The 57,671-nt window shown below is 60.3% G+C and carries 51 protein-coding genes (1 of these 51 running past the window's edge); 30 read left to right on the forward strand and 21 right to left on the reverse strand.

Annotated features, from left to right (window positions below; genetic code table 11):
• Positions 1–148: 148 nt before the first annotated feature.
• Together ACM6I0_RS13985 and ACM6I0_RS13990 are read right to left on the reverse strand one after the other, a co-directional pair.
• A complete protein-coding gene (locus ACM6I0_RS13985) occupies positions 149–1,069 on the reverse strand; it encodes a LysR family transcriptional regulator (protein ID WP_285433289.1) in 921 nt (306 codons plus the stop codon).
• A gap of 34 nt (positions 1,070–1,103) precedes the next feature.
• Positions 1,104–2,090, reverse strand: coding sequence for an MBL fold metallo-hydrolase (locus ACM6I0_RS13990; protein WP_414922574.1), 987 nt, complete (start codon positions 2,088–2,090; stop codon positions 1,104–1,106).
• A gap of 207 nt (positions 2,091–2,297) precedes the next feature.
• On the opposite strand from ACM6I0_RS13990, the gene ACM6I0_RS13995 reads away from it, so the two are divergent.
• On the forward strand, positions 2,298–2,735 hold the full coding sequence (locus tag ACM6I0_RS13995; RefSeq protein ID WP_414922575.1) for a helix-turn-helix domain-containing protein: 438 nt from the start codon (positions 2,298–2,300) through the stop codon (positions 2,733–2,735).
• Positions 2,736–2,793: 58 nt separating this feature from the next.
• Here ACM6I0_RS13995 and ACM6I0_RS14000 read toward each other — a convergent pair whose 3' ends face one another.
• The 3 genes from ACM6I0_RS14000 to ACM6I0_RS14010 all read right to left on the reverse strand — a co-directional run bounded on the left by ACM6I0_RS14000 (position 2,794) and on the right by ACM6I0_RS14010 (position 5,744).
• Positions 2,794–4,236: a catalase gene (locus ACM6I0_RS14000; RefSeq protein ID WP_414922576.1), complete on the reverse strand. Its 1,443-nt coding sequence runs from the start codon at positions 4,234–4,236 to the stop codon at positions 2,794–2,796.
• A gap of 75 nt (positions 4,237–4,311) precedes the next feature.
• Entirely contained in the window at positions 4,312–5,136 is an 825-nt protein-coding gene (locus ACM6I0_RS14005) for an alpha/beta fold hydrolase (protein ID WP_285433285.1), read from the reverse strand.
• A 32-nt stretch (positions 5,137–5,168) separates the two neighbouring features.
• Positions 5,169–5,744, reverse strand: coding sequence for a flavodoxin family protein (locus ACM6I0_RS14010; RefSeq protein ID WP_285433284.1), 576 nt, complete (start codon positions 5,742–5,744; stop codon positions 5,169–5,171).
• Positions 5,745–6,141: 397 nt separating this feature from the next.
• On the opposite strand from ACM6I0_RS14010, the gene ACM6I0_RS14015 reads away from it, so the two are divergent.
• On the forward strand, positions 6,142–8,979 hold the full coding sequence (locus ACM6I0_RS14015) for an ATP-binding protein (protein WP_414922577.1): 2,838 nt from the start codon (positions 6,142–6,144) through the stop codon (positions 8,977–8,979).
• Here ACM6I0_RS14015 and ACM6I0_RS14020 read toward each other — a convergent pair.
• A complete protein-coding gene (locus ACM6I0_RS14020; RefSeq protein WP_414922578.1) occupies positions 8,944–10,428 on the reverse strand; it encodes an ATP-binding protein in 1,485 nt (494 codons plus the stop codon). The two genes, ACM6I0_RS14015 and ACM6I0_RS14020, sit on opposite strands and share 36 nt — an antisense overlap.
• Positions 10,429–10,612: 184 nt before the next feature.
• Positions 10,613–11,563: a GlxA family transcriptional regulator gene (locus ACM6I0_RS14025; protein WP_414922579.1), complete on the reverse strand. Its 951-nt coding sequence runs from the start codon at positions 11,561–11,563 to the stop codon at positions 10,613–10,615.
• Positions 11,564–11,895: 332 nt separating this feature from the next.
• On the opposite strand from ACM6I0_RS14025, the gene ACM6I0_RS14030 reads away from it, so the two are divergent.
• On the forward strand, positions 11,896–12,618 hold the full coding sequence (locus ACM6I0_RS14030; RefSeq protein ID WP_414922580.1) for a pirin family protein: 723 nt from the start codon (positions 11,896–11,898) through the stop codon (positions 12,616–12,618).
• Positions 12,619–12,689: 71 nt separating this feature from the next.
• On the opposite strand, the gene ACM6I0_RS14035 is transcribed toward ACM6I0_RS14030, so the two are convergent.
• Positions 12,690–13,565: a LysR family transcriptional regulator gene (locus ACM6I0_RS14035; protein ID WP_414922581.1), complete on the reverse strand. Its 876-nt coding sequence runs from the start codon at positions 13,563–13,565 to the stop codon at positions 12,690–12,692.
• Positions 13,566–13,678: 113 nt separating this feature from the next.
• Between ACM6I0_RS14035 and ACM6I0_RS14040 the strand changes: the two genes are divergently transcribed.
• From ACM6I0_RS14040 to ACM6I0_RS14050, 3 genes are all read left to right on the forward strand, one after another.
• Positions 13,679–14,893, forward strand: a complete 1,215-nt coding sequence (locus ACM6I0_RS14040; protein ID WP_414922582.1) for a YbfB/YjiJ family MFS transporter — start codon at positions 13,679–13,681, stop codon at positions 14,891–14,893.
• Positions 14,894–15,029: 136 nt separating this feature from the next.
• Positions 15,030–16,028, forward strand: a complete 999-nt coding sequence (locus ACM6I0_RS14045; protein WP_208667682.1) for an NAD(P)H-quinone oxidoreductase — start codon at positions 15,030–15,032, stop codon at positions 16,026–16,028.
• Positions 16,029–16,349: 321 nt separating this feature from the next.
• Positions 16,350–17,303, forward strand: a complete 954-nt coding sequence (locus tag ACM6I0_RS14050; RefSeq protein WP_414922583.1) for an alpha/beta hydrolase — start codon at positions 16,350–16,352, stop codon at positions 17,301–17,303.
• Here ACM6I0_RS14050 and ACM6I0_RS14055 read toward each other — a convergent pair.
• Positions 17,275–19,089, reverse strand: a complete 1,815-nt coding sequence (locus ACM6I0_RS14055) for an ABC transporter ATP-binding protein (RefSeq protein WP_285433275.1) — start codon at positions 19,087–19,089, stop codon at positions 17,275–17,277. The genes ACM6I0_RS14050 and ACM6I0_RS14055 overlap by 29 nt on opposite strands.
• Before the next feature lie 172 nt (positions 19,090–19,261).
• A complete protein-coding gene (locus tag ACM6I0_RS14060) occupies positions 19,262–19,621 on the reverse strand; it encodes a DUF6124 family protein (protein WP_285433274.1) in 360 nt (119 codons plus the stop codon).
• A gap of 488 nt (positions 19,622–20,109) precedes the next feature.
• Between ACM6I0_RS14060 and ACM6I0_RS14065 the strand changes: the two genes are divergently transcribed.
• Both ACM6I0_RS14065 and ACM6I0_RS14070 read left to right on the forward strand, forming a co-directional pair.
• Positions 20,110–21,651: a T6SS phospholipase effector Tle1-like catalytic domain-containing protein gene (locus ACM6I0_RS14065; RefSeq protein ID WP_285433273.1), complete on the forward strand. Its 1,542-nt coding sequence runs from the start codon at positions 20,110–20,112 to the stop codon at positions 21,649–21,651.
• On the forward strand, positions 21,651–22,307 hold the full coding sequence (locus tag ACM6I0_RS14070) for a DUF2931 family protein (RefSeq protein WP_285433272.1): 657 nt from the start codon (positions 21,651–21,653) through the stop codon (positions 22,305–22,307). Before ACM6I0_RS14065 ends, ACM6I0_RS14070 begins: the two co-directional genes overlap by 1 nt.
• Positions 22,308–22,415: 108 nt before the next feature.
• Here the strand turns inward: ACM6I0_RS14070 and ACM6I0_RS14075 are convergent, their stop codons facing one another.
• Positions 22,416–23,435 carry an AraC family transcriptional regulator gene (locus tag ACM6I0_RS14075; protein ID WP_414922584.1) on the reverse strand — a complete coding sequence of 340 codons (1,020 nt, stop codon included), beginning with the start codon at positions 23,433–23,435 and terminating at the stop codon, positions 22,416–22,418.
• Positions 23,436–23,601: 166 nt separating this feature from the next.
• Between ACM6I0_RS14075 and ACM6I0_RS14080 the strand changes: the two genes are divergently transcribed.
• The 4 genes from ACM6I0_RS14080 (at position 23,602) to ACM6I0_RS14095 (ending at position 26,152) form a co-directional block, all read left to right on the forward strand.
• Complete coding sequence (locus tag ACM6I0_RS14080; protein ID WP_414922585.1) at positions 23,602–24,453, forward strand: 3-hydroxybutyryl-CoA dehydrogenase; 852 nt, start codon at positions 23,602–23,604, stop codon at positions 24,451–24,453.
• Complete coding sequence (locus ACM6I0_RS14085; RefSeq protein WP_414922586.1) at positions 24,440–25,045, forward strand: TetR/AcrR family transcriptional regulator; 606 nt, start codon at positions 24,440–24,442, stop codon at positions 25,043–25,045. The genes ACM6I0_RS14080 and ACM6I0_RS14085 overlap by 14 nt, the downstream gene beginning before the upstream one ends.
• Before the next feature lie 143 nt (positions 25,046–25,188).
• Positions 25,189–25,602 (forward strand): VOC family protein, encoded by a 414-nt coding sequence (locus tag ACM6I0_RS14090; protein ID WP_285433262.1) that lies wholly within the window; start codon positions 25,189–25,191, stop codon positions 25,600–25,602.
• 121 nt (positions 25,603–25,723) lie between these two features.
• Positions 25,724–26,152: a hypothetical protein gene (locus tag ACM6I0_RS14095; RefSeq protein ID WP_285433261.1), complete on the forward strand. Its 429-nt coding sequence runs from the start codon at positions 25,724–25,726 to the stop codon at positions 26,150–26,152.
• Between the two features lie 9 nt (positions 26,153–26,161).
• Here ACM6I0_RS14095 and ACM6I0_RS14100 read toward each other — a convergent pair whose 3' ends face one another.
• From ACM6I0_RS14100 to ACM6I0_RS14120, 5 genes are all read right to left on the reverse strand, one after another.
• Positions 26,162–27,388, reverse strand: coding sequence for an RtcB family protein (locus ACM6I0_RS14100; protein WP_414922607.1), 1,227 nt, complete (start codon positions 27,386–27,388; stop codon positions 26,162–26,164).
• A gap of 223 nt (positions 27,389–27,611) precedes the next feature.
• Positions 27,612–27,827 (reverse strand): TOBE domain-containing protein, encoded by a 216-nt coding sequence (locus ACM6I0_RS14105; protein WP_027921432.1) that lies wholly within the window; start codon positions 27,825–27,827, stop codon positions 27,612–27,614.
• Positions 27,828–28,004: 177 nt separating this feature from the next.
• A complete protein-coding gene (locus ACM6I0_RS14110; protein ID WP_414922587.1) occupies positions 28,005–29,450 on the reverse strand; it encodes a hypothetical protein in 1,446 nt (481 codons plus the stop codon).
• A gap of 4 nt (positions 29,451–29,454) precedes the next feature.
• A complete protein-coding gene (locus ACM6I0_RS14115) occupies positions 29,455–31,416 on the reverse strand; it encodes a hypothetical protein (protein WP_414922588.1) in 1,962 nt (653 codons plus the stop codon).
• A 97-nt stretch (positions 31,417–31,513) separates the two neighbouring features.
• On the reverse strand, positions 31,514–32,725 hold the full coding sequence (locus tag ACM6I0_RS14120) for a patatin-like phospholipase family protein (protein WP_414922589.1): 1,212 nt from the start codon (positions 32,723–32,725) through the stop codon (positions 31,514–31,516).
• 384 nt (positions 32,726–33,109) lie between these two features.
• On the opposite strand from ACM6I0_RS14120, the gene ACM6I0_RS14125 reads away from it, so the two are divergent.
• The 4 genes from ACM6I0_RS14125 to ACM6I0_RS14140 all read left to right on the forward strand — a co-directional run bounded on the left by ACM6I0_RS14125 (position 33,110) and on the right by ACM6I0_RS14140 (position 36,574).
• Positions 33,110–33,316, forward strand: a complete 207-nt coding sequence (locus tag ACM6I0_RS14125; RefSeq protein ID WP_285433237.1) for a hypothetical protein — start codon at positions 33,110–33,112, stop codon at positions 33,314–33,316.
• A 143-nt stretch (positions 33,317–33,459) separates the two neighbouring features.
• Positions 33,460–34,164 (forward strand): metallophosphoesterase, encoded by a 705-nt coding sequence (locus tag ACM6I0_RS14130; protein ID WP_414922590.1) that lies wholly within the window; start codon positions 33,460–33,462, stop codon positions 34,162–34,164.
• 194 nt (positions 34,165–34,358) lie between these two features.
• Positions 34,359–35,549, forward strand: a complete 1,191-nt coding sequence (locus ACM6I0_RS14135; protein WP_414922591.1) for a serine hydrolase domain-containing protein — start codon at positions 34,359–34,361, stop codon at positions 35,547–35,549.
• A 101-nt stretch (positions 35,550–35,650) separates the two neighbouring features.
• Entirely contained in the window at positions 35,651–36,574 is a 924-nt protein-coding gene (locus ACM6I0_RS14140) for a transporter (RefSeq protein ID WP_414922592.1), read from the forward strand.
• 80 nt (positions 36,575–36,654) lie between these two features.
• Here ACM6I0_RS14140 and ACM6I0_RS14145 read toward each other — a convergent pair whose 3' ends face one another.
• Together ACM6I0_RS14145 and ACM6I0_RS14150 are read right to left on the reverse strand one after the other, a co-directional pair.
• Entirely contained in the window at positions 36,655–37,683 is a 1,029-nt protein-coding gene (locus ACM6I0_RS14145) for an AraC family transcriptional regulator (RefSeq protein ID WP_414922593.1), read from the reverse strand.
• A 68-nt stretch (positions 37,684–37,751) separates the two neighbouring features.
• On the reverse strand, positions 37,752–38,702 hold the full coding sequence (locus ACM6I0_RS14150; RefSeq protein WP_414922608.1) for a LysR family transcriptional regulator: 951 nt from the start codon (positions 38,700–38,702) through the stop codon (positions 37,752–37,754).
• A 395-nt stretch (positions 38,703–39,097) separates the two neighbouring features.
• Here ACM6I0_RS14150 and ACM6I0_RS14155 point away from each other — a divergent pair, with 395 nt between their 5' ends.
• The 12 genes from ACM6I0_RS14155 to ACM6I0_RS14210 all read left to right on the forward strand — a co-directional run bounded on the left by ACM6I0_RS14155 (position 39,098) and on the right by ACM6I0_RS14210 (position 53,603).
• Positions 39,098–39,427 (forward strand): DUF485 domain-containing protein, encoded by a 330-nt coding sequence (locus ACM6I0_RS14155; protein ID WP_259150004.1) that lies wholly within the window; start codon positions 39,098–39,100, stop codon positions 39,425–39,427.
• The gene (locus tag ACM6I0_RS14160; RefSeq protein ID WP_414922594.1) at positions 39,424–41,073 is read left to right on the forward strand and encodes a cation acetate symporter; all 1,650 of its coding nucleotides are present in this window, start codon (positions 39,424–39,426) and stop codon (positions 41,071–41,073) included. Before ACM6I0_RS14155 ends, ACM6I0_RS14160 begins: the two co-directional genes overlap by 4 nt.
• Before the next feature lie 184 nt (positions 41,074–41,257).
• Complete coding sequence (locus tag ACM6I0_RS14165; RefSeq protein WP_414922595.1) at positions 41,258–42,508, forward strand: OprD family porin; 1,251 nt, start codon at positions 41,258–41,260, stop codon at positions 42,506–42,508.
• A gap of 351 nt (positions 42,509–42,859) precedes the next feature.
• Positions 42,860–44,563, forward strand: coding sequence for an AMP-binding protein (locus ACM6I0_RS14170; protein WP_414922596.1), 1,704 nt, complete (start codon positions 42,860–42,862; stop codon positions 44,561–44,563).
• Between the two features lie 102 nt (positions 44,564–44,665).
• Positions 44,666–46,174, forward strand: coding sequence for a CoA-acylating methylmalonate-semialdehyde dehydrogenase (locus tag ACM6I0_RS14175; protein WP_414922597.1), 1,509 nt, complete (start codon positions 44,666–44,668; stop codon positions 46,172–46,174).
• A 110-nt stretch (positions 46,175–46,284) separates the two neighbouring features.
• Positions 46,285–47,175, forward strand: coding sequence for a 3-hydroxyisobutyrate dehydrogenase (gene mmsB / locus ACM6I0_RS14180; RefSeq protein ID WP_285433222.1), 891 nt, complete (start codon positions 46,285–46,287; stop codon positions 47,173–47,175).
• A 2-nt stretch (positions 47,176–47,177) separates the two neighbouring features.
• Entirely contained in the window at positions 47,178–48,266 is a 1,089-nt protein-coding gene (locus ACM6I0_RS14185; protein WP_414922598.1) for an enoyl-CoA hydratase/isomerase family protein, read from the forward strand.
• Positions 48,267–48,283: 17 nt separating this feature from the next.
• Positions 48,284–49,435, forward strand: a complete 1,152-nt coding sequence (locus ACM6I0_RS14190) for an acyl-CoA dehydrogenase family protein (protein WP_414922599.1) — start codon at positions 48,284–48,286, stop codon at positions 49,433–49,435.
• Positions 49,436–49,498: 63 nt separating this feature from the next.
• Positions 49,499–51,127: a methyl-accepting chemotaxis protein gene (locus ACM6I0_RS14195; protein WP_414922600.1), complete on the forward strand. Its 1,629-nt coding sequence runs from the start codon at positions 49,499–49,501 to the stop codon at positions 51,125–51,127.
• A 31-nt stretch (positions 51,128–51,158) separates the two neighbouring features.
• Positions 51,159–51,821: a TetR/AcrR family transcriptional regulator gene (locus ACM6I0_RS14200; protein WP_414922601.1), complete on the forward strand. Its 663-nt coding sequence runs from the start codon at positions 51,159–51,161 to the stop codon at positions 51,819–51,821.
• Positions 51,822–52,031: 210 nt separating this feature from the next.
• Complete coding sequence (locus ACM6I0_RS14205) at positions 52,032–52,316, forward strand: hypothetical protein (RefSeq protein ID WP_285433216.1); 285 nt, start codon at positions 52,032–52,034, stop codon at positions 52,314–52,316.
• Between the two features lie 573 nt (positions 52,317–52,889).
• Positions 52,890–53,603 carry an SOS response-associated peptidase family protein gene (locus tag ACM6I0_RS14210; protein WP_414922602.1) on the forward strand — a complete coding sequence of 238 codons (714 nt, stop codon included), beginning with the start codon at positions 52,890–52,892 and terminating at the stop codon, positions 53,601–53,603.
• A 46-nt stretch (positions 53,604–53,649) separates the two neighbouring features.
• On the opposite strand, the gene ACM6I0_RS14215 is transcribed toward ACM6I0_RS14210, so the two are convergent.
• The 3 genes from ACM6I0_RS14215 to ACM6I0_RS14225 form a co-directional block, all read right to left on the reverse strand.
• A complete protein-coding gene (locus tag ACM6I0_RS14215; protein WP_222585827.1) occupies positions 53,650–53,850 on the reverse strand; it encodes a hypothetical protein in 201 nt (66 codons plus the stop codon).
• Positions 53,851–53,954: 104 nt separating this feature from the next.
• Positions 53,955–54,434 carry a sn-glycerol-3-phosphate transporter gene (locus ACM6I0_RS14220; RefSeq protein WP_414922603.1) on the reverse strand — a complete coding sequence of 160 codons (480 nt, stop codon included), beginning with the start codon at positions 54,432–54,434 and terminating at the stop codon, positions 53,955–53,957.
• 155 nt (positions 54,435–54,589) lie between these two features.
• A complete protein-coding gene (locus tag ACM6I0_RS14225) occupies positions 54,590–55,522 on the reverse strand; it encodes a helix-turn-helix transcriptional regulator (RefSeq protein WP_285433209.1) in 933 nt (310 codons plus the stop codon).
• Positions 55,523–56,106: 584 nt separating this feature from the next.
• Here ACM6I0_RS14225 and ACM6I0_RS14230 point away from each other — a divergent pair.
• Together ACM6I0_RS14230 and ACM6I0_RS14235 are read left to right on the forward strand one after the other, a co-directional pair.
• Entirely contained in the window at positions 56,107–57,456 is a 1,350-nt protein-coding gene (locus tag ACM6I0_RS14230; protein WP_285433207.1) for an MFS transporter, read from the forward strand.
• Between the two features lie 97 nt (positions 57,457–57,553).
• On the forward strand, positions 57,554–57,671 hold the 5' end (the start) of the coding sequence (locus ACM6I0_RS14235) for a fumarylacetoacetate hydrolase family protein (protein ID WP_414922604.1). Its footprint extends 575 nt past the window's final position; only the first 118 of its 693 coding nucleotides appear in the window; it begins with the start codon at positions 57,554–57,556; its stop codon lies off the right edge, out of view.

The following is a 57,671-nucleotide window of genomic DNA, read 5'->3' on the forward strand; positions in this document are numbered from 1 at the left end:
GTCAGCCGCCGTTACCGCAGCAACAGATATGCACACCCGAAAGAAACTGGTCGGCTATCAGGCCGCCATCGCGAGCAAGCTCGCTCCCACAATTGGCCCAAATACACCCAAGAGAACATGGTCGGCCCAAAGGCCGCCAAGTCCACGTTTAAGACGGAATCCCCAAAGGCAGCGACATAAACTGACTAATGCGAGCCCGCAACCACCGCTCCGCCGGATCATTGTCATGCACCCCACTCCAAGCCATCGACAACTGCGCAGCCTCAATCGGAAACGGCGGATCCTCAGCCCTCAACGCACACCCCTCAACCAACGCACACGCCGCATAATCCGGCACCGTCGCAATCATCTCAGTCCCGGCCAACAACGCACGCAACCCACTGAACTGCGGAACCCCCAACACCACCCGCCGACAGCGCCCGATCTTCGCCAGATCCAGATCAATGTTGCCGCTCAAATCCCCCGAAAACGACACCATTGCATGCGGCCGCTCACAATACTCATCCAGCGTCAGCGGCCCCGGCCGCTTGTCACCACGCAACACCTTGCACGGAATATCGCGTAAGGTCTTGCGCTTGGCATTCGCCGGCAAATCCGTGGTGTAACTTACCCCCACCGAAATTTCCCCTGACGCCAACAACGCCGGCATCAACAGATAATTGGCCCGACGCACCACCACGACAATCCCCGGCGCCTCCTCGCGCAGCTGCGTCAACAGCGGCGGAAACAAACCAAACTCGGCATCGTCCGACAGCCCGATACGAAACACATCGCAGCTAGTCGTCGGATCGAACTCCTTGGCCCGGCTCACCGCCCCGGAAATCACATCCATCGCCGGTTGCAGCTCCTTGAGAATCGCCAGCGCCCGCGCCGTCGGCTCCATGGCGCGCCCATTGCGCAGCAACAACGGATCGTCGAACAGATCACGTAACCGTCCCAGCGCCGCGCTGACCGCCGGCTGGCCCATGAACAGTTTTTCAGCCACACGAGTGAGGTTTTTTTCGAACATCAACGCCTCGAAAATCACCAACAGGTTCATGTCGACGCGACGCAGATCGTTACGGTTCATAGGCACGGTTCCCTTCTGTGTTCAGCCGGCGACTTTACTCGATCAGCGGCACGTTCGCCGCACGTTTGTAAGGCCCGTATTCCACCGGCACCCACTGGAAATGCTTGCCCTGGGCGGCGATGTGGCCAATGCCGGGGAACGGCAAGTGCGCCGCCGTCACCCAGGTCTTGCTCGCCGCTGCAGCCGTGAACACGGTGGCGCGGCTCTTGATCGCCTGCTGGCTGTTGACGTCAAAACCGATCGACACCTCAGGGTGTTCGAACTGCACCGCGAGGTTATGCACCAGATCGCCCATGAACAGAATGCTCTGCCCCTGGGAAGTGAACCGGTAGGTGGTGCTGCCCGGCGTGTGCCCGGCTTCCAGCTCGGCATCGACCACACCCGGCACCGGCGACTGACCGGCATCGAACGTCTTGAAACGACCCTCGGCCACATACGGTGCGGTCGAGTCCTGGGCGATTTTGAAATACGGCTTGGCGCCCTCGGGGGCCTTGGCAAGCGCCTGAGGATCGAGCCAGTACGCGGCTTCCGCCTTCGCCGCAAAGACGGTGGCATTGGCGAACACGGGTTTGTGCTGGGCGTCGACCAGCCCGCAGACGTGGTCCAGGTGCAGGTGCGTCAACAAAATCGTATCGACTTGCGCAGGCTCATAACCGGCGGCTTTCATGTTGTCCGAGAGCATGCCGGCGGTGGCGCCAATGCATTGGCCGGCGCCCGTATCGACCAGGATCAATTGCTTGCCTGTGTTGATCAAAAAGGCATTGAACGCGGTCTGCACGCCCGGTGTTTCAATCGAACGGCGGGCCAGCAGCGCGCGGATCTGGCTCTGGGTCAGGCCTTTGAGCAGTTTGGGCGACAGGTCGTTGTAGCCGTCGAACAGCGCCGTGACTTCGTAATCGCCCACCGCCAGGCGGAAATAGCCCGGCGCCTGTGTGCCGACCTGAGCAGGCGCCTGCGCCGCACACACTCCGGCAGCCATCGCCACCGCCAGCCCCAGTGCACTTGCCAGAGAATGTTTCATGCTTTCACCTTTTTCGAGTCAAAAAAACGGCCATGCAAACGCCGCACACTGACATCGATTGTGCAGGGCAAACGGCCTTGGAAATTGCAGCAATGTGCTGAGTTAGCGCTGTTGCTTACCTGTGTACACGGATGGAATTAACAACGTTTAACTCGCCTGCCAGCGCGTCGCGACCAAGAATGAAGCTCACCGACACGGACATCTGTCATGGCCCAATCTCAGCGAAACGTCGCCCGCGCGACTGATACTCAAGCGCGAAAGAAAACCACCGGCGGTCTGACCCCGTGGCGCGAAAGCCTGGTCAAGCAGCTGATCCTCGAGCGCCTCGGCGAGACCATTGAAGTAACCGAGTTGGCTAGCGCCTGCGCCCTCTCACGCAGTCATTTCTCCCGCGCATTCAAGTGCAGCACCGGGCTCTCGCCCCAGGACTGGATTCGCCACCAGCGTATTGCCCGCGCCAAGCAATTGATCCAGGACACCGAACTGACCCTGACGCAAATCAGCCTCGAATGCGGCTTCTGCGATCAAGCGCATTTCTGTCATATCTTCACCCGCAGTGAAGGCATCAACCCGTTTGCCTGGCGTTGCCGTACCGTGCGCCCCCTTCCCCATCGCCCCACCTACGCCGCCGAACTACACGCGTAATGTTCGACGTCACAAGCGTCGTAGCAGCGGTCGAATGACAGCTGCTACGTGGGTTGCGTCAGCCCAACGGAGAAAGCCGCTCCAACGCCTCAGCCACCCCGAATCCATACGCCGGGTCAGCCTTGGTGCAGTTCTCGATATGGCGCTGGCGAATCGCCTGCGGCACGCCATTCATCGCCCGTGCGGTGTTGTCGAACAGCAACTGTTTACGCTGCGGGTCCAGCAACCGGAACAGATTGCCCGGCTGTTCGTAGTGGTCATTCTCAAGCCGATGGTCATAGTGCTGGGCAAAGCCTTCCACCGGCAGCGGCGGATCGGCCAGTTCCGGCGAGTCCTGCCATTCACCCACGCTGTTGGGGAAATAACTGGCGGTGCCACCCAGGTTGCCGTCGGTACGCATGGCGCCGTCGCGGTGATAGCTGTGCGACGGTGAGCGCGGTGCGTTGACCGGGATGTGATTGAAGTTGACCCCCAAGCGATAGCGCTGAGCATCACCGTAGGAAAACAGCCGCGCCTGAAGCATGCGGTCCGGTGAAAAGCTCACGCCTGGCACCACGTTGGCCGGCGAGAAGGCGGCCTGTTCGATCTCGGCGAAGTGGTTCTCGGCGTTACGATTGAGCTCCATGATGCCCACTTCGATCAGCGGGAAATCACCGTGCGGCCAGACCTTGGTCAGGTCGAATGGATTGTGCCGGTAGGTGTTGGCCTGTTCCTCCTCCATCACCTGAATGCACAATTTCCAACGCGGGAAATTACCCTGTTCGATGACTTCGTACAGGTCCCGCAAATTGCTCTCGCGGTCCCTGCCGACCACCGCTTGCGCCTCGGCATCCGTGAGGTTTTCAATGGCTTGCTGACAAACAAAGTGAAACTTCACCCACACCCGTTTGTTGTCACGGTTGATCAGGCTGAACGTGTGGCTGCCGAAACCGTGCATGTTGCGAAAACTGACCGGAATCCCGCGATCGCTCATGACGATGGTCACCTGGTGCAGCGCCTCCGGCAGCAAGCTCCAGAAATCCCAGTTGCTGGTGGCGTTGCGCAGACCGGTGCGCGGGTCACGCTTGACCACGTGATTAAGGTCGGCGAAACGCAGCGGGTCGCGGAAGAAAAACACCGGCGTGTTGTTGCCGACAATGTCCCAGTTGCCTTCGTCGGTATAGAACTTCACCGCGAAGCCACGGATATCGCGCTCGGCATCCGCCGCGCCGCGCTCGCCGGCCACCGAGGAAAACCGCACGAACAACGGCGTCTGTTTGCCCACGGCGCTGAAAATACTGGCCTTGGTGTAGCGGCTGACGTCGTGGGTGACGGTGAACGTGCCGTAAGCGCCAGCGCCCTTGGCGTGCATGCGCCGCTCGGGGATGACTTCGCGGTTAAAGTGGGCGAGTTTTTCAAACATCCAGCTATCTTGCGCAAGTGCCGGCCCACGAGGGCCGGCCGTCTGGATATTGAGGTTATTGGCCACCGGGGCGCCGGTGGCATTCGTCAGCTTTTTCATGGACTTGATCTCGACAGTTAGCCGCTCTCACCAGCAGCGAAAACCGGCGCGGATTTAAATTCGCGCCGGGGTTCATCATCCCTTCAAGAACGCCAACAGCTCAGCGTTGAGCTGATCCTTGTGAGTGTCAGTCAAGCCATGGGGTGCACCGGGGTAGATCTTCAGCGTAGATCCTTTCACCAGTTTTGCCGACGCAATGCCCGCCGCTTCGATGGGCACCACCTGATCCGCGTCGCCGTGCACCACCAGCGTCGGGATATCGAACTTCTTCAAGTCCTCGGTGAAGTCGGTTTCGGAGAACGCCTTGATGCAGTCAAACGTGTTCTTGTGACCGGCCATCATGCCTTGCATCCAGAACCAGTCGATCATGCCCTGGGAAGGCTTGGCGTCAGGCTTGTTGAAGCCGAAGAACGGTCCGCTGGCGAGGTCGATGTAAAGCTTCGAACGGTCGGCCAGGGACGCCTGGCGAATGCCGTCGAACACTTCGATCGGCAAGCCACCGGGGTTGGCTTCGGTCTTGAGCATCAACGGCGGCACCGAGGAGATCAGCCCGGCCTTGGCCACGCGGCCAGTGCCGTGGCGACCGATGTAGCGCGCCACTTCGCCACCGCCGGTGGAGAAGCCGAACAGCACGGCGTCCTTGAGGTCGAGCAACTCGATCAACTGCGCCAGGTCATCGGCGTAGGTGTCCATGTCGTTGCCGGTCCACGGCTGGCTGGAGCGACCATGGCCACGGCGGTCGTGGGCGATGACCCGATAGCCTTTGGAGGCCAGGAAGATCATCTGCGATTCCCAGCTGTCGGCGTTCAGCGGCCAGCCGTGACTGAATACGATTGGCTGACCGGTGCCCCAGTCCTTGTAATAAATCTCGGTGCCGTCTCGGGTCGTGAAAGTACTCATGCGATATCTCCTTTGCGAGTGTTGGGGGTGTTTCAAAGCGGTGAGTGGCCCATGCGCTCGGCGAGTCGCGCCACGCGCTCGCCCAGGTGTGCGGCGGTGCAGCGGTCTTCCGGCGGAGGCGCCAGCTCGGGGGACTGTTCGACATTCGACTGGGCCATGACCCCGAGCGAACTGCCGAGGCGATTGAGCTGTCCGTCGAACACGCCGGTGCTCGACCGTGCCGGCAGCACGTCGAGGCCGACCCAGATCATCGAATGTTGCGCGGCGAACACCGCCAGTTGCAGCAAGGTGTTGAGTTTGTCGCCGCACAGGCAGCCGGAGTTGGTGAACCCCGCCGCCAGCTTGTCGCGCCATGGCTGAGCCAGGTAAAACGCCGCCGTGGATTCCATGAAGCTCTTGAAGGACGCCGAAGCGCTGCCCATGTAGGTCGGGGCGCCGAAAATGATGGCGTCGGCGCTGTGCAATCGATCCCAGTGCTGGTCCACGTCCTCGACCGGCACCAGCAAACTGGTGCTGCCCAGGTGCCGCTCCACACCGAGGGCGACGGCCTCGGCCAAGACACGGGTGTGCCCATAGCCACTGTGATAGACCACCACCACGTTGCTCATTCAAGCGTCCTCTTGAGGTATTAATCCCTTTGCAACACCACCGCCCTACTGTGGAAGCGAGGCGGCGGCACATTCAAAACAGATGCAGGCAGCCCCACCGCTATCGCGAGCAGGCTCGTTCCCACCAGACCAGCGGAAGTTGAAGCAACCGAGTTTTGGGCGTAGACCACACTGAGCACGAGTTAAACGTTGTTAATTTTCCTTGGCGCGCCAAAAGCCTTAACACGTACTTTGCTACCCTCACCCCCAATGAACAGGTGCTTGAGAACGACACCCGGAACGCACCGGTCCGGACGGACACCCGCCAGTCTTCCGGACACCGCGTTGCGTTCACGTCAAAACCTGAGGAATATGCTCGAAAATCGCGTACCAGACGGTTGCAAGCAGGAGTGACACGTTGACCCTTTCCCCCGAACAGGCCATCCATTTCGGCCCCTACCGGGTCTACCCCGGACAACGCCTGGTGATGGAGGCCGACCAGCCTTTGCGCCTGGGTCGGCGTGCCCTGGACATTCTGTTGATCCTGCTGGAACACGCGGGAAAAGTGGTCGCCAAGCAAGAATTGATCGCCAGGGTCTGGCCCAAAAGCGTGGTCGAAGACATCAACCTGCGGGTGCACATGGCGGCGCTGCGCAAAGCCCTTGGCGACGGCCAGGCCGGCCAGCGCTACATCATCACCGTGGCCCAACGCGGCTACAGTTTTGTGGCGCCCTTTTCGCTGCAACAGATCGGGCAGCATCCCGAAGCCGAAGAACCTGCAACAAGCGGCCACAACCTGCCAATCCGGCACACGCGCATGATTGGTCGCCAGCCACTGGTCGACAACCTGATGTTGCAGCTGCCACGCCAGCGTTTCATCACCCTCGTCGGCCCAGGCGGGATCGGCAAGACCACCGTGGCCCTGCGGGTCGCCGAACAATTGATTGGCCGCTACCGGGACGGCATTCGTCTGCTGGACCTGGCGCCGATCAGCGACCCGTTGATGATCGGCCCTCACCTGGCCACGCTGCTGGGTTTGTCGCTGCATGACGCCGAACCCGCGAGCGGCCTCGCGGCGTTTCTGCGCGAACGGCAGATGCTGCTGGTGATCGACAACTGCGAACACTTGATCGACGCCATCGCTCTGCTCTGCGAAAGCCTCCTGCGCGCAGCCCCTCAGGTGCACATTCTGGCCACCAGCCGCGAGAGCCTGCGCGCCGAGGGCGAATACGTTCAGCGTCTTGACTCGCTGGATTGTCCGCCGCCCATCGCCGTGCTCGACCGTGCTCAGGCGTTGACGTTTTCGGCGCTGCAGCTGTTCGTCGAACGGGCCATGGCCAGCCAGGACAGCTTTGAACTGACTGAAGAAGAACTGCCGCTGGCGATCGAGATCTGTCGGCGCCTGGACGGTATTCCATTGGCCATCGAACTGGCGGCGGCGCAAGTCGACCACTTTGGTGTGAGCGGATTGCTGGCGCAATTGCAGGGCAGTTTCCGCGTGCTCACTCAGGGCTGTCAGTCGACGCTGGGCCGACACCAGACACTGCGCGCCACTCTCGACTGGAGTTTCCAGTTGCTCAGTGCCTGCGAGCAGACATGCCTGCGCCGCCTCGGGGTGTTCAGGGGCGGTTTCACCCTGCAGTCGGCAGCGGCCGTGATCGTCGGCGAACACATCGAGCCCGACGTGGTGTTTGGCTCGATCACGCAACTGGTGGCCAAGTCGCTGTTGAACGTCGAGGTGGGCGACGAAGAAGTGTTCTATCGGTTACTCGACACGACCCGCAGCTATGCCCTGGAAAAACTCGCCGAGGCCGCTGATCTGCCGGACACCCGTGAACGCCACGCCCAACGCTGCCTGGCCGTGATGCATCAAGCCCAGGCTGATTGGGAGCAGACTTCCACGAGCCTGTGGATCGAGCGTTACGCGCGCAGCCTGGAAGACATTCGCTCGGCCCTCGACTGGGGCTTGAATAGCCAGGGGCCGCAAGCGCTGGCAATTCGTCTGGCGGCAACGTCCACGCCACTCTGGCAAGAACTGTCGCTGCTCAAGGAACACGGGGTCTATGTGCGCAAGGCGCTCGCCTTGCTCGACGCGAACGCCGAGCCCTGCCCTCGTCTGAAGATGGACCTGAAGCTGGCGCTGGGCAGCTCTTGCTACCACACCCAGGGCGGCACCGCCGAAACCATCGAGGCGTTCGTCAGCGCCCGGACCCTGGCCAAAACCGCCAACGACGTGGCTGGCCAGCTCCGGGCGTTGTCGGGGTACATGGCGGTCAACCTCAGTTGCGGCCACTACCAAATGGCGCTGGAGCAGAGCCAGCAATTCGACCGACTGGGAGGCGATGACGACGCCGTCCTGTCTCTCAGCACACACCGCTTACGCGTTCTGGCGCTGCACTTTTCCGGCAATCAGCCATTGGCGCGGGAGAACGCCGAACAGGTCATCCAGCGCATGGCCCAGAGCGGTCACCTCAACCGCTTCACCCACGGGTTTGGCGTGCAATACGATCAGAGCGTTGCCGCCCTGACAATTCTGGCGCGCATCCTCTGGGTGCAAGGCCAGCCGGAACAAGCCTGGCGCACCGCCCGACAGGCACTGGACATCGCGATTCAGATCGACCACGGCACGTCGATCTGCTACACCCTGGCGCTGGCCGGATGCCTGATCGCCCACTACAACGGCGATCATCAGACCGCTCGCGATCTCTTGCGCCTGTTGCTGGAGCAAGCGCAAAAACATTCGGTGCTGCTGTTTTATAACTGGGCACAACATTACGCGCAGGTAATTGATCGCGAAGAAGCGCAGTTGCCCAATCGGCCGGGGGCGGGCTTGATCGGCGAAATCATGGTCACGCTCGACAGCGGCTTTGTCGATGAAACCTTGCTGCAGCGAGCCGATACCGGGGCGGCAGGATGGAGCACGGCGGAGATACTGCGCGCCAGGGCTGATGCGTTGATGGCGCAGGACACTCCGTCGCTGGGGGATCATCGCGAGCAGGCTCGTTCCCACAACATCGGAGCGGCCGAAGAGATGCTGGTTCGGGCATTGAATGTGGCCAGGCATCAAGGCGCCCTGGCCTGGGAACTGCGTAGCGCCACCTCACTGGCGCAACTCTGGCAGCGCCAGGGCTTGTACCAGCAGGCCCATGAGTTGCTGGCGCCGGTCTACAACCGGTTCACCGAAGGTTTCGCGACACCGGACTTGCACAAAGTCCGGTGCTTACTCGACGAGCTCCATGGACAATGGCACCCCTGAGGCCCTGCGCGCGCGACTGATGTAGTGCGAGTAACGCCTCTCGAACACACGCTCCTGGCCGCTCAGCTCAAGCTTCTCCAGCGCATAGCGGCGGGTGGTGTTGAGAAAACGATAACGGCTGGTGCCGTTGACTTGATCCTTTGACAGTAACGATTTGGCCACCAGTCGCTCAACCAGCTCCGCCAGTACATCGGGCTTGAGCCGTGCGCAACTGCTCACGCCAATCGCCGCATCAAGGGTGAAGGACATCTTGAACACCGACAGGCGCTGCAGCACGGTTTGCTCGCGTTCGCCGAGTCGCTCATAGCTCCAGTCCAGCGCAGCCTTGAGGGTTTGATGCCGGGGCACGGCGGTGCGCCGGCCTTGGGTCAGCAGTTGAAAACAGTTGTCGAGCTGCGCTTGCAAGCCCACCAGCGCCAAGGCGTCGATCTGCCCCGCCGCCATTTCAATCGCCAGCGGCAAACCGTCGAGCCGCTGGCAGATTTCGCGCACGGCCTTGAGGTCCTGTTCGCGCAGGGTAAAGCCTTGTTGACGGGCTCGGGCGCGACTGACGAACAACTGCACCGCCGAATACCCCATGGTTTCGGTGACGCTGTGCAAGACCGACGCGGGCGGCACCGCCAGAGAGGCCAGGCGCTGGACCGTTTCCCCCAGCGCCTGCAAGGGTTCGCGACTGGTCACCAGAATCGACAGGCGAGGTGCCGAAGCCAATAAATCCTCGACCAGGGTCCGGCAGCGTTCCTGCAAGTGCTCGCAGTTATCGAGCACCAGCAATGTGTGCCGGTTTGCCAGCACCTCCAGCGTTGTTCCGACGTCCAGTTCAAGGGTCTGGATCAGATGATCGACCACCCGCGCCGGGTCATCGATCATTGAAAAATCCACCAGCCACACGCCGTCTTCATAGTGCTGCAACAGCAGTTCGGCAACACGCAACGCCACCGTGGTCTTGCCGATACCGCCGGGGCCGGCCAGGGTCATGAGGCGACGGACCGGCAACTGTCGGACCAGACTGCCGACAATCGAATCCCGACCGGTCACCGGCGTCAACCGGGCCGGCAAGTTGTGCTGGTGTCTTTGCACGTTCTCGAACAACACCAGCGTGCCTGCGGGCACCTGTTCCACAGGGGCGATAAAGCTGTAGCCGCGCTGGGGGATGTTGACGATGTAGCGCTGGCCATTCTGCCCGTCACCCAGGGCGCGACGCAGGGCCGCGATGTGCACCCGCAGGTTGATTTCCTCGACCACGGAGGTCGGCCAGACCTGGGCAATCAATTCATCCTTGCTGACGACGTCGCCGGCACGCTCGACCAGTACCTGCAAAATATCCAGCGCCCGACCGCCCATGCGCAACGGTCGATCACCTTCCAGGATCAGCCGTTGTTGCAGGTGGAAGGCGTAGGGGCCGAATCGCAGCACCGCATCGCTGTTCAAATCTATGAGGCTGTTCATGTCCATCCACAGGCTGAAACCTGGCTCGGCTTACCGTGCGACAACACCCATCGCATGCGCCCTCCAGGCTCCCGCACCTCCGTTGCAAAACGTTGCCAAGTATCTTGGCAGGCCTCAGTGACGGTTCAACTGCCACGGTAGGAGTGTCACAGCCATCGCGGTGCGCATAACGGACACAAACGCTCTAGCTGAACTGTTCGCGGTATTGGCTGGGGGTCAGGCCCAGCTTTTCACTGAACAAAAAACGCATGTGCCGCACACTGCCGAAACCGCTTTTGAAGGCCACGGTCTTGAGCGGCAGTTCGCTGGTTTCCAGCAGGTTGCGGGCGCAGTCGATGCGAGCACTTTGCAAAAACTCCATGGGCGTCATGTTCACTTCCCGGGCAAACGTGCGGGCAAAATGCCGTTCGCTCATGTTCGCGAAGCAGGCCATGCGTTCGATGCTGAAGGCTTCATCGAGGTGTTCAAGCACATGGTTCTGCACGCGGGTGATCGGGGTTTCCTGCGGTGCGACAGTGGCCATCAATGGACTGAACTGCGCCTGTCCGCCCTGGCGTTTCATCACTACCAGCAACACCTTGGCCACGTCCTGGGCGACTTTCTTGCCGTGGTCTTCGGCGACCACCGCCAGCGCCAGGTCGATACCGGCGGTCACACCGCCGGAGGTGATGAGGTTACGGTCCTGCACGTAAATCTTATCGGTCTCCACTATTGCCTCGGGAAACCCTTTGATCAGGCGCTCCGTGTAATGCCAATGGGTGGTGACGCGATAGCCTTCCAGCAAACCGGCATGCCCGAGTACGAACACACCGGTGCAGATCGAGCCGTAGCGCCCGGCCCGCCCGACGGCGTCTTTGAGCCAGCACAACAACTGTGGGTGTTTTTCGTTATAGGCCCCCGGACCGCCGGGCACCAGCAACAGGTCATACGCCTGGGTGGCCTGATCGATGTGCAGATCGGTGTGCACGCTTACGCCGTTGGACGCTCGCAACGCGCCAGGTTCAGTGCCAATGGTCGACAGCTCGTAACGCTCGTGCGCCGGCAGATAACGATTGGCGATGGAAAACACTTCCATGGGGCCGGCCATGTCCAGCAGGAGGAAGTCGGGGAACAACACCATAGCCACGGTTTTCATGGGTTCAAAATCACTGAAGTCAAAAGAAAGTCCATCTGCCAGACACAAAACCTGCTCGCGATAGCGGACTTATACCCACCATTACTGTTGAATGTGAGACCGCTATCGCGAGCAGGCTCACTCCCACAGGGGCCAGTGTCCGGCGCAAAAGGGATGCTATGCATTATGGCCAAGTGTGACGCCGGCGTCGGAGAAGAATACGTGATCGACTGCACATTACTGTCAACCTGATCAGGACAGTATTTCAATTTTCATCTACTTATTGCACCCACCGATAAACATTAACCTTCTCCTCACTCGGACGAATCAACGTCCCCACAGGAGATTTCATCATGCTGACCCTTCGCAAAGCCTCGGATCGCGGCGCCGCCAATCACGGCTGGTTGAAGTCGTTCCATACCTTTTCCTTCGCCAACTATCGCAATCCCAAAGAACAGGGTTTTTCCGATCTGCTGGTGATCAATGACGACCGCGTGGCGGCGGGTAAAGGTTTCGGCCAGCACCCGCACCGCGACATGGAGATTTTCTCCTACGTGCTCGAAGGCGCTCTGGAACACAAGGACACCCTGGGCACCGGCTCGGTGATTCGTCCCGGTGACGTGCAGTTGATGAGCGCCGGCAGCGGCGTGGCGCACAGCGAATACAACCACTCGGCCACGCGGCCGGTGCACTTTCTGCAAATCTGGATCGTGCCGGAAGTCAGCGGCGCTAAACCGCGTTACCAGCAAGAGCACTTCAGCACCCAGAAAAAACGTGGGCGTCTGCAACTGATCATCTCCCCGGACGGGGACAAGGGTTCGCTGAAGGTGCGTCAGGATGCACGGGTGTATGCCGCGCTGATCGACGGCAAGGAAAGCGCCACCCTGGAACTGGCCGCCAACCGCTACGCCTATGTGCATGTGGCCCGTGGCAGCGTCGAACTCAACGGCGTGCCGTTGCAGGAAGGCGATGGCGTGCGGGTTCGCCAGGAACAGGTGCTGACCCTGAATAATGGAGTGGATGCCGAAGTGCTGGTGTTTGACCTGCGGCCGCAAGAGCTGCCGGAAATGCCGTAAAGATCAAGAGATCGCAGCCTCGTTTCACTCGACAGCTCCTACAGGGGAACGGGGCTGCGATCTTTTGACTTTTATTCGCCAGTACCGGAAAACCCCGCGACAATTTCATCGATCACCGCGCGGACCCGGGCGGTATGCCGCAAGTCCGCGTGGGTCACCAGCCAGACGTCATAGGGCACCGGTCGCGTGCGTTCCGGCCACAGCCTGACCAGCCCGTCCCTCTCCCCCATGTACACCGGAATTTCCCCAACGCCGAGCCCTGCTGCGATGGCTCGACGCACCAGCAGGCTGGAACCCAGGCTCGATACGATTCGCCCGCGGCTCACCGGTTCCGACACCAGCGTCATCTCCTTGTTGCCTGCCAGATACGGCTGGTAAGCCACCAGATCATGTCCTTCAAATGCCGAACCTGGTTCCGGCACGCCGTGGGCGTCGACATACCGTTGCGAGGCGAACAGGCCCACCGGCCAACGGGCAATACGCCGGGCGATCAGGTCCGGGTTGTCCGGCCGGGCATTGCGTACCGCGATGTCGGCTTCGCGCTTGGCCAGGCTGATCATTTGCGTGGACGCGTCCAGTTGCACCCGCACATCCGGGTGTTTGTCGTGCAACCGGGCAATCGCCGGGATCAGGAAATCAATGGCCAGCGAATCGGTGGTGCTGACCCGTACCGTACCGGTCAGCCGATCATCCAGGCCGAGGATCTGCCGTTCCAGCTCCAACGCCGACACCTCCATTTTTTCCACGGCCTGCAAGGCTGCTTCGCCGACCGCCGTCAGCGCGTAACCTTCGGAGGTGCGCAGGAACAGTGTCGCGCTCAAGGACTTTTCCAGCGCCGTGACCCGCCGCCCGACCGTGGCCTGATCGACCCCCAGCACCCGCGCCGCACCGCGCAGCGTCGATTCGCGGCACACCGCCAGAAACACCCGTGCGTCATCCCAATTCATAGGGTTTTCCTGATAATGCAAATTCGCATCACTGTAGCGCGAAATCGCTGCATTACTGCATCAATAATTCTCGATACGCTGGGCACCAGAGATAACCTCACAGGACTGCTCTCATGCACAGCACATCGACCACCCCGCGCAGCGCGATCTGGCTGCCGATCTTCGCCGGCCTCGCCGCCAGCCTGGTCAGTATTGGCCTGGCGCGGTTTGCCTACACGCCGTTGATTCCGTCGCTGATCCAGGCGCACTGGTTTTCCGCCAGCGACGTGGTGTACCTCGGCGCCGCCAACCTTGTCGGCTACTTGATCGGCGCATTGATCGGCCGACCGCTGGCCAACCGCACCTCCAACACCACGGCCCTGCGCCTGATGATGCTGGCCGTGACCCTGGCATTCTTTGCCTGTGGTTTTCCCTTGTCGGTGAGCTGGTTCTTCGGCTGGCGCCTGCTGTCCGGCGTGGCGGGCGGCGCGATCATGGTGTTGGTGGCTGCAACGGTATTGCCCCACGTGCCGGCGTCTCGCCGGGGCTTGGCCAGCGGCGCGATTTTCCTTGGTATCGGCCTGGGCATTGCCGGCTCGGGGACGATTGTCCCGCCTTTGCTGAGCCTTGGGTTGCAGCAAACCTGGTTTGGCCTGGGCATTCTGTCACTGGTTCTGACCGCCGCGAGTTGGTTCGCATGGCCAAAAGCGGCGCACCCTCAGGCCGTTGTATCGATTGAAACATCCACGACACCGACCGATCCTGGCGTTTACCTGTTGTTCGCCCAATACGCCTTCATGGCTGCCGGGCTGGTGCCGGCGATGGTCTTCCTGGTGGATTACGTGGCTCGTGGGCTCGGTGCCGGGGCGCACGTCGGTGCACTGATGTGGGTGATGTACGGCCTGGGCGCGATCATCGGGCCGGTGAGTTACGGTTTTCTGGCCGATAAGCTCGGCGCCCGGTTGAGTATCCGGCTGGTGCTTGTGGTGCAGGCGATTGCCGTGGGCTTGCTGTCGATAGCGAGTTCTTTCACGGCGCTGGCCGTGCTGGCGGTGATCCTCGGTTCGTTCCCGCCAGGCATCGTGCCATTGGCGCTGGCCCGGGTGCATGAGCTGATCCCCAACCATCACCAGCAACAGATTGCCTGGAGCCGCGCCACGGTGTCGTTCGCCACGTTCCAGGCGATTGCGGGCTTTGCCTATTCGGCGTTGTTCAATGCCAGCGGCGGGCATCATGCGCTGTTGTTCGTTGTGGCGGCGGGTGCCATTGTGGTTGCACTGATGCTGGAACAGGCGATGCGGTTACTGAACAGATCCCCTGTGGGAGCGAGCTTGCTCGCGAAGACGTAGGCAGATCCAACATCAATGTGACTGACACACCGCTATCGCGAGCACGCTCGCTCCCACAGGGATTGGTGGTTTGACTGAATCATTGGTTGGCTCATGCGATCTCATTTACAGACAACTTTCTCGACAGGACTTCTACATGACTTTGCCGCAAACCATGACCCTGATTGAAATCACCGAACCCGGCGGTCCCGACGTGCTGAAGCCGCGCCAGGAACCGGTTCCAAGCGCCGGTGCCGGTGAAGTGCTGATTCGTGTGCACGCCGCCGGGGTCAACCGTCCCGACGTGATTCAACGCGCCGGCAAGTACCCGATGAAACCCGGCATGAGCCCGATCCCGGGGCTGGAAGTGGCCGGCGAAGTGGTGGCCATCGGTGCCGGCGTCAGCGAATTCATTGTCGGCGACAAAGTCTGTGCACTGACCAATGGCGGCGGTTACGCGCAGTATTGCGTCGCCCCGGCCAGCCAGACGTTGCCGATACCAGAAGGCATGGATTGGGTCCACGCGGCCGCAGTCCCGGAAACCTATTTCACCGTGTGGGCCAACCTCTTCGACATGGGCGGCGCCAGCAAAGGCCAGCGCGCACTGATTCACGGCGGCACCAGCGGCATCGGCACCACCGCGCTGATGCTCTGCCGCGAATTCGGCGTCAAGGCCTTCGCCACCGCCGGCAGCGAGGAAAAATGCGCGGCGATCCGCCAGCTCGGCGCCGAAGCGATCAACTACCGTGATCAGGATTTCGTCCAGGTCATCCAGGAGAAAACCGCCGGCAAAGGCGTCAATGTCATCCTCGACATCATGGGCGGCTCGTACTTCAACCAGAACGTTGCGGCGCTGGGCATGGAAGGCCGACTAGTGATGCTGGGCTTTCTCGGCGGTGCACGCGCCAACGACGTCGACTTGTTGGGGATCATGAGCAAGCGCGCGACGATCACCGGCTCCCTGCTGCGCTCGCGCACTCGCGAAGAAAAAGCCTCGATTGCCGAACAGCTGCGTGAGTATGTCTGGCCGGTACTGGCCGCTGGCCGTTGCCTGCCGATGATCGACAAGGTCTACGCCTACACCGATGCGGCGCAGGCCCATGCGCGGATGGAAGCCGGCGATCACATCGGCAAGATTGTCTTGAAAGTGGACTGATCAGTAGCCGGCGCCGGCTGCTTGGGCGCCGCTGATGATCGCGATGCCCGAGCTGGTAAGTCGAAATGCCGCCCAGAGCAAGCCCGCTCCCACAAGGGATATGCATTCCAATGTGGGAGATGTGCGGGCCGAACTGACGCTATCGCGAACAGACTCACTCCCACATTGAAATCCAGTCCCCTGTGGGAGCGGGCTTGCCCGCGATGGGGCCCGATTGGTCACCACCCAAGCCGGCCATTCACACGACCGTCGAATTTATCCCCACGCCCCGCCACGCATCTGTTAAAACCCGAGCTTTGATTCCCGTCCCCGGACCACCGCATGTTTTCGAACCTGATGAGCCGCATGAGCCGACGCTGGCTGCCAATTCTGTGCATGGCTGCGCTGATCCTCGGCTTGCCCGTGAGTTGTGGCGTGCTCAAGTACAAGGAGCGTGAACTGCTGTTTCGTATCGAGCCGGGCATCGCTGGCTGGTATCACGGTCTGCCGCAGGACGTTCAGGAGTTCGACATCAAGCCTGCCAGCTTCAAGGCCGGGCAAAACCTGCATGCGTGGTGGTGGCCGGCCGCCCGTCGCGATGCGCCGTCGATCCTCTATTTGCATGGTGTGCGCTGGAACCTGACCGGCCAGGCGTTCCGCATCGAGCAGTTACGAGCGATGGGGTATTCGGTGCTGGCCATCGATTACCGCGGTTTTGGCCAGAGCAAAGGTGATCTGCCGTCGGAAGCCAGTGTCTACGAAGACGCCCGCGTCGCCTGGGAGCGCTTCAAGGCGATGCAACCGGACGCCAACAAGCGCTTGATCTACGGCCACTCCCTGGGCGGTGCGGTGGCCATCGACCTCGCGGCCGACCTGGCGGCGCAAGCGAAAAAGGACCACAGCGCGATACCGGTGCGCGGTCTGGTGATCGAATCCACCTTCACCACGCTCGGCGATGCCGTGGCCGCAGTGGCCGAGAACAATCTGCCCGTGACCTGGTTGCCGGTGCGCTGGCTGCTGTCACAGAAATTCGACTCCATCGACAAGATCGTCGACATCGACATGCCGCTGCTGGTGGTCCATGGCCAGGCCGACACGTTCATGCCCTCGCGGTTCAGCCAGCAATTGTTCAATGCGGCCAGCGAGCCCAAGCGTTTGTTGTTGGTGCCCGGTGGCACGCACAACAACAGCATGAGCCTGGGGGGAAACCAGTATCGCCAGGCCATCGACAGTTTGATGAAGTCAAAACCGCAGCGAATCGCCGGGCCTAGCGGTAACCCTGGGCTTGCAGGTTGAACAACTGCGCATAGCGCCCACCCGCTGCGACCAGACTGTCATGATCACCGCGTTCAAGGATCGCCCCTTGATCCAGCACGATGATGTGGTCCGCGTTGCGCACGCTGGAAAACCGATGGGAAATCAGCAGCGTCATGCGACCTTCCGTGTGTTCGCTGAAATGCTGGAACACCGCCGCTTCCGCCGCCGGGTCGAGGGCCGAAGTCGGCTCATCCAGAATCAGGATGTCCGCGTTGCGGCGCATGTAGGCGCGGGACAAGGCGATCTTCTGCCACTGTCCGCCCGACAGTTCCTGCCCTCCGGCAAACCAGCGGCCCAGCTGCGTGGCGTAGCCTCGATCCAGGCCTTCGATGAACGGTGCGGCCATGCCTTCGGCGGCGGCCTCTTTCCAGCGTTGTTCGTCGTTGAACGCCAGCGTATCGCCGACGCCGATGTTTTCGCCGACGGAAAACTGGTAGCGGATGTAATCCTGAAAAATCACCCCGATGCGCCGGCGTAAAGCATCCTCTTCCCAGGTCTGCAAATCGCTGCCGTCGAGCAAGATACGGCCCTGATCGGGGCGGTACAGGCGGGTCAGCAACTTGATCATCGTGGTCTTGCCCGATCCGTTCTCCCCCACCAGCGCCATGCTGCGACCCGGCACCAGGTGCAAGTCGATGCCTTCAAGGGCGGCTCGACTGGCCCCCGGATACCGAAAACCGACGTTCTCGAAACGCAAACCATCGCAGGGCAGCGCGCCAACGGTCAGATGCCCGGCGTCGGCGACCACCGGTTCGGCGAGGTATTCATAAAGACTCGACAGGTACAGGCCATCTTCGTAGAGACCACTGATGGCGCTCAAACTGCTGCTCACTGCGCTCTGACCCTGCTTGAACAGCACCAGGTACATGGTCATCTGCCCGAGGCTGATATTGCCGTGGACGGTATCGACCACCACCCAGGCATAGGCCAGGTAAAACGCGCCGGTGCCGAGCAAGCCAAGGACAAACCCCCAGCCATCGCGGCGCAAGGTCAGGCGCCGGTCTTCGGCATACAGGCGGGCAAACGTCTCGCGATAGCGCTTCAGCAACAGCGGCGCGAAGCCGAACAGTTTGACCTCTTTGATGTAGCCCTCATGGGAGAGCAGCGTCTCGATGTAATTCTGCTGCCGGCTCTCCGGCGCACGGCGCGTGAACAGCCGAAACGCGTCCCCGGAAAAATGCGCTTCGGCGAAAAACACCGGCAACGCGCCGACCACCAGTAGCACCAGCGCCCACGGCGAAAAATGCACCAGCAACACGCCGAAGCTGATCAGCACGATCAGGTTCTGGATCAGCCCCAGCGACTTCATCACCAGCGCCAAGGGCCGGGTCGACGCTTCGCGACGTACCCGCACCAACTTGTCGTAAAACTCGGAGTTCTCGAACTGCACCAGCGATAACGTCTGGGCTTTCTCCAGAATCATCGTGTTGACCTTCTGCCCCAACTGCACCCGCAGCAACGATTGCTGCACCGACAGCGCCCGCTGCGCCCCGGACAACAACGCGAGCACTCCCGCCTCAAACAACACATAACGCACCACCGGCCACAACGGCGCACTGCCTTGCTGCGCGTGCAATTGCATGGCAGTCACGACAGCATCGACGATGCGCTGGCCGAGCCACGCGGCCAGCGCCGGGAGGACACCGGCGATCAGGGTGGCCAGGACCAGCCCCAGAAACAGCCCGCGAGAAGTGCCCCAGACCAGGAGCAAAGCGCGCCGGGCCTGGTCGAGCAATGAGGTGAAACGGGAGAGTGCCGCAGGCATGGATCGATGAACTCGGCAGAGGAAGGTCGCTGAAGGCGACAGTGTCGACATGGTACTTCAGCTGGAAATTGCGCAGGTGGGAAACAACTCTGGCGAGGGCGCTTGTCGATACGCTGCAACGGCCCCAAAGAGGGCCGCTGCATCGCAACTGACTTACCACAGCAGACTGTACTTACTTGGGCAGATCAATTTTATCCAACACCCGGTTCGCCGTGATCTCCGCGACCATGATGCTGTTCGAAATACCCAAAAGCGCGTAACGCGACTCGCCCTCCAGATGATCTACCAACTGATGGACCATCACATCGACCGAAGCCAGTGTCTCGACCAGATAAACCGCCAGGGTTTCGGCCGTGGCTTCAGGGTCAACAGAAAACAGGGTGCTGCGGGTTCGCGGCGTGGCTTTGATGTCGGCATTTGACGGGAAGTGGAAGTCGAGCGCTCGCTCGGCGGCTTCGTGGAATTTCTTTGAATCGGGTTCGTACGGGGAGGCTGGATCGGTGTCGGGGGGATTGGGTGTGACTTTGAACATTGGCTCTGACCTCATACATGAGTGAGGCTGCAACCCGTTCGCGACTAAACGATAGGGAGGCAGCTGCGCACAGGTTAGTCGACCGATGAGCCAAGAAATCGGCGCGCCCGAAGGCGCCCTGCGCACAGCCACCATCAGGAGCAGGGATGGGATACCCGACTGATAGAGACATCGTGCGACTTGACTACGACGGGCGACTAAACCCGACCACTGATGAGCAGTGGCAGGGAAACGATAGAGTCCGGGGTCAAACCGCACAAGCCGGCGGATTCTGGCGTAGCCGTAGGCAACGGCGCAAGGTTTTGTAGCTTTCCGGACGTAACTTCGATGGCTCTTAAACAAGAGCACATTCGCGATGTTGAATAGCCTGCCAAGAACGTCCTACAACGCTAAGAATGCCGCTGAATCAAAGTGCCATCCATTGCTTCCCTCTACCCTGAGTGTCACCCTGCGCGCGTTAATCAGGGATCAAGTCCAAGGAATCAAGGATGAGCGGCTACGTACCCAACCCGCCTAAAAACTACCGTTACGAAGAAGCCAAGCCAGTCGACATTCACGCTGAGCGCTGGGCTGAATACGAAAAACACGGCAAGGCTCCCGCGCCCACCCCACAAAAAACGGGCATTGCGTTACGCATTGGTGTCTTCTTCGATGGCACTGGTAATAACGCCAATAACGCCGAAGCGGGTTTGCTCTGCGGTGCCCATCACCCCATTGCGCCAAAAGATATCAATGCCAGTTGCAAGCCGTTCATGAGTGATCCGGACAGTAGCTACGGCAACGACACCAGCAATGTAAAAAAGCTGAGTGATCTGTATAGCGTGACTCAACAAGCAGAAGGCGAAGGGTCGCAAAAAATTGCCTCCCGCGTCGTTTACGTTGAAGGCATCGGAACGTTGTCGGGTGAAAAAGACAGTGTCCTGGGTGCAGGCGCCGGGCGCGGAGAAACCGGCGTTGCTAGACGAGTTCAGTCCTCGTTCGCACTGATCAAGCAGCGCATCAATGAAGTGTTGGTCGATAACCCCGACAGTGAAATTACCTCATTGACGTTCGATACCTTCGGCTTTAGCCGCGGTGCCGCAGCCGCTCGGCATTTCGCCAATGAAATTGTGCGTGGCAAGCAAGGTCCTTTAGGAGACGTCCTGCGCGGCAACCCCAAAGCCTTTGGTTCGACTTTCATTGACCAATACAAAAGCAGCATCAATATGGGCTTTATCGGCCTGTTCGATACCGTGCCATCGATTGCTGGCTGGTCTAACTTGGGGAATATCAAAAGCCCCATCGCAACAGGCATCAGACTCTACCTCGATCGGCGCTTTTTCACCGACGTCGTCCAACTGGTAGCGCGTGACGAATGCCGAGCTAACTTTGCCCTCAGCCGAATCAAACCTGATTTCACAGAAATCACGGTCCCCGGCGTCCATTCAGATATTGGCGGCGGATACCTCGAGGAGGCGCAAGAGTGCGTGCTAGTCAGCCCGATGCAAGCGCTTGACGTACCAATCAATACGGATGTCACCACCACGTCGATATACCGCGATGCGGCGAGGGTAAAAAGCCAACGGGTATCTAACGGCTGGCCTGCCCAGTTACTGGAAATTGTCACGCCTGCCGCCTTCGAATTACCGCATGAACCGCAAGACCGACTTAACCCAGGACAAAAAAGAGTCTATGCCGCTTTGCAGCTAAAGCGCCCGGTGAGCGGCAAGCTTTCAAGGGTGTATCTGCGCGTGATGCATCACTTGGCGAAAGAAAAAGGTGTTCGCTTTGACGACATTCCGGATTCGTCAGAGCTGGCGATACCACCAGAGCTTCAGGCGCTGTGCGACCGGTTTGTCGGCGGTGACTACAGCACCACACCGAAAGAAGAACAGCTACTTAAACTGAAGTTCATCCACACGTCTGCCAACTGGAACCATCCACTCGGCAGAAACGACGGTAGCGGTCTCAGGGCGGTTTACATTAACGCCCCCACGCAGGACGCAATCCGCGTTCAACATCCTCATGTACCTGACTGGACGCTTTGGTAATGAAACGACTCATCACGTTACTGAGCCTTCTCTTCATTGCCGGCTGCCAAGCTGCGGAACCGCTTTCAGCAAAACATGACCCTAGGTCTCAATGGTGGGAACTTGATTTCGTCGAACCCCACTACATGAAAGTCTGGGTTGAGGACAGCGCCGTAGAAGATATCAACGGCAAGCGGTTTGACCACACTGGTAAAGGGTCTGCATCAGGCGGTCAACCAGAAGACGGCACAGAGTCCGCCAAAGGGTGGCGAGGTGTCGGCGGCTCCGGCAAAGCGGTGGTCGGCGCTGAACTCCCCAAACGTATATTCGTGCGCTGGCAATCCATCGTAGAACCACAGACCTATAAAGTCTGGATAGACATACCCGAGCAAGCCAGACAACTGATGCATTCATCTGTCATGCAACGGTGCCCGGCCACCCCCGAACAAGAGGCCCGATACGTGGCGTCTGTCTATATAGGCATGGCCCCCGGCGGGGTCGTGAAGGTTTGGGTAAGAGATTCCTGCCATCGTCCCGTTGAGGTGGCTCAAGCCAAAGCAGAAATCGAGCCTTTAGGCCCAGACCAAGGCAAAAATGAAGGCCGTTATGCGTATCCGGTGAGTGTGAAGTCCAAGCTTTATATTGAGAAGTTTGGAATTCCTTACGGCAGCTGGTGACCAAAAAAATGGTTCAATTTTTGGGGGATCGCAGCTGCGCCGACGTATGAGGCATGAACAGTGGTCCGCCGCGTAAATAGTGCGCGGCGGTATATCACCTCAATTGAGTCAACCTGCCACTCCCCCCTGAAACCGCGCCCGATACCGCCCCGGGCTCTCCCCCGTCCACTTCTTGAACGCCCGATGAAACGCACTCGGCTCCTGAAAACCCAGCTGTTCAGCAATGTCGCTGATATTCGCCCGGCTCTCGCGCAGTTGCTCAAACGCCACCCCGCGCCGTACCTCATCCTTGATCTCCTGATACGAACAGCCTTCGCGCTCCAGTTTGCGGCGAAAGGTGCTGGGGCTCAGGTGTTGTTCCAGGGCGAAGGCCTGCAAGGTCGGCCAATCGCTGTAATGGCTGTTGCGCAGGCGCTGATGCACTTGTGAGGCCAGGCCGTGCTGGTTGCGGAAACGGATCACCAGCCATTGCGGCGCGGTGCGCAGGAACACTTTCAGCGAGGCCAGGTCCTGCACCACCGGCAGGCGCAGGTAGTGGCTGGCGAATTCGATTTCGGTGCGCTCGGCGCCAAAGGTCAGGTTGGGGCCCCAGAGCAATCGGTCATCGCTGAGGGACACGCGCTCGTGGCGAAAATCGGCACGGTCGATGGGGATGCGACGTCCGCCGAGCCAGCACAGCAGGCTGATCATCAACACCAGGAAGGTTTCTTCGCCAAAACGGCTGACATCGTCGTTCTGCGCTTGGCTTTGCAGGCTGATGATGGCGCGTTTGCCGCGCACGGTCAGGGTGCCGCGAAAGTCGCGCAGGAACAGCGCGAAGTTGGCCAGGCATTGGCGCATGGCTTTGTGCAGGTCGGGTTCCTGGATCAAGGCGCGGCAGATCAGCGCGAAGCTGCCGGGCGGCATGCCGTGGGAGTCGAGGCGGAAGAATTCATCGTTCAGGTCACGGATCTGAATCAGCCACAGCGCGGCAAACGCGCTCGCCGGCACTCGCGCAGTCGGCTGCTCGATTAATGCCGGGTCGATGCCCGCCTCTTCCAGCGCAGCGCGCGAGCGCTGTGGATTGTCCCCTTGCCCCTGGATCATCGCCTGCACGAAGTAGGCCGCCACCGAGTCCTTTTCCCGCATTTGAACGCTTCTCTCCTCATCGCCCGAATGGCAAAAAACACCAGCACCGTTGAACAGTTGCGGCATAGGACAACCGCCCCGCCGGTTCTAGACTCGCGGCCAATAGTACGCCTTCGGCCACCCAGTCGGCCAAGGTATCGCGGGGTTTGATCGGAAGGACGCAAAGATGAATCTGCAAAACATTGGCGTGATCGGCGCAGGCACCATGGGCAACGGCATTGCGCAAGTCTGCGCCCTGGCCGGCTTCAACGTGACCTTGATCGACATCTCCGACAGCGCTTTGCAAAAGGCCCTGGCGAACGTCGGCAAAAACCTCGACCGGCAGATCGCCAAGGAAACCCTGAGCGAAGACCAAAAGCTCGCCGCCCTCGCCAGGATCCGCACCAGCACCGATTACAGCAGCCTGCAGAACGCGCAGATGGTGATTGAAGCCGCCACCGAGAACCTCGACCTGAAACTGCGCGTGCTGCAACAGATCGCCGCGCAGGTCAGCGCCGAGTGCGTAATCGCCTCCAACACGTCGTCGCTGTCGATCACACAATTGGCCGCCAGCGTCAGCCAGCCCGAGCGCTTTATCGGCCTGCACTTCTTCAACCCGGTGCCGGTGATGGGCCTGATCGAAGTGATCCGTGGCCTGCAAACCAGCGACGCCACCCACGCGCTGGCGCTGGACATGGCCACCACCCTCGGCAAGACCGCGATCACCGCCGGCAACCGCCCGGGTTTCGTGGTCAACCGGATTCTGGTGCCAATGATCAACGAAGCGATTCTGGTGTTTCAGGAAGGTTTGGCCAGCGCCGAAGACATCGACGCCGGCATGCGCCTGGGTTGCAACCAGCCGATCGGCCCGCTGGCCTTGGCGGACCTGATCGGCCTGGACACCGTGCTGGCGATTCTCGAAGCCTTCTACGACGGCTTTAACGACAGCAAATACCGCCCTGCCCCGCTGCTCAAGGAAATGGTCGCCGCCGGCTATCTGGGACGCAAGACAGGACGTGGCTTCCATGCCTATGCCTGAGCGTTGCTCACGCTTCGCCGAGTACCGGGACAAGGTGCTGGAGTTGTTCGCCAGCAAAGGTTTCGGTCAGGTCGGCATGCGTGAGCTGGCCACCTGCCTGGGGCTGTCCCCGGGCTCGTTGTATCACCATTACCCGAGCAAACAGCACTTGCTGCTCGACCTGATCGAAGAGTTCTATGAAGAGCTGTTGTCGACCCTTGGGCGCATCGATCAAAAGGCCTCGGCCAAACGCGACAAACTGCCCAACCTGATCCGCGCGCATTTGAATCTGCACCGTGAAATGCCTTGGCATTTTCGTCTGGCGGAACGTGACAGCGGCTGCCTCAACGAAGAACAACAGGCGCGCGTGCGGCTGTTGCGTGAGCAATACGAGCGCAAGTTGTTGAAGATGCTCGGCGTCCCGTCGCGTCTCGGAGAACAGGGTTTGATGGCCACCGGACACGCTATCGCCAACTTGCTCAACAGCGCGCCCGGCTGGCTGGCGCAGCATCCGCTGGAAGACGCGCAGCGTGATGAGCTGCTGGAAAACCTGGTGAGTGGTGCCGTTGAGCGCTTGCTGCGGCCATCCTGCGCCTCGCGCGCGGTGGCCTGAGTTTTCAGGCAATAAGCGGTTCCCCTTCCATAGAAAAAACGTCTAAACAAACTCGGCACAATCCCGTCTCTAAGGCTTTGCTACTTGGAGTCAATTGATAGGCCAGAGGGCACCTCCAGGTCCCTCGGTCAACGGGAGCAAACATGAAAATCAATCCCTATCTCATCTTCAACGGCGACTGCAAAGCCGCCTTCACGTTCTATGAGCAAGCCCTGCAAGGCCGGATCGAAATGATGATGACCTTCGGCGAAAGCCCGGCTCGCGAGCAGCTTCCTGCGGACCTGCATAATCTGATCATTCATACCCGCCTGGCGGTGGGTGATCAGGCGATCATGGGGTCGGACACCACGCCGGATCGTCCGACGGATGATATGAGCGGTTGTTCGGTTTCGTTGAATGTCGACAGCGTTGCCGAGGCCGAGCGCGTCTTTGGCGCGTTGGCGGAGGATGGCAAGGTGCAGATGCCGCTGGACAAGACCTTCTGGGCTGAGCGGTTCGGGATGCTGGTGGATCGGTTCGGTGTGTCTTGGATGGTGAATTGCGAAAAGGATCAGTGACGTTTTCAGACATTAAAAAAGCCCAGCCTGAAAGGGTTGGGCTTTCTGGAAACTCCCGGACCGTCTGCTACCGTCAACAAGGCAGCCCGCGTAGTAGCGGCCCCTTCGGAGGAGTTCCACCATGCCTGCCCATGACGCCCCTTTGTCCACCCGTCTCAAACTGTCCCTGTTGGCGGGCGGACTCACCGCTGCCCTGCTCGCACTGAGTGGGTGCGCCACTGTTGATGCACGAACCACCGCGTATGTGGGCGTCGAGCATCCTGCGCCGACGCTGGCCAGCGAGGTCGTGGTGTTGCGCACCGAGCCGATGCGCCCGCACATTCGTTTGGGTGAAGTGCTGATCGATGCGAGTGTCGACCCTGCCCCGCCGATTACCAAGGTCGAAGAAAAATTGCGGGACGAGGCGGCCAAGCTCGGGGGCGATGCCGTGGTGGTGGTCTATGACCATATCCAGCCGGTGGGCGCCTACGTCAACGGGCCGCTGTGGGCGCGCGATGTCGAAACCATTGAGGGGCGCAAACTCAAGGGGATCGTGATCAAGTACCGCTAATGACTGCGTTCAGCCCTTCACGCACACCACTTGCCGCAAGGTGTGGAGCACTTCCACCAGTTCGCGCTGAGCGTGCATGACGTGGTCGATGTCTTTGTAGGCCATCGGTATCTCATCAATGACGGCGGCATCCTTGCGGCATTCGACGTGAGCAGTGGCGCGGATCTGGTCCTGTACGGTGAACAGGCTTTTTGCTTTGGTGCGGCTCATGACGCGGCCGGCGCCATGGCTGCAGGAGCAAAACGATTCTTCATTGCCAAGGCCACGAACGATGAAGCTTTTTGCGCCCATTGATCCCGGGATAATCCCCAGTTCGCCCTTTTGCGCTGACACCGCGCCCTTGCGGGTGACCAGAATATCCTGGCCAAAATGCCGCTCTTTTTGCACGTAGTTGTGGTGGCAGTTCACCGCTTCCAGTGCCACGTCGAAGGGTTTGCTGATCACTTTGCGTGTTGCCTGAATCACCGCTTGCATCATCAGTGCGCGGTTCTGTTTGGCGAAGTCCTGGGCCCAGTTCACGGCTTCGACGTAGTCGTCAAAATGCCGGCTGCCTTCCTTGAAGTAGGCCAGGTCGCGGTCCGGCAGGTTGGCGATGTGCTGCCGCATGTCGGCCTGGGCCAGTTGAATGAACAGGTTGCCGATGGCGTTACCGACCCCGCGCGAGCCGCTGTGCAGCATGAACCAGACCCCGTTGGTTTCGTCCAGGCACACTTCGATGAAGTGGTTGCCGCTGCCCAGTGTCCCCAGGTGAACACGGTTGTTGGTGCTGGCGAGTTTCGGGTATTTGTCGGTGATCGACTTGAACCGTGAATGCAACGCCGTCCAGGCGTGATCAGCCTGTTTGGGAACGCTGTCCCAGGCGCCTTTGTCGCGGATGCCACGGCCCAGGGTGCGCCCATGGGGCACCGCTTTCTCGATGGCGCAACGCAAGCCATGCAGGTTGTCCGGCAAATCGGCAGCCGTCAGCGATGTGCACGCAGCGATCATGCCGCAGCCGATGTCGACCCCGACGGCGGCGGGAATGATCGCACCCACCGTAGGGATGACACTGCCGATGGTCGAGCCCTTGCCCAGGTGGACGTCGGGCATCACTGCCAGGTGTTTGAAGATGAATGGCATCTTCGCGGTGTTGATCAACTGCTGCCGGGCTTCGTTTTCTACCGGGACGCCTTCGGTCCAGAGCTTGATCGGTTTGCCGTTGGCGACTTCCAGCAGTTGATAGGTTGGGGCTTGCATGATGTAGGGGCTGTTCTCGGCTGCCTGTGCTGCCATGTGCTTTCTCGAAAACTGTCAGCGTTGTTTTTCAACACGCTGACGACTGCAGTTGCTCGGCGTAGATAAACGTTCGCTGTGGTCCAGCGGTATAGCCGATTCGAGATCGACGACGATTGTCTCCACTAACGGCAAGGATAGTGTCGATTGCTCCGCACGGATACAGGTCTGGGTGCAAGCTGGTGATTCAGAGCTTGGCAATGGAGACTTCGGTGGATTTCACGAAGGCAATCACCTCGCTGCCCACTTTCAATTCCAGGTCGCGCACCGAGCGCGTAGTGATGACCGAGGTGACAATGCCGGAAGCGGTTTGCACATCGATTTCGGACACCACTTCGCCTTGCACAATTTCCTTGATGACACCCTTGAATTGGTTACGGACGTTGATCGCTTTGATAGTCATGTCGAGGCTTCCTGTCTGGTGTAGGGCACATCCGCATGGATGCGCAGGCCCTCAAAGTGCACCACCCGAATCAACAACAAAAGGAATATATAATTATCTATTTATTCTATTAAGGAATATACAGCGTCATGCCTGCGTCATGCTTGGCCGGCCCTGCTTGCCGGGCAGTGATCGGATTCAATACGGGATCGAAACCTCCACCCACAAATCATCAGCGCCATAACTCAGGCTGACCGGATGATTGGGGTCTGTCGGTGAATCGTTGAAAGCCTTGATTTCATTCGCGGGGGTCCCATCACCGCTCACGACCCGCTGCCGGGTACGTTCTTGCAACGCACTCAATAGATCCGGATAGGGCATTTTCCAGTCTTTGCCTTTGGCAACATCCGCGTCCACCGGGATCATCGCCACCAGCCGGGGATCGTGCATTTTTTCCAGTCCCGCCGCACGCGCGGTGGCGTTGTGGCTGCAATGGTGACCGACTTTATAGAGCGTGACCCGGGCGAGAATCTCATCTCGGGTCAATGGCGCCGGTGCTCCTGGCTCGCTGTCCTTGGGATACGTCTGGTCTCCCCAGGACAACCAGTTGCCCACCTGGGCGTCTCCGGGAAACAGCAGTATTTGCCCGTCAGGCAGTTCGAACGCCAGGACCAGACTCGTGTTGTTGGTGTCCGAATCCATCTTCAGGGCGAGGGTCTCCGCGCCGTCCAGCCATTCGTCTTCAATACAGCGCCATTGGTTTTCGTGGCTGAAATAGCGCTGCTCGACGCTGTCGGCTTTGTCATCGATGGCGCGGTGGGGGTCTGTACCTTTTTGCGCGTTCAGCGTCGTGCGCTGATAAGGGCGGGCGAATGGCGTATCGACGTCGAGCGCAACCACACCTTTGAGCCGCAGTGTTCGCTCCTCCAGCGCCATCGCGTCGTCCAGGCTGGTCATGTAGACCTCTTTCCCCGCGCCGCTGCTGGGCAGGTTCTTGCGCAAGCGCTCTTCAGAGCGCGGAGGTCCCATGACGTATGTCTTGAGCGTCTGGAGCGCGGCCGGTTGCACCACGTCCCCAGGCTCCAGATACCGGGTCGCTTTCGAGCCCACCTTGTCCTTGAGCTTTTCGATTGTCGTGCGCTTGTCCTTGCTGGCCGGCTCGGCCAGCGGTTCGATAAACGCTGACAGCCCCTGTACGGTTTTGATCCGCGCATCTTCATTCAATGCGCTGACACTGTCGCAGAGGCCGACGACACCGGCCAATGCCACCTTGGCCTTGTTGAAACGGGCATGCAGCGCGACCGCCTGCGGATCGTTGAGGTCCTCGGTCCAGGCCAGCCAGAGCTCACCGATGTGAAAATCGTCACCCAAAAAACGCGCTTGTTCGTAGAGAAAACCAGACAGGTGATCATGGTGCTCGTGGGTCACCACCACCAGGTCCAGCACGCCACCGGTGGTTTGATGAACGTCATCAACAATGCGCGCCATTCGCTCCTTGCCGTCCTTCTCCCCTTGAAGCACACCACAGTCGATCAACAGATGGCGCGTCACCCCGGCTTCCGAGTAGCGCAGCAAAAAGCAGTCACCCAGAATCCCCCGGTACATGCGGATCGCCACCCTGTTTTTTTGGTTGGCATCCGTCATGGCGTCAGACTCCACGGTGGGTCATGGCGAAGGCGTTATCGCCCGGGCGCGGACGCCGGTAGGTCATGGCCAGGCCATCACTGCCGACCTGGAGGAAGCGTCGCTGCGCGTCCAGACGCTCATCGTCATCGATGCGCTTGCGGATGACATACCGCAGCGTGCCGTCGCGCAGGTCAATAATCAGCGTCGCCCCGCCGCGGAAGGTGAAGTCATAGGGGTGGTGACCTCTTTCTCGCACCGGCTTCAAGTCTTCTTTGAGTTGCTCCTCGGCATCGAAGTAGCCGCGACGGCGCTGGGCAATTTCGACCACCAGTTGCCGCAGGTCCTGCCCGTCCGGACCCGCCCTGCGACATGTGCGGACCGAGTGCACTTCCACGGCCGGCTGAACCCCATCTGCGCCGATGAACAACGCCCCTTGCTTCCTTGATTCGCCGGGATGGGCCATGAAGTAAATCCCCAGAACCTTCTCCCATTGCGCATCATGTGCCGACTCTGCCATCAGCCAGTTCCACACCACCTGACGATTGTGCTCAGCCTGAAGAAAAGCCTTCTCCCGTACGTATTGCGGCGTCAGATCAAGCGCGCCACCGGCCCAGCCGCGTTTCGGTTTTGCAGCGGCGTGGAAGTCGAGCAAGTCATTGGCCGTCAGTGCAAGGTCTTCTGACTGAACACCTTTCACCGACTCCCAGAGCAAGCTGTCCGGTGCCAGCGACAAACACTTGTCCGGGAAAATGCCGCGCCGTCGAAACGCTTGAATGACGGCCAGGCGATAGTGCATGGGGTCATCCGGCACCAGGTCGTTATCGGCGGTGACGATGGCCCGTAGAAATTCACCAAAGTGCACATCCACCGGTGGCAGGTAATCCAGTGCGCGGATGCACAAGCGCAGGACATGATCGGCAGACTTCACGGCTTCGCGGGTCAGGCGTGCAATCAGTTCCGTCGACAGGTTGGCGGTCGACGTCTTGTCATGCCCGGCCAGTCGAAAAAGATCCTCCGTGCGTTGCTCGTAGATAGTGATAAAGGCGTCGAAAACAGCGGCAACCAGAATCGCGCCGCGCTCATGGGGCTCGCTTAACTGCGCCAGACGTGTCGGATCAGGCAAGCCGTCCTGGCCTTTTTCGTCGATGGCGTCGCGCAAGGCCGCATAACGCCCCGACGCCTCGCCGAATTGCCGAGCCAGGCCGCTCAGCCAGGAACGCTCGCTCAAGATGCCTCGACGTGCAGCCAGTTGACTGGAGACCACTTCGGGCAAGGTGAAATGCATCAACAGCGCCACGATGTCGGCAAAGGCTTCATGAAACGCCAGGCTATCCACGTTGGTCGACTCGATGTAACGACGGTGCAAGCCATCGAGAATCGCATGGGTCGTTTCATGCGCGACGATATCGTGGGACAGCGCGGTAAAGATCCAGCCGCCCGGCAAGTTCACCCCGGCGTTGGTCATCGATGCCTTGAAGTAACCGAACAACAACGCCTTTTTCGCCGGGCTGTAATAGGCGTTGGCTTCGCGTAACGCGTGGGGATAGATGCGTAACCTTCGGACATAGGTGTGGGACGTCGTGCGCTTGGTGACGGCATCCTCGACCGCTCTGGGTGACCAGAACACCTTGCGGCCCAGCGCCCGCTCAAATAATTTGATGGTCTTCATCGCGACGGCAAAAACCATCTGCTGATGGAAACGCGGATCACCCTCGGAGGGCGCGAGGCCGTCCTGGGCCAATAAATGTGGATCATTCAAGTCCACCGGTTTATAGAACTGGCCGCTGGTAGGGTCGACATCAATGACTTCCAGGTACTCGTTCACCGGCCCCGGCAAGATGTCGGGCTCCCATCGTTGCTCCCAGGGCAATTCGATGGTGGCGTGGTTGATCTGCACCGTTTCCATTTGGGTCGAGGCTTGCGGATCGAAGGCATACACCCGCAATTTGCGCATGGCCGGTGGAGAGTAGTCGGACGTGTCCACTCCAGATCTCCTTGTCTGACCGACGTTTGAAACACGTACGCCAGAGGCTGATTATTGCGTTAGCGCGATCCTTCGATATCAGCCCGAAAATGGCGACTCACAAAGCGCTCTCGGGATAGGGAAATCCAATCGGCGGCGGCAGTTGCCCATTGAAATGCGCCCGGACGGCCGCATCGGCTACCGCATAACCCCAGTTGATCAGGCGTTTCTGGGTTTCCATGTCCTTGGTCGCAAGATCAGTCGGCACCTGGGCCAGCTGGCGCGTGCTCTCAAGCGGACAAGGCAGGCAATCGGCCAGTGCGTGAACGCCGATGTCCTGTTTGATATCCCAAAAGGCGCCGTATCGCTCACGGGCTTCGAAGGCCTGGACAAGCAGACGCTTTCTAAGACTCAGCACCTGGTTGTCCATCACGTCGAGGCAGCGACTGCCGATGGACACCCAATTGACGGACACATCGGGCTGCTCGGCAAAGGGCTTGCCGGCGTTACTGACGAACAGTGTCTTGAAGGACTTGTAGCAAGTCTCCAACCCGAGGTTATCGTAGACGCCGCCGTCAGCGAGGGCGACCGATGTGGTGTAGGGCGGATGCCGCAGAAACTGCGTACCGTCGTCAGGCGCAAAATCGCTGTCCCTGAACTCCAGCGTCGCTGGCGCGAGTATCGGCGGAAACGCCGCAGACGCCCCGACGGCCCGGGCGATCGAAAGTGCAGGATTCATGACCCTGCCCACTTTCCAGTCACCCATGTATGGTTTTGAAAATCGCCAGACCGCCCCCGACTGCAGGTTTGAGGCGTTGAAGATAAAGCGCACGCGGTCGGGTAAATCCTGCAATTTCTTACCGTTATACAGCGCATCATCGAGCGCCTTGGCCACATGCGCGTTGACCTCGCCAGGCAGCGCGATGTCCTTGATGACTTGAAAAACGCCCTTGGCCGACATCCCCGCAAGCGTCACTCCGGCCAGATGGCGTATCGGACCGACCACCAGCTCTGTAAAAGCCCTGTCGAAATCAACTGGCCCCAGGTTTTCCAGCGAGCTGAACTCCAGCGCCAGTTTCGCGGAGATGATCGAGCCGCCGGAAACACTCGATATGCGCTCGAGCTTGCCGACACTTTCGCTGCCATTGGTGCCGAATCGCTCAAGCGGCTTATCCTGAAAAAAACCCAGTTGCCCCAGCCGCCAAAGAGTGCCGGTATGGAACAACATCGCCCGATACCCCCCGCCGGACAGTGCGAGCGCCGCACTGTCGCGCAAAGGTTGGGGTTTATCCGGTTGAGCAAGATTCGAGACGGGTTCGACGGTGGGCATGACTGATCTCCAGAACCAATGAAGGGACCAAGATTCACTCGTAAGCCATGCCAGGAATGTTGAAGTGATTTCTGAATGCAGGACAGCAGACCTGTCCACTTTCCCTGCATGAAGCGACTGGGAACGGCCGCCCACTGCCTGTGCGAGACTTGGTTATAAGGTCTAGTTGGCTCAAGGCACGCGGTCAAGTTCAGGGCGGCGGTTGTTGGCGATACCACTCGTCGGCAACAAAAATCTGACGCCTTGCGCACCCTCCTGTCTGGCTCAGGGATTGCAATGGCGGTCATGCCAGCCCCGCAACGACGTCTTTCTGACGCGGCGGTAAAACCCAATCTATGCTTAAGGACGCCAGCGATACGCTTGGTCAGTCACCGGAGATGTAACGTGTCAACTCTCAATGAAATCGCAGCGAACCACGCGAGAATGGCTCTGGCAAAGGCACAAGAGTCGATCCGACTGAGTGAGCGACCACTTTCCATCGTGGGCAGCGTTGAAATCCCGTCGATCAATGAACACCCGCACGTTCCACTGCACCTTATTGCGGCAGTGCAGGACAACGGTGCCGGACAATCCAGCGGCTTTTCGCTCTGACAGCGTCTGTTCGTCGAGGAGCGGCACCCACCGTCCGGTGACCGCTCCCGCGAGTAACCGATGCGCTCTACCGCGATTCGCGCCGACGCGGCCTAAACTCAATGGACTACCATCGCGCCGGTAAACGGCGCTCGAGGTATTCCATGCGCGAATTGCCAGAGGTGCCGCGCGTAAAGCGCTTCGCCGCCAACACAGTCGGCCGAGACATCGCCGTCGGCGACATTCACGGCCATTTCACCCGGTTGCAGGTAGCGCTGGAGGCGGCCCGATTCAACCCGATGGTCGACCGCTTGTTCAGCGTGGGCGATCTGATCGACCGCGGCCCCGAGTGCCCGGATGCACTCGATTGGCTGGACAAGCCATGGTTCCACCCCGTGTGTGGAAACCATGACGACTACGTGGTTCATTTCGATACGTGCGACGTCGACAGCTGGATCTTCAACGGCGGCTTATGGTTTACGAAGCTGTCGCTGTCGGAGCGCCAACAGTTCGCCGCGAAATTTTCCGGGCTACCGATCGCCATCGAAGTCGAAACAGCACAAGGCCTGATCGGCATCGTGCACGCCGACTGCCCTTTCCCTTCATGGGAACAGCTGCGCAAGGAACTGCAATTCCCTGAATCCGAACAGCGCCTGAGGCAGGTGCAGAACCGCATCATGTGGTCGCGAAGCCGTATCGATCTGCTGGAGAGCCATGGTGTTGAAGGCCTGCGTGCGCTAATCGTGGGGCACACACCGCTGCAGCAGCCCATCAGATTGGGCAACGTGATTCATATCGACACCGCAGGCTGGAGGCCGGCGGTTGGGTACTTCACCCTTTTGAATCTTGCAACGCTCGAAACCGTCTGAGCTGCACGGCACTTAAATAAGTGCCTGTCGCCGACACCCTCTGCCGACAGCCGACAAACCCGCGGATTTTATTTTCTTACTCTCCCCTTGGCCCGACGCTCATCCCTGGTCGTCGGCCCAGTCAGTCCTACCACTGCCCCGCCATAGGCTCTAGCCGAGCGGACTATGGATCGGGTTTCAGGAGAATAAAAATAATGAATCCGGGTTTCACATCATCAACCAACCACTTGCTCGAACTCGTCACGGCTGGACAGCACCGCGTCCCAGGCGTAGTCGCCGCAATCACCGGGCGCGCCGGTTTGCTCTACGAGGGAGCCTCAGGGCTACGCATGTCCGGTCAACCAGGCGCCATGACGACCGACACCGTGTTCGCCATGTTCTCCACGACCAAAGCGATAACCGCCACGGCATTGCTTCAGTTGGTCGAAGAAGGCCGACTCGATCTCGACGCGCCAGCCAAAGACTATGTGCCGATGATTGGCGAACTGCAGGTGCTCGACGGGTTTGATGCCGACGGCACGCCACGGCTTCGCGCCCCCAAAAAACACATCACCACCCGAATGCTGCTGCTTCACACGGCAGGCCTTGGTTATGAATTCTTCAATGAAAACTACAACAGACTGGTCCAGGAACATGGCCAGCCCAGCATCATCAGCGGGTCGCTGGCGGCGCTGAAAACACCTTTGCTGTTTGAGCCTGGCGAACAGTGGGAATACGGCTCCAACATGGATTGGGCCGGTCTTGTGGTGGAGGCCATCACCGGCAAGCGCCTGGGTGAAGTCATGCGCCAGCGGATTTTCGAGCCTCTGGGCATGACCGATACCGGCTTTACCCTGACCCCGTCGATGCTCGAGCGACGGGCCGGCATGCACCAGCGTGAAGAGAATGGATCGCTGACGGCAATCGAAGGCTCCATCCTCCCGCAGGAACCCGAAGTGCACATGGGCGGCCATGGCCTGTTTTCGACAGTGAAGGATTATTGCCTGTTTATCCGTGCCTGGCTTAACGATGGACAGGGTGATCACGGGCGGATCCTGAAGCCTGAGACGGTTCGTTACGCTGAAAAAAACGGCCTTGAAAACCTGAAAATCAAAGCCCTTCCCGGCGTAATTCCGAGCATCTCCAACACCGCGGAGTTTTTCCCGGGCATGCCCAAGTCTTGGGCGTTGAGCTTCATGGTCAATGAACACGACGCCCCCACCGGTCGCCCCGCAGGCTCTTTGGCGTGGGCTGGCCTGGCCAATCTTTACTATTGGATCGACCGCAAAAACGGCATCGGTGGTTTTTGGGCCACCCAGATATTGCCCTTCGCAGACCCTGTTTCGTCCAGCGCTTATCTGGATTTCGAAACGTGCGCCTATCGCTATCTGAGCCACCGCCAGTAGCTGACCCGATTCAAGTCGCATGAGAGCCCGCCCGGGCTCCAGGCGATGGTGCAAGAACACCGTCCCCTCTCTGAAAACAACAAGAACAAAACAGGTGACCCATGGAGATCTCCACACGTACCCCTGCGCGCGCTCGATTCATGGCCTGCGGGTTTGACACGTCAACAATCGGTGCCGGCCTCGTCCTCGCCACTCTGGCGGGCAATGCCCAGGCCATCGATGTCGACGCCGGCGAATACGCTGCTGCGCTGCCCGCCGGCAGCAACATCGGCTTGCTTTACCTGCAACATGCGCAGCGGCGCGAGCTTTACAGTGATGGTCACAAAGTTGCAGTCAAAGCGGGGCTCGACTCGGATGTCGGCATCGTGCGCGTCGCGAATTACCAGCAATTGGGCGACTACACCATCAATACGCAGTTCCTGTTGCCGTTCGGTCGACTGGAAGGAACGCGCGATAACGACGCGTTGGGACAAGCCAATGGCGTGGGTGATCTGATTCTGGCCTCCACCTTGTGGCTGGTGAATGATCCGGCGAAGAACCGTTACTGGGGCATTGCGCCGTACCTCATCGCGCCGACCGGCAACTATGACCGTAACGATCCGCTCAATCTGGGGGAAAACCGATGGAGGATGATCGTGCAGACGGGCTATGTGACCGGCCTCACTGAGAAGCTGTCCCTGGACCTCACCGCCGATGTAACCGTTTATGGCAAAAATGACGACTACACCGGTCAAGGCCTGACATTGCGTCAAAAGCCGCAATGGCAAGCCCAGACTTACCTGAGGTACGCCGTGACACCCAAGCTGTCGGTGCACGTCGGTGCGTCGCAACTGTGGGGCGGAGAAACGCGCCTGGACGGTCAGGATCAGCACGATGAACCCAACACCAGCAAGTACCGTGTCGGGGGATCGTACTGGCTAACCCCTACCTTCCAGGCCTTGGTCAATTACGGCCAGGACGTCTCGGTCGACAACGGTTTCAAGGAAAACCAGCGGGTTAACCTGCGTCTGTTGTGGGTGTTCTGACCCGCAGCAAATAGCTGGAATCCTGGGCACCGAGCGCGCATCACACGCCACTCTCGGTGCCCTTGTCACGCGTCAAATCACTAGCGCAGTCGGCGCCGCAAGGTTTGCGAGGGCAACTCGCTGAAACGCTTGCGATAGCTCCCCGCAAATTCACCCAGGTTCAGATAACCCCAGCGAAAGGCGATGGCCGAAACGGTGGTGCCGGAATCCGGATCCGTCGCCAATAAATCGCGCTGCGCCCCCAGCAGCCGCTGTTCGCGCAAAAAGGCGCCGGGCGTCATTCCGCGAAAGCGTGAGAAGGCTCCACTCAATGCCCGCACACTGGTCCCGACCGCGCTGGCCACCTCTGCCATCGTCGGCAGGCTCGCGGCATTGGCACTCATGAACTCTTCGGCAGCCCTGACATAACGGGGTGCGATGCGGTTCATCGGGCTACTGAAATCCAGCCCTGCTTGCGCCGCGCGACGGGCCCACTCTTGCAGCAAATGAACGCAAAGATTGTGCTCCAGGTGCGCCCCCATCCGCCCTTCAGCCATCTGTTCGGGAGCCTCGGCCACACAACGGACCGTGTACTCCAGCAAGCTCAGCCAGCTCGAACCCACGCCGCCGATGACGCACTTGTGTCGCCAGAACTGATCGTCAGGCACGAACCCGAACCACTGCTGTGCCATCTGTTCCAGAACCCCATGAGGAATGGTCAGATTCAACTGCAGGTGATCCGCGTCGAGGTCGATCCGGTAGTCGACACGACTGCAATCGGCAATGAAGGATTGACCCACTGCCGTGTCTTCAGTGACCGAACGTTGCCCCCAGTGCCGGGCATTGCCGCGCAGGGTCGTGAGCAGTAATGCATTGCCGGCTTGCGGTGAAAACTCATCGACGCTCACCGCCACGCCATAGGCAAAACGCGTCAGCGTCAACTCGCCAATCCTGGATGAATGCATGGTCGCGCGGGGCGCGTTGACGCGCCCTGTGGGGGTCACGCGATAGGGCATATAAACCCGATCCGACCAGTCGCGAATCTCATCCCATTCGGTTGAAAAATTTTTGTGGTGCTGGCGTATCGGCTTGCCACTGACATCGATTAACAACGCATGATCGAGAAGCATGAAGACACCTGTTTTTATTTTTTTTAGGGTCGGGTTAATGCGTTTCCGGGCCGGAACAGAGCGCAAGCTCAGGGTGTCGGCAGGTAAGTCATCACCTTCGACTCGCCCATCAGCAGCGGTTGATTGAGCTCCGCGCAAGCGCGCAGGTAGTCGGCCACCAAGGTGATCCGCTTGAGCTTGCGCAGGTCCTCGCTGTAGTACATCCAGAACTGGCGAGTGACCTCCACCTGATCCGGCAGCACTTCGCACAGGCGCGGGTCGGGGCCGGCGAGGAAACAGGGCAGGATGGCCAGCGCACGTCCTTCCAGCGCTGCGTGGTACTGGGAAACGACGCTGGTGCTGCGCAAGCGGCTGTGCGCGCCAGGCAGCAGGTCGTTCAGGTAGAGCAGTTTGAAGCTGAAGGCCAGGTCCTCGACATAGGTCACGAACGGGTGACCGGCCAAATCCTCACGACTGGCAATCGGCGGATGATCGGCCAGGTATTGCGGTGTCGCATACAAACGCAGGCGGTAGTCGCAAAGCCGCGAGCACACGTATGGACCGCGCTCGGGTCGCTCCAGAGTGATGGCGATGTCCGCTTCGCGCCTCGACAGGTTGACGAAGTGCGGGACCGGCAGGATGTCCACCGAGATATGCGGGTAGTGGGTGATGAAGTGGCTCATTTGGGCAGTGACGAAGCAGGAACCGAAAGCTTCGGTACAGCCGATGCGCAGATGCCCGGCGAGTCCTCCAGTGGTTCCGGAAACCTGCTCGCAGGCTGCCAGCAACGTGCTTTCCAGAGACTCGGCATGGCCGACCAGACGCTGCCCATCCACCGTCAGGACGAAACCCGAGGTCCGGGATTTCTCGAACAACAAGGCACCCAGACTGTGTTCAAGGGCGCGGATGCGTCGCGACACCGTGGTGTAGTCCACTCCCAGGCGGCGGGCGGCACCGCTGGCGGTGCGGGCACGGGCGACTTCGAGAAAGAAGCGCATGTCGTCCCAATTCAAGTGAGTTTGCGTTGTGCGTTTTTGCATATTCATCAGGCTTTTCTGCCCATACATATTGGAAATTTGCCAACATATACTCGCATTCAACCCAGCTTGACCAGCATCGTTTTCAAGCCAGAAAAGCCCTCGAAAATAATCAGGGCTGACGGGATAAGTGCACGGTTTAACACCGGCTTGCATGCCGTAGATACGCGGCTGCACGTCAGCAAAATCAAGGTCCGCCGAGGGTCCGCGCGACAGCACGCAGACCTCCGGCACCACCCATGGGCCATCCACTTTTTTCCCGCCTGCGCAGGATCAACCGGGCGGCAATGACTCCAGCACCAGCATTCAGGTGGCGTCCCTTTTCGGAGCGTCGCTCGGGTACCCGTACGCCCCTAAAAAGGCCGACAAACAAAAACAATTAAAAGCGGAGCCTCACCATGACGACCGACCATCCGAACCATGCCCTGACTTGCGACCAGGTCAGGGCCAATCCCAAGTTCCAGCGCCTCACTCGCCAGCGCGCACTGTTGGCCTGGTCACTGAGCGGCGCGGTCCTGACCGTCTATTACAGCTACATCATGGTCGTGGCCTTCGCCCCTGCCTGGTTGCGTCTGCCGCTGTACGACGGCAGCCATCTGAGCCTCGGCATGCCGATCGGCGCGACGATAATCCTGCTGTCCTGGCTGCTGACCGCCTGGTACGTGTACACCGCCAACACCCGCTTCGACGCGCTCAGCGCGCAGATCCTCCAGGAGACTCGCGCATGAAACGCCTGACCGCCCTGCTCGCCCTTTGCCCTCTGCTGGCCAACGCCGACACCCTCATCGCAGAGAAGCAACCGCTCAACGTGCATGCCATCGGCATGTTCTTCGTCTTCGTCCTTGCCACGTTGCTGATCACTTGGTGGGCGTCTCGCCGCACGCGTTCCGCTGCCGACTTCTACAGCGCCGGTGGCGGTATCACCGGTTTTCAGAATGGCCTGGCAATCGCCGGTGACTACATGTCGGCGGCCACGTTGCTCGGCCTTTCGAGCCTGGTGTTCACCAAGGGCTATGACGGATTCATCTACATCATCGGCTTCTTCGTCGGCTGGCCCATCGTCACCTTCCTGATGGCTGAGCGCCTGCGCAACCTGGGCCGCTACACCTTCGCCGACATCGTCTCCTTGCGCCTGGATCAAACCCGCGTGCGCAGCTTCGCCGCCCTCGGCTCGCTGACAGTAGTGTGTTGTTACCTGGTGGTGCAGATGGTCGGTGCCGGCCAGTTGATCAAGCTGCTGTTCGGCCTCGACTACCGCACGGCGGTGGTGGTGGTCGGTCTGCTGATGCTGGTCTACGTGATCTTCGGCGGCATGCTCGCCACCACCTGGGTGCAGATCACCAAGGCGGTTCTGCTACTGGGCGGCGGCACCACCCTGATGCTGATGGCATTGAGTCGCTTCGGCTTCAGCTTCGAGACACTGGCTGCCCAAGCGGTGGCGGTACACGCCAGCGGCGTGCAGATCATGGGCCCGGGCACCTTGCTCGCCGACCCGATCAACGCGGTATCGCTGTCCCTCGGACTGGTCTTCGGCATCGCCGGACTGCCACACATCCTGATGCGCTTCTTCACCGTGCCCAATGCCAAGGAGGCGCGTAAATCGGTGCTGTTCGCCACGGTGTTTATCGGATTTTTCTTCCTCGTAGTTTGCATTCTGGGCTACACCGCCATCGTCATCGTCGGCACAGACCCTCAGTACTATGTCGACGGCAAGCTAGGCGGCGCCATGATCGGCGGCGGCAACATGGTGGCGATGCACTTGGCTAAAGCGGTGGGCGGCAACTTGTTTCTCGGCTTCCTCTCCGCCGTGGCCTTCGCCACCATCCTTGCCGTGGTGTCCGGACTGGCCCTGGCCGGCGCCTCGGCCATCTCTCACGACCTTTATGCTTCGGTGCTGAAAAAGGGCAAGGCCGACGAGAAGCAGGAAATGCGTGTGTCGCGCATCGCCACTGTCTGCCTGGGCATTGTCGCGATTTCCCTCGGCATTCTGTTCGAGGGCCAGAACATCGCGTTTCTGGTTGGCCTGACGTTCGGCATTGCGGCCTCTGCAAATTTCCCGGTGCTGATCATGGCCATGTATTGGGATGGCCTGACCACTCGAGGCGCCGTTTACGGCGGTCTGACGGGACTGATCAGCGCCCTGGGCCTGGTCGTCGGCTCGCCGTCGGTGTGGGTCGGCGTATTGGGCCATGCCCACGCGATTTTCCCTTACGACCAGCCGGCGCTGTTCTCCATGCCGCTGGCCTTCCTGGTCATCGTGGTCGCGTCCAAGCTGGACCGCAGCGAGCGCGCCAACCGAGAGCGCGCGGCTTATGCCGATCAGTTCGTCCGTGCCCAGACAGGCCTGGGCGCTGCCATGGCCAGCAGTCACTAACGCTCCAGCTTTACGGGGTCTGTGCCCCGAGCGCGAGTTCGCCCCTTAGCACCGCGCTTTTTTACTCCCGCCCAGCGCCGCCCCGCGCTGGGCACGCTCAACAAGCCTTCCCTCCACTGGCCCCGGTCAGTGCGGGATCGGCTTGCTCGTAAAAACACTGACCCATAACAACAAGAGACACGCCATGAAACCCAGCCTTTTCACCCTGTTCCTGGCAGGCACCAGCCTGGCCACCCAAGCCCATGCGGACTTCCTCGCAGACAGCAAGGCCAGCCTGGAGCTGCGCAACTTCTACTTCAACCGGGATTATCGCCAGACCAACGCCCCTCAATCGAAACAAGAGGAATGGGCCCAGGGTTTCCTGCTGCGCTATGAATCGGGCTTCACCGACGGTTTGATCGGCGTCGGTTTCGATGCCATCGGACTGGTCGGCGTCAAGCTCGACTCCAGCCCTGATCGCGCAGGTTCCGGCTTGCTCAAACGCCATCGCGACACGAGCAAAGGTGCGCAGGACGAGTACGGCGAACTGGGCCTGACCGCCAAACTGCGCGCCTCTAAAAGCACGCTGAAACTCGGCACGCTGCTGCCGAAACTGCCGACCGTGCTGGCCAACGATTCACGGCTGTTGCCACAAACCTTCAAGGGCGGTCAGTTGACGTCGCTGGAACTTGAAGGCCTGACCATGGACGCCGGGCGTCTGACCCAGGTCAATCAGCGCGACTCCTCGGATTACGAGGACATGGGCATCACCCGCACCGGCGCCAAGGGCATCACGACGCGTCATCTCGGTAGCGACAGCTTCGATTTCGCCAGCCTCAACTACAAATGGACCAGCAACCTCGCCACCGGCTACAGCTACGGTCACCTCGACAATTTCTACAGCCAGCACCTGGTCAACCTGACCTACGTATTGCCGGTGACCACGGGCCAGTCGTTGAAGACCGACCTGCGTTATGCCCGGTCCACGGACGATGGCGGCAGCTATGTCGATAACAACGCCATCGGCGCGATGTTCACCTACAGCCTTGGCGGGCATGCGTTCGGGCTGGGTTATCAAGGCATGAGCGGCGACACCGGCTACGCCTACGTCAACGGCACCGACGCCTTCCTGGTGAACTTCGTGCAGATCGGCGACTTCGCCAGCAAGGACGAAAAGTCCTGGCAGGCGCGCTACGACTACAACTTTGCGGCCATTGGCGTACCGGGCCTGACCTTCATGACGCGCTACCTCACCGGCGACAACATCGATCTGGGCGCCAACCGCCCGGAAGGCAAGGAATGGGAACGCGACACCGACATTGGCTATGTCGTGCAGAGCGGACCGCTGAAAAATGTCGGGTTGAAGTGGCGCAACGCGACGGTGCGCTCGACCAACTTCGGCAGCGATCTGGATGAAAACCGCCTGATCCTCAGCTACACCCTGCCGCTCTGGTAAATCCCCTGTAAAGCCGGGGCCGCTCGTATCCCCTGACGGTGCGAGTGGCACCCATCCAACCCTCCACGCCTATGATTTTTTTGCACAACGCACCGGTTTTTATGAGCATTTTTTATTGATTTTTGCATGCATATACTGGGCTCAAGCGCTTGGTCATGAACCGGGCCAGACCCAACAAAAACAAACAAGGGCATACACCGTGAAAACATCCCTGCTCGCCGCCGTCTCCCCGTTCTCTGGTACCTGCACGCGTCCCGTACGTGTTGCTGCCCGCAGCGAAGCCAAACTCGCCGCCTGACCCTCCCGTACCCGATACCGCGCTGATCGCCCCCGCGATCGATGGAGATTTTAATGAACAGCAACTGCCAACCCTTCCTCGCCGCTCGAGACTTCCTGCTGGCCCACCGTACCGATTACGCCACTGCCACGCGGGACTTCCGCTGGCCGCAGCTGAACGAGTTCAACTGGGCGCTGGATTACTTCGATGCGATGGCCGAAGGCAACCAGGCCAACGCCCTGTGGATCGTTGAAGAAGACGGCAGCGAACAGCGCTACAGCTTCGAGCAACTGGCCTTGCGCTCCAATCAGGTGGCCAACCATTTGCGCGCCCTTGGCGTGCGCCGTGGCGAACGCATCCTGTTGATGCTAGGCAACGACGTCGCCCTGTGGGAAACCATGCTGGCCGCCTTCAAGATCGGCGCCGTGGTCATTCCCGCTACCGCCCTGTTGACCCCGGATGACCTGAGCGACCGCATCGAGCGCGGCCAGGTTCGCCACCTCGTGGTCGGCGGCGCCCATGTCGACAAGTTCGTCGGCCTGGGTGAAGGCTGCAGCCGCATCTGCGTCGGTCCGGGCCCCGCCGACTGGACCCCGCACAGCGCCGCCAGCGAATACTCCGAGCAGTTCGAAGCCGAGGGTCGCACCTATGCCACTGACCCGATGCTGCTGTACTTCACCTCCGGCACCACCTCCAAACCGAAGATGGTGCTGCACAGTCACCAGAGCTACCCGGTCGGCCACCTGTCGACCATGTACTGGATCGGCCTGCAGCCGGGCGACCTGCACTTGAACATCTCGTCACCGGGCTGGGCCAAGCATGCGTGGAGCTGCCTCTTTGCACCGTGGAACGCCGGCGCCTGCATCTTCATCCACAACGTCGCGCGCTTCAGCGCCCCGGCCCTGCTCGGCGCACTGGAGCGCTACGGCGTCACCAGCCTGTGCGCCCCGCCCACCGTGTGGCGGATGCTGATCCAGGAGGACCTCGCCAGTTACAAAGAGCGCTTGAACCTGCGCGAACTGGTAGGCGCCGGTGAACCGCTGAACCCGGAGATCATCGAGCAGATCCTGCATGCCTGGGACTTGCCGTTGCGTGATGGTTTTGGCCAGTCGGAAACCACCGCGCTGGTCGGCAACACACCCGGCCAACTGCTCAAACCCGGCTCCATGGGCCGTCCGCTGCCGGGCTACCAAGTGACCATGCTTGACCCCGACGGAGTGCCGGGCAACGAGGGTGAAGTGGCCCTGCCACTCGACGTGCGTCCGCTTGGCCTGATGCTGTGCTACGAGGACAGCCCGGGGAAAACCGCCGAAGTGATGCGCGATGGTTACTACCGCACCGGCGATACCGCGCAGATCGACGAGGATGGCTACGTCACCTTTGTCGGCCGCGCCGACGATGTGTTCAAGGCCTCCGACTACCGCATCAGCCCCTTCGAGCTGGAAAGCGCGCTGATCGAACACCCGGCAGTGATGGAAGTGGCCGTGGTGCCAAGCCCGGACCCGCTGCGCCTGGCCGTGCCCAAGGCGTTTTTGATCCTGGCTCACGACGAACCCGGAAGCGCCGAACTGGCCGGCCATATCCTCGCCTTCGCCCGCGAGCACCTGGCGCCTTACAAGCGGGTGCGCCGTATCGAGTTCGTCAGCGAACTGCCCAAGACCATCTCCGGAAAGATCCGCCGGGTGGAACTGCGACAGATGGAAGTGTTGCGCCGACAAAGTGATACACGCGGCCCGCAAGAGCACTTCGAAGAAGACTTCCCTCAGCTCAAGGGCTGAACCCCGGCCGGTTCGCCGGCCATTCTGAATTCACACGCGACCGCTCGGCCAAACAGGCCGAGGGGCCTCTCTCGACTCAAAGAAAGTAGACAGGACCCGAAAATGACCTCCTCCAGCATTCCTAGCGTCAAGCTTCTCATCAACGGCGAGTTCGTCGAATCACGCAGCACCCAGTGGCGCGACGTGGTCAACCCGGCCACTCAGGAAGTTCTGGCTCGCGTGCCCTTCGCCACCGCCGAGGAAATGGACGCCGCCGTGGCCAGCGCCAAGGAAGCCTTCAAGACCTGGCGCAAGACGCCGATTGGCGCCCGCTCCCGGATCTTCTTCAAGTACCAGCAGCTGATCCGCGAGAACATCAAGGAACTGGCCGCCCTGCTCACCGCCGAACAGGGCAAAACCCTGCCGGATGCCGAAGGTGATGTGTTCCGCGGCCTGGAGGTGGTCGAGCACGCTGCCTCCATCGGCAACCTGCAAATGGGTGAGCTGGCCAACAACGTCGCCAATGGCGTCGACACCTATACCTTGATGCAGCCACTGGGCGTGTGCGCCGGCATCACCCCGTTCAACTTCCCGGCGATGATCCCGTTGTGGATGTTCCCGATGGCCATCGCCACCGGCAACACCTTCATCCTCAAGCCGTCCGAGCAAGATCCGCTGGTGACCATGCGCCTGGTCGAACTGGCACTGGAAGCCGGTGTACCCAAGGGCGTGCTTAACGTCATCCACGGCGGCGTCGACGCGGTGAACCTGATTTGTGATCACCCGGACATCAAAGCCGTGTCCTTCGTCGGTTCGACCAAAGTCGGCACCCATGTCTACAACCGTGCTACCCAGAATGGCAAACGCGCCCAGTGCATGATGGGCGCAAAAAACCACGCCATCGTCCTGCCCGATGCCAACAAGCAGCAGACGTTGAATAACCTGCTGGGCGCCTCGTTCGGCGCTGCCGGCCAACGCTGCATGGCCCTGCCGGTGGTGATCCTGGTGGGTGAAGCGCAGACCTGGCTGCCGGACCTGATCGAGCGGACCAAAACCCTCAAGATCAATGGCGGCACCGAACCGGGCACCGACATCGGCCCGGTGATCTCCTGCGCGGCGCTGGATCGCGTCAACAGCCTGATCGCCAGCGGCATCGAAGAAGGTGCCACGCTGGTACTGGATGGCCGCAACCCAAGCGTGCCGGGCTACCAGGACGGCAACTTCGTCGGCCCGACAATCTTCTCCAATGTCACCGCAAAAATGTCCGTGTACCGCGAAGAGATCTTCGGCCCAGTGCTGTGCGTCATGCATGCCGCCAGCCTGAGCGAGGCGATCGAGATCATCAACGCCAACCCGAATGGCAACGGCACCGCCCTGTTCACCCGCTCCGGCGCCGCTGCCCGTCACTTCCAGGAAGAAATCGACGTCGGTCAGGTCGGGATCAACGTGCCGATCCCGGTACCGGTTCCGCTGTTCTCCTTCTCCGGTTCGCGCGCCTCCAAGCTCGGCGATCTGGGCCCTTACGGCAAGCAAGTGGTGACCTTCTACACCCAGACCAAAACGGTCACCCAGCGCTGGTTCGACGAGGATGACACCGGCGGCTCGGTGAACACCACCATCACCCTGAAATGATCTCTGCCGGCCGGCGCCCAGCGTCGGCCGGCCGGGACTTGAACGGTGCATTCGCAGACATAACGGGTCGACGCGCAACAGCGCCTCCCCTCTCGCAAAAGGTAGTCAACATGCATATCGGATTTCTCGGCCTGGGCAACATGGGCGGCCCAATGGCGCGCAACCTGCTCAAGGCTGGCCACAGCCTGACCGTCTTCGATCCTTTCCCGCAGGCGGTCGCCGCCCTGGTCGAGGCCGGCGCCAGCGCCGCTGACTCGCCCGCCGCCGTGGCCAAGGCCGGGGTCGAGGTGATCGTCACCATGCTGCCAACCGCCGACCACGTGAAGCAGGTCTATCGCGGCAAGGACGGCTTGCTGGCCAACATCGGCCAAGGCGTGCTGCTGATCGACAGTTCGACCATCGACCCGATCAGTGCCCGCGAAGTCGCAAAATTCGCCCTGGCCCAAGGCAACCCGATGCTCGACGCACCGGTCTCCGGCGGCACCGGCGGCGCGACGGCTGGCACCCTGACCTTTATGGTCGGCGGCCCGGTCAGTGTGTACGACCAGGCCCTGCCGGTCCTCTCGGCCATGGGCCGCAACATCGTGCACTGCGGCGGCGCAGGCAACGGCCAGGTGGCCAAGATCGCCAACAACATGCTGCTCGGCATCTCCATGGTCGGCGTCGCCGAGTCCATGGCCCTGGGTGTGGCCCTGGGCATGGACGCCAAGGTGCTGGCCGGTGTCATCGGCACGTCCACCGGTCGCTGCTGGAGTTCGGAGATCAACAATCCGTTCCCGGGCGTGCTGGAAAATGCCCCGGCCTCGCGTGGATACACTGGCGGCTTCGGCACCGACCTGATGCTCAAGGACCTCGGTCTCGCCACCGAAGCCGCCAAACATGCGCGTCAGCCAGTGGTGCTCGGTGCCGCCGCCCAGCAGCTCTACCAGACTTTCAGCCTGCAAGGTAATGGCGGTCTGGACTTCTCCGCGATCATCAAACTGTTCCGTGGGGAAGCGTAAGCATGAGCGAGCAGCAAGCCCCGGTGCTGGCCAGTGTGCGTAATCGCATCGGCCACCTGACGTTGAATCGACCCGGTGCGTTGAACACCCTGGACCTGCCCATGGTGACACTGCTGTGCCGGCACCTGTGGGTGTGGGAACAGGACCCGGAGATTGTCGCCGTGACCCTTCGCGGCGCCGGGGAGAAAGCCTTCTGCGCCGGCGGCGACATCCGCATGCTGTACGACAGTCACAAGGCCGGGGACAACCTGCACGAGCTGTTCCTCGAAGAAGAGTACTCCCTTGACGAGTACCTGCATGGCTACTCCAAACCGGTACTGGCGCTGCTGGATGGTTTCGTCCTCGGCGGCGGCATGGGGCTGGCACAGGCTGCTTCGCTGAGGGTGATCACCGAACGCACGCGGATGGGCATGCCGGAAGTCGGCATCGGCTTTTTCCCCGATGTCGGCGGCAGTTATTTTCTGCCGCGCCTTCCGGGTGAGCTGGGTCTCTATCTGGGGGTCACAGGCTGCCAGGTCCGTGCCGCCGATGCGCTTTATGCCAACCTCGCCGACTACTGTCTGCCCAGCGAGCGGTTGGCCGAACTGGATGCCGCCCTGGATCACTTGAACTGGACCGGTGCGCCCGAGGAAGACTTGCAAGACCTGCTCGCCGGCCTGGCCACCGAGCGAATTGCCGGATCGGAACTCAAGGCTTATCGCCAGGTGATCGATGAGTATTTCTCGTTGCCTGATGTGCCGGCGATTCGCAACGCGCTGCAGCGCGAGCAGCGTCCCGAGCTGCGCGACTGGGCCGAACAGACAGTCGCACTGCTCGACAGCCGCTCGCCGCTGGCAATGGCCACCACACTGGAGCTGTTGCGTCGCGGTCGATACCTGAGCCTGGCCGACTGTTTTGCCCTGGAGTTGCACCTGGACTACCAGTGGTTCGACAAAGGCGACCTGATGGAGGGCGTCCGCGCCCTGATCATCGACAAGGACAAGACCCCACGCTGGAACCCGCCAACCCTGGCGGAACTGGTACCGACGCGGGTGCAGGCTTTCTTCAGAGAATTTCGCCCAGCCTCTGGCACTCCCCTTCGCACCGCCTGATCGGCAGGAGACTCGCAATGCACGATATCGAATTGACCGAAGAACAACGCATGATCCGCGACATGGCACGTGACTTCGCCCGCAGTGAAGTCGGCCCGCATGCCCAGGCTTGGGAAAAAGCCGGCTGGATCGATGACGCCGTCGTGGCGCAGATGGGTGAACTGGGCCTGCTGGGCATGGTGGTGCCGGACACATGGGGCGGCAGTTACACCGACTACGTCGCCTACGCCCTGGCCGTGGAAGAAATCTCGGCCGGCGACGGTGCGCTCGGCGCCTTGATGAGCATCCACAATTCAGTGGGCTGTGGCCCCTTGCTCAAATATGGCACCCCGTCCCAGCAAGACCGCTGGTTGCCACTTCTGGCCAGCGGCCAGGCCATCGGCTGTTTCTGCCTGACCGAACCACAGGCCGGTACCGAAGCCCACAACCTGCGTACCCGCGCCGAGTTTCGCGACGGCCAGTGGGTGCTCAACGGAGCCAAGCAGTTCGTCAGTAATGGCAAGCGTGCCAAGCTGGCCATCGTCTTCGCCGTGACCGATCCGGAGCTGGGCAAGAAGGGTCTGTCGGCCTTCCTGGTGCCGACCGACAACCCCGGATTCGTGGTCGATCGCAGCGAACACAAGATGGGGATCAAGGCGTCCGATACCTGTGCGGTCACCCTGAACAACTGCACGATCCCCCAGGATCATTTGCTGGGCGAACGCGGTAAAGGCCTGGCCATTGCCCTGTCCAACCTGGAAGGCGGTCGCATTGGCATCGCCGCCCAGGCCCTGGGCATCGCCCGCGCCGCCTTCGAGGCCGCGCTGGGGTATGCCCGCGAACGCATCCAGTTCGGTAAGCCGATCATCGAACACCAGAGCGTGTCCAACCTGCTCGCCGATATGCACACCCGGCTCAATGCCACCCGCCTGTTGGTGTTGCATGCCGCACGCCTGAAAAGTGCCGGGCAATCGTGCCTGTCAGAAGCTTCGCAGGCCAAGCTGTTCGCCTCGGAAATGGCGGAACGCGTGTGCTCCAGCGCGATGCAGATCCATGGCGGCTACGGCTATCTGGAGGACTACCCGGTGGAGCGTTACTACCGTGATGCACGCATCACCCAGATCTACGAAGGCACCAGCGAGGTGCAGCGCCTGCTGATTGCCCGCGAGCTGGCCCACTACGCGCTCTGAGCCCCTGGCCGGACGCGCCCTGCGTCCGGCTGCTACCTCTTTCGCCCCCTCCTGGAGTTGCCCATGCTCGGCCTGCGTAATATTCCCATCAGCCGCCGGCTGTGGTTGATCCTGCTGATGTCCATCCTGATGCTGCTGATTCTCGCCGGCCTGATGCTCAAGCAGAGCTATGACGACCTCTATGCCGCCAAGGCGCTGAAAACCCGCCACGTGGTCGAGACCGCCAGCGGCGTCTTGCGCCATTTCCAAGATCTGGAAGACCACGGTCTCAGCCGTGAGCAGGCGCAACAACAGGCCAGCGCAGTGATACGCGACCTGCGCTACGACCACGAGGACTACTTCTGGATCGAAGACCTCGACACCCGCATGGTCATGCACCCCAATGCCAAGCTCCAGGACAAGCGTATGGCTGGCACCCTCGACCCGGATGGCAAGGCCTTGTTCGACGAGATGGTTGCCGTGGCCGTACGCGACGGTTCTGGCCTGGTGCGCTACCGCTGGCCCAAGCCGGGTTCCGACGCGCCGGTGGAAAAGGTCTCCTACGTCGAACTGTTCAAGCCTTGGGGCTGGATCGTCGGCTCGGGCATCTACATCGACGACGTGCACGTCGAGTTCCGCCGCCAGCTGATACAGGCCTTCGTCATTCTGGTGATGATCGCCCTGCTGCTCAGCGCGCTGATCCTGCTGATTGCCCGCAGCATCGCCTCGCCACTGACGCAGGTGGTTGATGCCATGGAGAACATCGCCAGCGGCGACGCCGACCTGACCCGCAACCTGGACAGCCGCTGGCGCGACGAACTGACCGCCATGAGCGGCCACTTCAACGCGTTCACCAGCAAACTGCGCGGGGTGATCGGCCAGTCCATGCAGACCGCCGGCAGACTGGACAAGGCCTCGCAATCGCTCGGTGAAATCGCCAGCGACAGTCAGCGCCACAGTCAGCAGCAATCCCAGCAGATGGAACTGGTGGCCGCTGCCATTCATGAGGTTTCCTACGCCGTACAGGAAGTGGCGAAGAACGCCGAGCATGCCGCCAACGAAGTACGCCAGGCCGATGAGCAGGCACGCCAGGGCCAGCACAACATCGACAGCAGCCTGCGCCAGATCGACCAGTTGTCCGAGACCATCGGCCAAGCCGTCGAAGTGATCCAGAGCCTGGCCCAGGAAAGCACCCAGATTGGCAGCGTGCTGGAAGTGATCCGCGCCATCGCCGAGCAGACCAATTTGCTGGCATTGAACGCCGCCATCGAGGCGGCGCGCGCTGGCGAGCAGGGTCGCGGCTTTGCCGTGGTGGCCGACGAAGTGCGCCTGTTGGCGCAGCGCACCCAGCAATCCACCGCGCAGATCCAGGGCATGATCGAGCGCCTGCAGGGCAACTCGGAAGCGGCGGTCAATGTCATCAATGCCAGCAGCCAAGCCGCTCAACAAACCGTGGAACAAGCCCGCCAAACCGGTGAGAGCCTGCACCAGGTCATTGGCGCATTGCGCAACCTCACCGAACTCAACGCCTCGATCGCCAGTGCCACCCTGGAGCAGTCGCACGTGGTCGAGGACATCAACCAGAATGTCACCCGTGCAGCCTCGCTGGCCCACGAAAACGCCCAGGCCGCAGACCGCTCCAACGAGGCCAGCCAACAATTGGGTCAACTGGCCAGCCAGCTCAATAAGCTTTTGGGGCAGTTTCGCGTATGAGGTGGATCAACAACGATGGAGGCCTGATGTCATGACCCACGCTCAGCCAGTCACGTCCCGTTGCACCAGACCGAATTGCGTTGCGCCGCAGGCCATCGACTCGCGCTACCTGGAAACCCGCCAGAAGGCGCTTGAGCTTTTCGCCAAGTGCGGTTTCAGTCGGGTCAGCATGCGCGACCTGGCCACTTATCTGGGGATTGCTGCCGGCTCCATTTACAACCACATCGAAAGCAAGGAAGCCTTGCTGTTCGAACTGATCGAGGAGCTCTACGAGCAGTTGCTTCATGGCGCCAGCCTGGTGACTCGTCGCAAATCCGCGCCCGACGTACGACTGCACGGCCTGCTTGAGGCGCACCTGCTGCTACATGAGCGAATGGGGGCGCATTTCCGTCTGGCGGAATACGACCTGCATTGCCTGAGCAGCGAACAGCACGCCTCGATCCTGAGTCTGCGCCGACGCTATGAGGAGCACCTGGTGGAAACGATTGAGCAGCTCACCGGCAAACCGGCCAGCGCCACCCGACGCGCCACCCTGAGCGGCATCGTCTCCCTGCTCAACCAACTGCCGGCCTGGGTCGGGGAACCCCAGGCAAGCGGCAGGGCACGTCGCAAGCTGCTGCATGAGATGGTGATGAGTACCCTTCAGGGCGCGTTGCAGGCGACTCATGCTTCAGGCGCTCGACTGACGCGCTAAAAGGCCAGCAAGCCTATCGGCATCAGCGAAACACGCCCTGCCGAACGCTGATCGCCAAACCACTCGCCTGCAAAAAAAATAACCGTCAGGTTTCGATGTGGTTTTTTTGCGTCTACCTTTATCCGTCAGAACTCACCTCTGCATCCAAAGGCAAACAACTAACGACAAAAGTACATACGAATACATGCTCCCCCACTTCGAGGATCAGACATGCATCCATCCTTTCTGCAGCGCATCGACGAACTCTGCGCCCTGCTCGGCCCCTCCAGCGCAACACGCATCGAATTCTTCCGGCGCTGTAACCGACTGAAGTCGCGCCGTGGTGTTCGCTTTCAGGTGGTGACCAAGAAACTCGGCATTTTCCATGTCGTCGAGCGATACACGGGCAAGACTTGGGCCTTGCGCTCCAGTTACCGGGAGGCCATGGAATTCGCCATTTACCTCGAGGAAAAGTCCAACCGGCGCAAGGAAGGCGTACGGCGCATGGCGAGCTGATGCCGCATCGGTGAGACGCGGTCATCGCAGAGCGTAAAACCCGTCTCTAAAAGACTACTGTCAGCCGTGAGCCTGCTTTTCTACGGGAGGCAGAAGTTCATGCGACTTTAAGCGCGAGGGTCGATCGTCGTCCGTCCGCCATGAGCTGCAGATACGCTTGCCATTTTTTGAACGCTTGTTGCTGTCGGTTGGAGGCTTCCTGCCACCGAGATCCACCGATGAGTTCGACCGGGATAGACATCATCTGTTCGGTCGCAGCATCAAGCTCATCAACGAGCTTGCGCCCGTTCGGCATTTCGGAAATTAGAGATCGCATAGGAACCTGGTTTTTTTTGGGCTACTACATCGACTTGCTAACTGTTTGATCGTGCGCAGGTTCCGACGAACGGCTACTAAATTCTTTATCTGTGCTGCGCGCGGCATGAAACACCGCCGCCCGCGCCCTGGTTGGCGTATTCGTTGACCAGGGGAGTCCTTATTAAAACTCCCTCAACCATTCCCTGATCTGATCCAACAAATAATGAAACCGCCGGCCATGGGTCTATCCTGAATACACAGCAGGAGGGTGCAATCATGTGCGGACGCCTTTCCCAGTACCGTGGCATTCACGACTTTGTCGCGGCCCTCAGCATCCCCAACGCCCTGCTCAACTATGTCGGCGACCAACCTTTGGAGCGCTATAACGCTGCGCCGACCACGCAGCTCGCGCTCTTTCACCGCGATGGTGAATACCTGCGTGCTGACAGTGTGCGTTGGGGCTGGCGCCCACACTGGGCCAAAGACCGTGCCCCGCCGATCAATGCCCGGGTGGAAAAGGTCGCCCATGGCCCCTTCTTCAAAGCCATCTGGCCGCACCGGGCGATTCTCGCGATCGACAACTGGTTTGAGTGGGTTTACGAAGGCGGCCCGAAAAAACAGCCCTACCTGATCCGTCACCGCGACCACACGCCGATTCTCTGTGCAGCGATCGGCCAATACCCCATCGGCGAGCATGAGCCCAGCGAACATGACGGCTTTGTGATCATCACCGCCGACAGTGCCGGCGGCATGGTGGACATTCATGATCGACGGCCGGTGGTACTCGCACCAGAGCTGGCGGGCGAATGGCTAGACCCCGCCACACCCAAGGAGCGGGCCGAACAGATGGTGCTGTTGCAGGGTGAGCCGGCTGAGGCGTTTGAATGGTTTCAGGTAGCTCGCGCGGTGGGCAACGTTCGCAATCAAGGGCCGGAGCTTATTGTGCCAACCAGCAAGATCAGCAGCGGCGCCTACAAGGGTCACGATTAAGCCTGGCCCTGCCGTGAAAAGCCCAGCGCGGTGCGCTGGGCTCTGTTTATCTTCTGTGTTCCATCATCTTGTCCGCGAGAACGGTCGCCCTTTCGACCAATAGGTTCTGCCTGTCCTCGTGACTCGAATTCGGACCGCCGATAACCGGTGCAGTCAGGTTGCTTTCCGCAATCAATGCAGCACAAAAGTATTGATCCCAGACGGCTCTGTTTTCTGCAGCCTGAGTGCTCATTTGGACCGCTTGCATAGGCGCCTCCTGTTGATGAGGTTGCGCACCTATTTTACGCCTGAACTGCAAACAACCCTCGACACTACGGACAGTCGGCAGGCATGCGCGCCAGCGCAGTTTCTTTAGAATCGCAGGCCTGCGGTGACCAGCGCCGCATTGAATCCGAGCAATACCAGCTCGGTGGTTACAGGCCCGTAATGAACCCCTAATGACTGAATGATCACAGGTGCAACACCGAAGTGATTGAGCGGTATTTTGTCTTTGTATTTGCCGTGATAGCCCTCGACGGCACCGCCGGTCAACTTCATGTAAACCGGGTAGTCCGCGCTTTCGTAGCGCTTTCCGATGTAGGCGTAATAAGACCGCTGGCTGAACGAGTTGCGGAAGGTCGCCCCGCCAAACAACCAGCCGGAGGGTTCGTTCCGCTCCAGCCCGATCAAGTCCTGATTGTTATTGTGGTCAGGGTCCGGCGTGTAGTGCCGGGTATAGACGCTTGTTTGCAGTTGCCAGAATCCCTGGTTCTTTTCAGACGCGTCGTCCTGAGCCAGTGCATGGACACACGGGGCCATCAGCAGAAAACCGCAGATCCATGGTTTTTTCATCGGTAGCCCCTGAGAGGCAATCGGGCTCACGCCGGAAGGCGTGCCCGATTTTAGGCGTGCATTGAGTTGGAAACGTTAGTCTAGTCGGTAAAAAAGGAACATCCGAAACGCTCGTCCCAGCCGCCATGAGCCCATCGAAGGCGAGTATTGAACCGTCATGTGCTGGAGGGGGATTGTGGCGTATCAGGATTGAGTTGCTGACGCCGAAATTGCCCTGGAGGCTGGCCGTGGATCTGGCGGAAGCGTCGTGAAAAATAGGCTTCGTCGGCGAAGCCGCACAACCTCGCCACCTCCCCCACTGGCCGCGTTCCATTGAGTAAATAATTGCGCGCCGCGTGCATCCGGCGTTCGAGAACCAGTTCGGTGAACGTCTTGCCGATTTCCTTGCGTAACCAGTGCGTGAGGTACGTCGGCGACAGGTAGGTCGCAGCGGCGACCTTGATCAGGTTGAGATCGGGGTCGGCGATGTTCTTGCGCAAATACTCCGACATCCTGCTCAGGGCGTCGCGTCGGCTGACTTCGGCGGCGTTCTCTTCGGCCAGCCGTTTCAATGGCTCTGCGTACAAGGCGCAGACACTTCCAATCAATTGCAGCAGCAAGCCCTTGAGCATCTCACGGGTGCCGAACTGACGGTTTCCGTCGAGCACGCGCATCTGTTCGATCAACCCACAGACCTTGCTGAAATCTTCATCGGCCAGAATGAAATCCAGATGTTCCTGAAAGCGGAACGGCGACAACTCCGGCGCCAGGAGAATCGAGACTTCCTCCAGATCCATCGGATCGCACTGCAAGTGCGGCAGCAGAAAGGTCTGGGAAAAATTGATCACCATGAAGTTGCTGTCAGCCGGATGCGGAATCACGTGCACGCGATGCGGCAGGATGAAGGCCAGGGTGTTGCGTGGAAACGGACGCTCGACGTTGCCGATGTGCTGCTCGGTATCGCCCCCCAGGTTGACCTGGATCTGGAAATACTCGTGGCGATGCGGACTGGTTTCGGCGAGCCGGCCCTTTTTGTCGCGGATGTAAAAGTCCGTCAATTCGCTACGTTGCTGCATGACGTAAGTGGGTACTCGATTCGATGACGACATCGCCTGAGGCTCCTCGACAGGTACATGGGCAGGTTGTCGTCGCGCCGCGGAACAGGCGGCGACGTCGCTGATTGTGTCGGCCGCGACGGCCGAATTCAATGCGTCATAGGATGACATCAAAAATCAGAGAATTAATTGTATTCGTGTGTGCTACGTCGTCTGTCCAAAAAAATAAGTCAGATCAAGATTATTTAATCTTTTATAAACAATAACTTATCAAACGTTTTCGACAAAATTACGGAAATAAGCCGATTTGATTTTTCTTGGACACCTGCACTAATCGCTGTTTTCAGGAGAAAAAACGATCTAACGCCTTCGTTGATTTTGCGATGTTGTACGACCACTCTGACAGCCAATGCAGCCCGACCCTTCCAAAAACAATCACAAGGTGCGCACGCAATGAACCTGTTTCTTTCCCACGCTAACCCTCCCCCGACCGAGCCTGTCCGAAGGCGTATCTGAGCGCCTGACAGCGTCTGTTCGCGCCTCTCATTCAAGTAGCGATGCTCTGCCCCGACACCGGGGGCATCGGTTTCGGCTGCGCGCGAACAACTGGATTCCTCTAACAATAAAAAGGTCTACTCATGTCGAACTCGCACACCTCCCCGTCCACCGCGCCGTCGGTGAGCACCGGCGCCCGGGACGCCCTGTTGCCTCAGCGACTGCCGACACGTCGGCGCTGGTTCATGCTGTCGTTGCTGCTGATTGCGACCATCATCAACTACATCGACCGCGTAAATATCTCGATTGCCGCACCGTTCATGGCCAAGGATCTGGGGCTGGACAAGATCGAGATGGGCCTGATTTTTTCCGCGTTTGCCTGGACCTACGCACTCGCCCTGGTCCCAGCCGGGTTCATTGCCGATCGCTTCGGTTCCCGGGTCACCTACGGGGTATCGCTGATCAGTTGGTCGGCCGTCACCGTGTGCCAAGGCTTTGCCACAGGATTCGCTTCGCTGTTTGGGCTGCGCCTGGCGGTCGGAGCCATGGAAGCTCCAGCGTTTCCTGCCAACAGCCGAGCGGTGACGGTGTGGTTCCCGGCCCGCGAACGTGGCCTGGCCAGCAGCATTTACGTGTGTGGCCAATACCTGGGCACGGCCCTGTTTACCGGCGCGCTGTTATGGCTGGCGACGACCTATGACTGGCGCCACGTTTTCTACAGCACCGGGATACTTGGCATTGTGTTCGGTGTGATCTGGCTCTACGTGTACCGCGATCCACTGAGCTGCAAGAACGTCAGCGAGGAAGAGCTGAAGTACATCGAAGCTGGCGGTGGACTGGTCAAGAGCAGTCAGGAGCGCACGCGGTTCAACTGGAGGCAGATCACCGAGCTGTTCAGCTATCGGCAGATCTGGGCGATTTGCATCGGCAAGTTCGCCAGCACCTCGGCGTTGTACTTCTTCCTGACCTGGTTCCCGACGTACCTGATCGAAGAACGCAAGCTGACCATGATCAAGGCCGGGATCTTCGCGGTGCTGCCGTTCGTGGGAGCGACGGTCGGCATTTTGCTCGCAGGCATCATCTCCGACTTGCTGATACGCCGTGGTTACTCAATGTCCTTCGCTCGCAAGCTGCCCTTGGTGGTCGGATCGATGCTGGGGATGTCGATTGTGCTGGTGAATTTCACCGACTCGAACGTGATCTGCATTGCCGTGCTGACCATTGCCTTCTTCGCCCAGGGAATCGCTTCGTCGTCGTGGGCGGCCGTATCGGAAGTCGCGCCCAAGGAACTGATCGGACTGACCGGCGGGGTCACCAGCCTGGCCGCCAACATCGGAGGGATCGTCACCCCGATTGTGATTGGCGGCATCGTCCACGCGACCGGCTCGTTTGCCTACGCCTTCTGGTTCATCGGTGGCGTGGCGCTGATGGGGACCCTGTCCTATTCGTTGCTGCTCGGTCGCTTGTACCGCATCGAACTCAAGGTGCGCTGAGCCAAGACAGCGTTTTTCTCCAACACGAGGCGGCATTCGTCCAACTTCACAAAAGATTGCCGCCGTACGCTGACGCTTCTAACAGGACACCTGAAAAATGACCATGACCGAGTATGTGTTTACCCCGGATCTGCCCGTGACCTTGCCGGTTGCTGGCAGCCAGCAGCGCTTTCCCGTTGGCCGGGTATTTTGCGTCGGCCGCAACTACCCTTGGC

This window comes from Pseudomonas sp. IT-P294 (assembly GCF_949767865.1).
Classification (GTDB): domain Bacteria; phylum Pseudomonadota; class Gammaproteobacteria; order Pseudomonadales; family Pseudomonadaceae; genus Aquipseudomonas.

Coding starts and splice junctions, on each gene's coding strand:
- ACM6I0_RS13985 (WP_285433289.1), bottom strand. CDS start 1,069: ATGAACCGTAACGATCTGCGTCGCGTCGACATGAACCTGTTGGTGATT.
- ACM6I0_RS13990 (WP_414922574.1), bottom strand. CDS start 2,090: ATGAAACATTCTCTGGCAAGTGCACTGGGGCTGGCGGTGGCGATGGCT.
- ACM6I0_RS13995 (WP_414922575.1), top strand. CDS start 2,298: ATGGCCCAATCTCAGCGAAACGTCGCCCGCGCGACTGATACTCAAGCG.
- ACM6I0_RS14000 (WP_414922576.1), bottom strand. CDS start 4,236: ATGAAAAAGCTGACGAATGCCACCGGCGCCCCGGTGGCCAATAACCTC.
- ACM6I0_RS14005 (WP_285433285.1), bottom strand. CDS start 5,136: ATGAGTACTTTCACGACCCGAGACGGCACCGAGATTTATTACAAGGAC.
- ACM6I0_RS14010 (WP_285433284.1), bottom strand. CDS start 5,744: ATGAGCAACGTGGTGGTGGTCTATCACAGTGGCTATGGGCACACCCGT.
- ACM6I0_RS14020 (WP_414922578.1), bottom strand. CDS start 10,428: ATGAACAGCCTCATAGATTTGAACAGCGATGCGGTGCTGCGATTCGGC.
- ACM6I0_RS14025 (WP_414922579.1), bottom strand. CDS start 11,563: ATGAAAACCGTGGCTATGGTGTTGTTCCCCGACTTCCTCCTGCTGGAC.
- ACM6I0_RS14030 (WP_414922580.1), top strand. CDS start 11,896: ATGCTGACCCTTCGCAAAGCCTCGGATCGCGGCGCCGCCAATCACGGC.
- ACM6I0_RS14035 (WP_414922581.1), bottom strand. CDS start 13,565: ATGAATTGGGATGACGCACGGGTGTTTCTGGCGGTGTGCCGCGAATCG.
- ACM6I0_RS14040 (WP_414922582.1), top strand. CDS start 13,679: ATGCACAGCACATCGACCACCCCGCGCAGCGCGATCTGGCTGCCGATC.
- ACM6I0_RS14045 (WP_208667682.1), top strand. CDS start 15,030: ATGACTTTGCCGCAAACCATGACCCTGATTGAAATCACCGAACCCGGC.
- ACM6I0_RS14050 (WP_414922583.1), top strand. CDS start 16,350: ATGTTTTCGAACCTGATGAGCCGCATGAGCCGACGCTGGCTGCCAATT.
- ACM6I0_RS14055 (WP_285433275.1), bottom strand. CDS start 19,089: ATGCCTGCGGCACTCTCCCGTTTCACCTCATTGCTCGACCAGGCCCGG.
- ACM6I0_RS14060 (WP_285433274.1), bottom strand. CDS start 19,621: ATGTTCAAAGTCACACCCAATCCCCCCGACACCGATCCAGCCTCCCCG.
- ACM6I0_RS14065 (WP_285433273.1), top strand. CDS start 20,110: ATGAGCGGCTACGTACCCAACCCGCCTAAAAACTACCGTTACGAAGAA.
- ACM6I0_RS14070 (WP_285433272.1), top strand. CDS start 21,651: ATGAAACGACTCATCACGTTACTGAGCCTTCTCTTCATTGCCGGCTGC.
- ACM6I0_RS14075 (WP_414922584.1), bottom strand. CDS start 23,435: ATGCGGGAAAAGGACTCGGTGGCGGCCTACTTCGTGCAGGCGATGATC.
- ACM6I0_RS14080 (WP_414922585.1), top strand. CDS start 23,602: ATGAATCTGCAAAACATTGGCGTGATCGGCGCAGGCACCATGGGCAAC.
- ACM6I0_RS14085 (WP_414922586.1), top strand. CDS start 24,440: ATGCCTATGCCTGAGCGTTGCTCACGCTTCGCCGAGTACCGGGACAAG.
- ACM6I0_RS14090 (WP_285433262.1), top strand. CDS start 25,189: ATGAAAATCAATCCCTATCTCATCTTCAACGGCGACTGCAAAGCCGCC.
- ACM6I0_RS14095 (WP_285433261.1), top strand. CDS start 25,724: ATGCCTGCCCATGACGCCCCTTTGTCCACCCGTCTCAAACTGTCCCTG.
- ACM6I0_RS14100 (WP_414922607.1), bottom strand. CDS start 27,388: ATGCAAGCCCCAACCTATCAACTGCTGGAAGTCGCCAACGGCAAACCG.
- ACM6I0_RS14105 (WP_027921432.1), bottom strand. CDS start 27,827: ATGACTATCAAAGCGATCAACGTCCGTAACCAATTCAAGGGTGTCATC.
- ACM6I0_RS14110 (WP_414922587.1), bottom strand. CDS start 29,450: ATGACGGATGCCAACCAAAAAAACAGGGTGGCGATCCGCATGTACCGG.
- ACM6I0_RS14120 (WP_414922589.1), bottom strand. CDS start 32,725: ATGCCCACCGTCGAACCCGTCTCGAATCTTGCTCAACCGGATAAACCC.
- ACM6I0_RS14130 (WP_414922590.1), top strand. CDS start 33,460: ATGCGCGAATTGCCAGAGGTGCCGCGCGTAAAGCGCTTCGCCGCCAAC.
- ACM6I0_RS14135 (WP_414922591.1), top strand. CDS start 34,359: ATGAATCCGGGTTTCACATCATCAACCAACCACTTGCTCGAACTCGTC.
- ACM6I0_RS14140 (WP_414922592.1), top strand. CDS start 35,651: ATGGAGATCTCCACACGTACCCCTGCGCGCGCTCGATTCATGGCCTGC.
- ACM6I0_RS14145 (WP_414922593.1), bottom strand. CDS start 37,683: ATGCTTCTCGATCATGCGTTGTTAATCGATGTCAGTGGCAAGCCGATA.
- ACM6I0_RS14150 (WP_414922608.1), bottom strand. CDS start 38,702: ATGCAAAAACGCACAACGCAAACTCACTTGAATTGGGACGACATGCGC.
- ACM6I0_RS14155 (WP_259150004.1), top strand. CDS start 39,098: ATGACGACCGACCATCCGAACCATGCCCTGACTTGCGACCAGGTCAGG.
- ACM6I0_RS14160 (WP_414922594.1), top strand. CDS start 39,424: ATGAAACGCCTGACCGCCCTGCTCGCCCTTTGCCCTCTGCTGGCCAAC.
- ACM6I0_RS14165 (WP_414922595.1), top strand. CDS start 41,258: ATGAAACCCAGCCTTTTCACCCTGTTCCTGGCAGGCACCAGCCTGGCC.
- ACM6I0_RS14170 (WP_414922596.1), top strand. CDS start 42,860: ATGAACAGCAACTGCCAACCCTTCCTCGCCGCTCGAGACTTCCTGCTG.
- ACM6I0_RS14175 (WP_414922597.1), top strand. CDS start 44,666: ATGACCTCCTCCAGCATTCCTAGCGTCAAGCTTCTCATCAACGGCGAG.
- mmsB (WP_285433222.1), top strand. CDS start 46,285: ATGCATATCGGATTTCTCGGCCTGGGCAACATGGGCGGCCCAATGGCG.
- ACM6I0_RS14185 (WP_414922598.1), top strand. CDS start 47,178: ATGAGCGAGCAGCAAGCCCCGGTGCTGGCCAGTGTGCGTAATCGCATC.
- ACM6I0_RS14190 (WP_414922599.1), top strand. CDS start 48,284: ATGCACGATATCGAATTGACCGAAGAACAACGCATGATCCGCGACATG.
- ACM6I0_RS14195 (WP_414922600.1), top strand. CDS start 49,499: ATGCTCGGCCTGCGTAATATTCCCATCAGCCGCCGGCTGTGGTTGATC.
- ACM6I0_RS14200 (WP_414922601.1), top strand. CDS start 51,159: ATGACCCACGCTCAGCCAGTCACGTCCCGTTGCACCAGACCGAATTGC.
- ACM6I0_RS14205 (WP_285433216.1), top strand. CDS start 52,032: ATGCATCCATCCTTTCTGCAGCGCATCGACGAACTCTGCGCCCTGCTC.
- ACM6I0_RS14210 (WP_414922602.1), top strand. CDS start 52,890: ATGTGCGGACGCCTTTCCCAGTACCGTGGCATTCACGACTTTGTCGCG.
- ACM6I0_RS14215 (WP_222585827.1), bottom strand. CDS start 53,850: ATGCAAGCGGTCCAAATGAGCACTCAGGCTGCAGAAAACAGAGCCGTC.
- ACM6I0_RS14220 (WP_414922603.1), bottom strand. CDS start 54,434: ATGAAAAAACCATGGATCTGCGGTTTTCTGCTGATGGCCCCGTGTGTC.
- ACM6I0_RS14225 (WP_285433209.1), bottom strand. CDS start 55,522: ATGTCGTCATCGAATCGAGTACCCACTTACGTCATGCAGCAACGTAGC.
- ACM6I0_RS14230 (WP_285433207.1), top strand. CDS start 56,107: ATGTCGAACTCGCACACCTCCCCGTCCACCGCGCCGTCGGTGAGCACC.